Source organism: Mycobacterium sp. E2699, from assembly GCF_001666745.1.
GTDB lineage: Bacteria > Actinomycetota > Actinomycetes > Mycobacteriales > Mycobacteriaceae > Mycobacterium.
Genome location: NZ_LZJH01000088.1, coordinates 171,098 through 221,883, shown reverse-complemented (window position 1 = coordinate 221,883; position 50,786 = coordinate 171,098). Strand labels below are relative to the sequence as shown.

Here is a 50,786-nt window from a genome sequence, read left to right as displayed (position 1 = left end):
TTGGCGCGGTGATCTCGACCGCCGCGCTGCAGCTGGTGCCGAATCCGGCGGCGGCCCTCGCCGAGATGGCGCGGGGGGCGCGTCGGCCGTCGCGGCCGGGGAGCCCTGCGCGGCGGCGGCCACGCCACCGGCGGCGGGCTTGGCCGGCGCGGCGGCCGGGGACGCGGCCGCGCCGTTGCCGGCGGGCTTGCTGATCGCCTTGTCGAGCGCCCTGTCCAGGGCTTTGTCCGGGGCCTTGGCGGCCGCCTTGGCGGGGGCCGGCTTGCCGCCCCCGAAGGACTCGCGTAGCCGGCGAGCCACCGGCGCCTCTACCGTCGACGATGCGGATTTGACGAATTCGCCCTGTTCGTTCAGTCGGGCGAGGACTTCCTTGCTGGTGACACCGAGTTCCTTGGCCAACTCGTGTACGCGGGCCTTACCTGCCACTACATCTCCTGTCTATGAGGCGACAGCGGCCGGCCGCGCCTCGGGTATTAGCTATGACGCATTGTCATCGGGACTTCACGGTGTGCTCATGTTCTTAGCTACCTGTTCTGTTGCCGGGCGAGCCGTGCACTCCCAAGTGCTCGGCCACCGCGGATGTGTCCAGTGGACCGGCGATGCGCAACGCTCGCGCGAAAGCCCGCCGCCGGATCGCCTGTTGCGCGCACTGCGGTGTGGGATGCAGCCAGGCACCCCGCCCCGGCAGGCTACTGCCCGTGTCAACGAGCACGGCATACTCGCCGTTCCCCGTCGACCCAGCCACCACTCGAAGCAGTTCGGCGGCCAGCTCTCGCTTCCGGCACCCCACACACGTCCGCACGGGTCCATCAGTGCTTCTGTGCGCCGGGGCCGAAAGTTCGCGCTGGATCACGGCTCAGTCTAGCGTCCGTTTTCCAGAGGTCAGAACCGCCCGAGGATGAGCCGCGGGAGGTCCGCTAGCGGTCGTGCGCCACCGGATGGCCGGCGCCGTGTTCGGACTGCGCCTCGCTTTGCCCGGGCGAATCGCCGCGGATGTCGATCCGCCACCCGGTGAGCCGTGCGGCCAACCGGGCGTTCTGGCCCTCCTTGCCGATGGCCAGCGACAACTGGAAGTCGGGTACCACCACGCGGGCGGCCCGGGCCGTCTGGTCGATGACCGACACGGAGACCACCTTGGCCGGCGACAGCGCGTTGGCGACGAAGCGGGCAGGATCCTCGTCGTAGTCGATGATGTCGATCTTCTCCCCGGAGAGCTCGCTCATCACGTTGCGGACCCGCTGCCCCATCGGGCCGATGCAGGCGCCCTTGGCGTTCAGGCCGGGAACGTTCGACCGCACGGCGATCTTGGAGCGGTGGCCGGCCTCGCGGGCCACCGCCACGATCTCCACCGACCCGTCGGCGATCTCGGGGACCTCGAGCGAGAACAGCTTTCGCACCAGGTTGGGATGGGTCCGCGAGAGCGTGATCAGCGGCTCGCGACTCCCGCGCGTCACACCGACGACATAGCAGCGGATCCGGTTGCCGTGCTCGTAGCTCTCACCGGGGACCTGCTCGGCGGCCGGGATCACGCCCTCGGACGCCTTGGTCTCGGTGCCCATCCGCACGACGACGAGCCCACGCGCGTTGGCCCGGCTGTCGCGCTGGATGACGCCCGCGACGATCTCGCCCTCACGGGTGGAGAACTCGCCGTACGTCCGCTCGTTCTCGGCGTCCCGGAACCGCTGCAGCATCACCTGGCGCGCGGTGGTGGCCGCGATGCGCCCGAAACCCTCGGGGGTGTCATCCCATTCGCTGATGACGTTGCCGTCCTCGTCGGTTTCGCAGGCGATCACGCGCACGACGCCGGTCTTGCGGTCGATCTCGATGCGGGCGTCCATCTGGTGGCCCTGGGTGTGCCGGTAGGCGGTCAGCAGCGCGGATTTGATGGTCTCGAGCAGTTCGGTGACCGAGATGCCCCGGTCCACCTCGATCGCGTGCAGAGCGCCCATGTCGATGTTCATGCTTCGGCCTCCGTCCTGTCCGGCCGACCCCGCACCGCCCCCGCCAGTTCGAGCTCCTCCGGTGCCGGTGGCGAAAACTCAACCTGCACAATGGCTTTCACGATTTCGTGGAGCGGGATGTGGCGTATGCTCCAGTCCCGGCCCGCGCGGAGCACCAGCGCGACCGTGTCGTCGCGGGTCTCGCCGAGCCGGCCGGTCAGCTGCGACCCGTCCGACAGCGCGATCTCGACCTTGCGGCCGCGGGCGCGGCGGAAGTGCTTCGCACTGGTCAGCGGGCGCTCCACGCCCGGGGAACTGACCTCGAGCACGTAACCGTCCGGGGCGCCGTCCAGGCCGTCCAGCAAAGCCGAGGCCGAACGCGACAGGCCGGCGACCGTGTCGAGGTCGAGGGGTTCGTCACCGTCGGCGATCACCGTGATCCGCGGCGGGCGCGCCCGGGCGTCGATGACCACGTCTTCGATTTCGTAACCGGCGCGCGCGAACTCTCCGCCGAGTAACTCGATCACCTGCGTCTGCGAAGGTAGCCCGGTGGTCACGGCGAGCTCCTCATCTTGAGTTGTCCGGTCGTCCGCCGGATGTCGCCACCCGGGCGGCTTCCGGGCGGCTCCGGTCTGCAGTCAGCTATCCACGATACGCCAGGAATCGCCGATGACGGCGTGATCGCGGCGCGGTCGCGGTCCCCGGACCTGCCCTCCGTCGTGACCGGGCCCGCCGATGGCAGGATGTTGCTGTGCCTAGCGCAGTACCCGTCACCAACAGGCGGGGTGTGCTCGCCGGTGCCGCGGCCCTTGCCGCGTTCGGGGTGGTCGCGTCCGCCTGCGGCGAGTCCCCGCCCAAGCCGCCCGCCGTCGAAAACCTGCTGGGGCCGTTGGACCAGGCCCGCAAGGACAGCGCTCTCGCCGGCGCCGCCGCCGCGGCCATCGGCGTCGCGCCGCAGATCGCGGCCGCGCTGACCGTGGTCGCCACCCAACGCGCCGCGCATGCCCGCGCCCTGTCCACGGAGATCTCCCGGGCCGCCGGCAAGCTCGCCACCTCGGCGAGCGAGACGACCAGCCCCAGCGCCGCCGAGCCGTCCGGCCCGCCGCCGCCGCCACCGCCGGTGTCCGACGTGATCAACTCGCTGCGGGCGTCGGCCGAGAGCGCCGGCCGCCTGGCGACCACCGAGTCGGGCTACCGCTCGGGCCTGCTGGCGTCCATCGCGGCTTCGTGCACGGCGTCCTACCAGGTGGCGCTGGTGCCCGGGGGGCCGTCCATATGACGTCCGGCCCGGTATGACGTCCGGGAAAGACGCCGACAACGCCGCGCTGTGCGACGCGCTGGCCGTCGAGCACTCGACGATCTACGGCTACGGCATCGTGTCGGCGCTCACGCCCCCCAGCGTCAACGGCATGGTGGTGGAGGCCCTGGGTCAGCACCGGCAGCGCCGCGACGACGTCATCGCGATGCTGGCCGCGCGCAAGGTCAACGCCCCGGTCGCCGCCCCCGGCTATCAGTTGCCGATGGTGGTGGGCAGCGCGGCCGACGCGGCGCGGCTGGCGGCGCGGATGGAGAACGACGGCGCGACGGCCTGGCGCGCGGTCATCGAGCGCGCGGAGACGGCCGACGACCGGGCGTTCGCGTCGACGGCCCTGACGCAGAGCGCCGTCATGGCCGCCCGCTGGAACCGGGTGCTGGGCGCCTGGCCCATCACGACGAGCTTCCCCGGCGGCAACGAGTAGTCCGGCTAGCGGTTCAGGGCGGCCACGACGTCGGCGGCCAGCGACTCGCCGACGGCGAGCTCGCGGGTCTGACCCGAGAAGCGGTCCCGCAGCTCGACCACCCCGTTTCCCCAGCCCCGGCCCACCACGACGATCCACGGCACGCCCAGGAGCTCGGCGTCCTTGAACTTGACGCCCGGCGACGCCTGGCGGTCGTCGAGCAGCACCTCGACCCCCAACGCGTCCAGCTCGGCTGCCAGCGCGGTCGCACCGGCGCGGGCCTCGGCGTCCTTGTTGGCGATCACCAGGTGCACGTCGAACGGCGCGACGGCCGGCGGCCAGCGCAGGCCCAGCTCGTCGTGGTGCTGCTCGGCGATGACGGCCACCATCCGCGACACCCCGAGGCCGTAGGAACCCATGGTCAGGCGCACCGGCTTGCCGTCCTCGCCGAGGACGTCGACGGTGAAGGCGTCGGTGTACTTGCGGCCGAGTGAGAAGATGTGGCCGATCTCGATGCCGCGCGCCGACACCAGCGGGCCGGCCCCGTCCGGCGACGGGTCGCCGTCGCGCACCTCGGCGGCCTCGATGGTGCCGTCGGCGGTGAAGTCCCGGCCGGCCACCAGCCCGACGACGTGCCGGCCGGACTCGTCGGCCCCGGTGATCCAGCTCGTGCCGTCGACCACGCGCGGGTCGACGAGGTAGCGAACCCCGTTGTCGCGCAAAGCTTTCGGGCCGATGTAGCCCTTCACCAGGAAGGGGTGGCGGGCGAAGTCGGCGTCGTCGAGCAACGCGTAGTCGGCGGGCTCGAGCGCCGCGCTCAGCCTCTTCTCGTCGACCTCGCGGTCGCCGGGCACCCCGATCGCCAGCAGCTCCCACTCGCCACCGGGCGGGCGCACCTTGAGCAGGACGTTCTTCAACGTGTCGGCGGCGGTGACGGTGCGGCCGAGGCCGGCCGTGTTGGCCCATGCGACCAGCGTGGCGATGGTCGGGGTGTCCCCCGTGTCGTGGACCACCGCCGCGGGCAGCCCCTCGATCGGGCGCGCCTCGGGGCGGGCGGTGACGACCGCCTCGACGTTGGCCGCGTAGCCGGACTCCAGACACCGCACGAAGGTGTCCTCGCCGACGGGGCTTTCGGCCAGGAACTCCTCGGACGCGCTGCCACCCATCGCCCCCGACACCGCGGAGACGATGACGTAGCGCACCTGCATGCGGGCGAAGATGCGCTGATAGGCCTCGCGATGCGCGTGGTAGGCGGCCTTGAGCCCGGCGTCGTCGACGTCGAACGAGTAGGAGTCCTTCATCAGGAACTCCCGGACGCGCAGGATGCCGGCCCGCGGCCGCGCCTCGTCGCGGTACTTGTTCTGGATCTGGAACAGCAGCAGCGGGAAGTCCTTGTAGGAGCTGTACTCGCCCTTGACGGTCAGCGCGAACAGCTCCTCGTGGGTCGGCCCCAGCAGGTAGTCGTTGCCACGGCGGTCCTGCAGGCGGAACACCCCGTCGCCGTACTCGGTCCACCGGTTGGTCGCCTCGTACGGCGCGCGCGGCAGCAGGGCGGGGAACAGGATCTCCTGGCCGCCGATCGCGTTCATCTCGTCACGGACGATCCGTTCGATCTTGCGCAGCACCCGCAATCCCAGGGGCAGCCAGCTGTACAGCCCGGGCGCGACGGGCCGGACGTAGCCGGCCCGGATGAGCAGCTTGTGGCTGGGCACCTCGGCGTCGGCGGGGTCGTCGCGCAGGGTGCGCAGGAACAGCTCGGACATCCGGGTGATCACAGCGGGCCAGCCTAACGTGCGGCAGGTGGTGGGACGGCAGCCGCCCGACGGCCGAAAGTGCAACCAGCGACGCGTTTCCCGGGTGGGACCGCCGGCAGCGGCACTCTCGAGACGGACGGCGAGCTACAGCTCGCCGGCGTCGATCGCTTCCTTGACCTCTTGCGCGTGGGCGACCTGCTCGGGGGTGTAGCCGATCAGCAGCGCCGCGGCGCCGACGATCACGGCCACGCCCGCGACCCACAGCAGGCCGTAGGTGTAACCGTGGTCCAGCGCGTGCAGTTGCAGGTCGTTCATGAACTTCACCGGGCCGTTGGTGCCGCCCAGGTACAGCGTGCGGGAGGTGATCACGGCCTGGATGACGGCCAGCACCAGCGGCCCGCCCAGGCTCTGCAGCATCAGCGCGATGGCCGACACCGGGCCGATCTGGTCGAAGCCGACGCCGGCGATCGCCGAGAGGGTCAGCGGGACCACGCAGATGCCGATCCCGATCCCGCCGACGACGATGGGCGCCACCAGGTTGGGGAAGTAGGGCACGCCGCGGTGCATGAAGAACGAGCCGTAGATCATCGCCCAGAACAGGAGAAGTCCGCCGCCGATCGTCAGCACCCGCGGTGAGAACCGCGACACCAGCTGCGAGGAGATGCCCAGCCCGATCCCCATCGCGATGACGAACGGGATGAAGCCGACGCCCGCGCGCAGCGCGCTGTAGCCCAGGACGTCCTGCACGTACAGGCCGATGCACACGGTCAGGCTGAACATCAGTCCGCCGGCCAGCAAAATCGCGGCGAACGTGACCAGCCGGTTGTGGTCGCGGAACAGCTTGAACGGCACGACGGGGTTCTCTGCGGTGCGCTCCACCACGATGAAGGCCAGCGCGGCCGCCGCCGCCACCGCGCCCGAGCCGATGGTGGTGACCGAGACCCAGCCCTTTTCCGGACCCATCGAGAAGGCGAAGACGGCGGCGGTGCAGGCCAGCGTGGCCAGCATGGCCCCGGCGGCGTCGAGCTTCATCCGCTCGCGGTTGGTCTCCCGCAGCGAGGTGCGGGCCAGGTAGATCATCACCAGCCCGATCGGCACGTTCACCAGGAACGCCATCCGCCAGGACACCTCGGTCAGCGCACCGCCGACCACCAGGCCCATCACCGAGCCGACCGCGGTCATCGCGGCGAACACGGCCGTCGCGGCGTTGCGCGCCGGGCCCTTCGGGAACGTGGTCGCCACCAGCGCCAGGCCCGTCGGCGACGCGATGGCCGATCCGATGCCCTGCAGCAGCCGGGCGATGACCAGGGTCGCCTCGTCCCAGGCGACCGCGCACAGCACGGAGGAGATGGTGAACAGCGCGACGCCGACGATGAAGGTCCGCTTGCGCCCGATGGTGTCGCCGAGCCGCCCGCCGAGCAGCATCAGGCCGCCGAACGTGAGCACGTAGGCGGTGATGACCCAGCTGCGGCCCGCGTCGGACAGGCTCAGCTCGTTCTGGATCCTGGGCAGCGCGACGATGGCGACGGTGCTGTCCATGGTCGCCAGCAGCTGCATGCCGCCGATCGCGATCACGGCCGCGATGAAGCGGCGCGAGGGCAGCCAGGTGGGGTAATACCTGCCGATCCGTGTTGAGGCGGTCTCCGCCGGGCGCGTGGCGCGCGCCGGGGCCGGACGATCGGGGCGCGCGGATGCCCAGTTCTGGGCCGCGCGCTCTGAGTCGTTGAGAGCCGTCATAACGGGTTACCTTACAGTAATCTTAAGAATCGTTTAAACGCCGAGCGTCGCCAAGGCTCACCACAGCCCCGATTACCACGATCGCGGGAGGTCGAATCCCGTCGGCGCGGATCCGCTCCGGCGTGTCGGCCAGCGTGGCCCGCAACGTGTGCTGGGCCGCCGTCGTCCCGTGCTGGACCACCAGCACCGGCGTATCCGCAGGTCGGCCGCCTTTGAGCAGGGCATCGACGAACAATTCGATGCGTTCGACCGCCATCAGCAAAACGATGGTGCCGCGCATGGCTGCCAATGCATCCCAATTCACTAACGATTCGGGGTGCCCCGGCGCAACGTGGCCGCTGACCACCACGAACTCGTGATTTATCGCCCGATGCGTGACCGGGACGCCGGCCAGCGCGGGAACGCCTATGGCACTCGTCACACCCGGCACCACGGACACCGGGATGCCGGCCTCGGCGCACGCCAGCACCTCCTCATACCCGCGCGCGAACACGAAGGGGTCCCCGCCCTTGAGGCGGACGACGAAGCTGCCGGCTCGGGCCCGCTCGATCATGACGTCGTTGATCGCGTCCTGGGCCATGGCCCGCCCGTAGGGGATCTTGGCGGCGTCGATGACCTCCACGTGCGGCGCCAACTCGGCGAGCAGTTCGGGCGGCGCGAGCCGGTCGGCGACCACGACGTCGGCCTGGGCGAGCAGGCGGCGGCCGCGCACCGTGATCAGTTCGGGGTCGCCGGGACCGCCACCGACGAGCGCCACCCCGCCGCGGACGGCCTCGGAACTCGCCGGGCCTTCCGGGGTGATGAGCCCCCGCTGCAGGGCCTCCCGGATCGCGGACCGGATCGCGGCCGAGCGGCGGTGTTCGCCGCCGGCCAGCACCCCCACGGACAACCCCGAGTAGCTGAACGTCGCCGGGGTCACCGCGGTCCCCTCGACGGCGACGTCGGCCCGCACGCAGAAGATCTGGCGGCGTTCGGCCTCGGCGACGACGGCGGCGTTGACCCGCGCGTCGTCGGTGGCGGCGATCGCATACCAGGCCCCGTCCAGGTCGCCGTCGCGGTATTCGCGTAGCGACAGCGCGATTCCCTCCATCGCCTCGACGGCGCGGGTGGCGCTGCGGGAGATGACGTGCACGTCCGCGCCGCTGGCGATCAGCAGCGGCAAGCGGCGCTGAGCGACGGTCCCCCCACCGACCACGACGACCTTCTTGCCGGCCAGCCGCAGTCCGGCCAGGTAGGCGTTCTCGGTCACCGGGCAAGCCTAGTGGTTGGCCGTGCGGGCGCCGCGAGCGTAACTGCACTGCGAATTGGCGCGCCGTTCTTGGCAGCGCGGTTACGTTCGCGCCTTGGCGGCGTGGGCGACGAAGCGCGCCACCGCCCCCGGCGTCGCGGCCGGGTGGGTGTGCAGGTAAGACGCGTGCACCCCGCCGCGCACCACGCCGTCCCGGACGGCGGCTTTCTCGTTCGCGTCGTCACCCCGGTACACCCAGGCCGGCTGGTAGGTGTCGGCGAAAGTGATTGCGGTGCGGTGGAATTCGTGTCCGGCCACCCGCTGGCCGGCGGAATACAGCGACGAATCGGCCACGGCGACGGCGTCGCGGTAGGCCAGCGTGAGGCGCGGTGTGAACCGCGCCGAGCCGGCCAGCACCCCGCACATCGGGTGGCCGTCGAGTTCGGAGGCCAGATAGATCAGCCCGGCGCATTCGGCGTGCACGGGGGCGCCGGCAGCGGCCAGGTCGCTGATCTGCCGCCGCACAACGTGATTGGCGGACAGCTCGGCGGTGAACTGCTCCGGGAAGCCGCCGGGCAGCAACACCGCGTCCGTGCCGTCGGGCAGCCCGTCGGAGAGCGGATCGAACTCGGCCACGTCGGCGCCGGCCGCGCGCAGCAGCTCCGCGTGCTCGGCATAGCCGAAGCTGAACGCCTTGCCGCTCGCCATGGCGACGGTGGCGCGCCCGCGCGGTGCCTGGCCCACCTCCGCGGCGGGGTCCCAGGGCCGGCCGGCCTGCCGGCACCGGGCGGACGCGACCACGGCGGCCAGATCGACGTGGCGGGCGACCAGCGCGGTCATCGCCTCCACCGCCTCGCGCGCGCGACGCCCGTACTCGACGGCGGTCACGAGCCCCAGATACCTTGTCGGCAGCTCCAATTCGGCGGTGCGCGGAATCGCGCCAAACACCGGGACGCCGGCCTGCTCGCAGGCCCGGCGCAGCACCTGCTCGTGCCTGGGCGAGCCGACGCGGTTGAGGATCACCGCGCCGACCCTGGTCGCGGGGTCGAAGGTGGAAAAGCCGTGCAGCAGGGCGGCGATGCTGTGGCTCTGGCCGCGCGCGTCGGCCACCAGGATCACCGGGGCGCCCAGCAGGCCGGCGACGTGGGCGGTGGAGCCCGCCGCGGGGGCTGCCGTTCCGATCCGCCCGTCGAACAGTCCCATCACGCCCTCGACCACCGCTATGTCCGCCCCGCCGGCGCCGTGGGCGTAGAGCGGGCCGATGAGCCGCTCCCCCACCAGGACCGGATCGAGGTTGCGACCGGGACGGCCCGCGGCCAGGCCGTGGTAGCCGGGGTCGATGAAGTCGGGGCCGACCTTGAACGGCGCGACGGTGTGGCCCGCCCGGCGCAGCGCGCCGATCAAACCCGTTGCCACAGTGGTCTTTCCGCTGCCCGACGCGGGTGCGGCGATCACCACCGCCGGGACGCTCACCACTCGATGCCCTTCTGCCCCTTGCGCCCGGCGTCCATCGGGTGCTTGACCTTGGTCATCTCGGTCACCAGGTCGGCGGCCTCGACCAGCCGCGGCGGGGCGTCGCGCCCGGTGATCACCACGTGCTGGTGGCCGGGCCGGGCCCGCAGGGTGTCCACCACCTCGTCGACGTCGACCCAGCCCCACTTCAGCGGATAGGTGAATTCGTCGAGCACGTAGAAGTCGTGGCGGTGGGTGGCCAGCCGGCGGGAGATCTCGGCCCAGCCGTCGGCCGCGGCCGCCGCGTGATCGACGTCGCTGCCCGCCTTGCGCGACCAGGACCACCCGGCGCCCATCTTGTGCCACTCGACCTCTCCGCCGGCCCCGTCCCGGTCGTGGACCTCGCCGAGCCGGGCAAAGGCCGCCTCCTCGCCCACCTTCCACTTCGCGCTCTTGACGAACTGGAACACCGCCACGCGCAGCCCGGCGTTCCAGGCCCGCAACGCCATTCCGAACGCCGCCGTCGACTTGCCCTTGCCCGCGCCGGTATGCACCGCGAGCACGGGCGTGTTGCGCCGCGCCCGGGTGGTGAGGCCGTCGTCGGGCACTTCGAGTGGTTGTCCTTGTGGCATCGATGCTTACCTCAGGCCACGCTGCGCACGGCGTGCGTCAGGTGGTCGGCGCGCAACTGCTCCAGCCGCACCGCCGGCGCGCCGAGTTGCTCGGCGAGCCGGCCGGCCAAACCCAGCCGCACATACGACGTCTCGCAGTCGATGACCACCGCGGCGGCGCCCTCGGCGAGCAGGCGCGCCGCGGCGATCCGGCTGCGCCCCAACGGGTCCGGTCCGGCGGTGGCCCGGCCGTCGGTGAGCACGACGACCAGCGGGCGTCGCGCCGGGTCGCGGGCCCGCTCCCGGACGATCAGCTCACGCGCGGCCAGCAGGCCCTCGGCCAGCGGGGTCTTGCCGCCGGTGTCGAAGCGGGCCAGCCGGCGACCGGCGATGTGCGCCGACGACGTCGGCGGCAGCAGCAGCCGCGCGCCGCGCTGACGGAACGTGATCACGGCGACCTTGTCGCGGCGCTGATAGGCGTCGCGCAGCAGCGACAGGGTGGCGCCGCCGACCGCGGCCATCCGGTCCCGGGCGGCCATCGAACCCGACGCGTCGACCACGAAGATCACCAGGTTGCCCTCGCGCCCTTCGCGGATGGCCCGGCGGACGTCCGCCGGCTGCGGCCGCAGCGGCCCCGCCCCGGCGCGCTCGGCTGCCGACAGCAGCGTGGCGAACAGGTGCAGCCCGTGTCCGGTGGCGCCGGCGTCGGTGCCGTCGGTGGCCGCCACCACGCTGCCCGAGGCGTTGCGGGCCCGCGACCGCCGGCCCGGCGCGCCCTCGCCGACGCCCGGGACGGTCAGCGCCCGGGTGCGAAACGTCGCCGACGGCGGGGCGCTGGGTTTCGACGCGCTCGCGGGCGGGTGCGAATTTTGTTGTGGCGCAGGGTCATCAGCGGCTTGTCCGCCGCCGGGCGGCTCCGGATCGGGCTCGGGGTCTTCGGCGCCGGCCCGCCTCAGGGCCTCGTCCAGCTGGTCGCGGTCGATGCCGGGGTCGTCGAACGGGTCGCGGCGGCGCCGGTGCGGCAACGCCAGTTCGGCCGCCACCCGGACGTCTTGCTCCTCGACGGTGCCGGCCCCGCGCCACGCGGCGTGCGCGACGGCGGTGCGGGCCACCACCAGATCGGCCCGCATGCCGTCGACGTCGAACGCCGCGCACAGCGCCGCGATGCGCCGCAACTCCGCGTCCGGCAACGCCACGTCGTCGACGAGCGCGCGGGCCGTGCCGATCCGGCGGGCCAGTTCGGCGTCGGCGTCGGCGTAGCGCTCCGCGAACGCGTCCGGGTCGGCCTCGTAGGCCATGCGCTGCCGGACGACCTCCATGCGGACGTCGACGTCGCGCGACGCGTGCACGTCGACGGTCAGGCCGAACCGGTCCAGCAGCTGTGGGCGCAGCTCGCCCTCCTCCGGGTTCATAGTGCCGATCAGGACGAAACGCGCCTCGTGCGAATGCGAGATGCCGTCGCGCTCGACGTGCACCCGGCCCATCGCCGCGGCGTCGAGCAACACGTCGACCAGGTGGTCGTGCAGCAGGTTGACCTCGTCGACGTACAGCACGCCGCCGTGCGCGCGGGCCAGCAGGCCCGGGGCAAACGCGTGCTCGCCGTCGCGCAGCACCCGCTGCAGGTCCAGCGAGCCGATCACCCGGTCTTCGGTTGCGCCCAAAGGCATTTCGACGAGATCGCCCTCCCCGGTCGCCGCCGACAGCAACGCCGCCAGCCCGCGCACGGCGGTCGACTTCGCCGTGCCCTTCTCACCGCGGATCAGCGCCCCGCCGATCTCGGGCCGCACGGCGCACAACAGCAGGGCGAGCCGCAGTCGGTCGTGCCCGACGATCGCGCTGAACGGATACGGCTTCACGGCTGCTGCGCCGATCCCGAACCGGGCCCGCCCGCCGACGATGCAGGCCGGCCGTCGGCCTGAGGAGGCGGGCGCGAGGGCTTGAGCATGGGGACGTGCGGGATTCCGTCGTCGACGAAATCCTCGCCGTCGCGGACGAATCCGTGCTGGGCGTACATGTCGGCCAGGTAGGTCTGGGCGTCGATCCGGCACGGGTAGTCGCCGACCTCGGCCAGCGCGGCGCGCAGCAGCCGGGTGGTGTGGCCCTGGCCGCGCGCGCTGCGCTTGGTGCACAGCCGGCCGATGCGGAAGGCCTTCTCGCCCCCGGCGTGCTCCTCCATCAGCCGCAGCGTGCAGATCACCTCGCCGTCGGGCGTCTCGAGCCAGAAGTGGCGGGTCTCGGCGAGCAGGTCGCGCCCGTCGAGCTCGGGATACGGGCAGGCCTGCTCGACCACGAACACCTCCACCCGGAGCTTGAGCAGCTCGTAAAGCGTTGGGACGTCGAGGTCTTTGGACCACACGCGACGCAGCGCTTCGCTCATGCGCGCCACTCTCCCCCGCAAGCGGGTGGTGCCCCCACTGCATCGCCGCCGGCGCGACTCACGACGCCTCTAGCCGCAGCGCCTCGGTCCCCCAGGACCACACCTCCTCGAACAACCGTGGCTCGCGCGACAGCTGCACGCCCAGCGACGGCACCATCTCCTTGAGCGCGGGCAGCCACGAGTCGTAGCGGTCGGCGAAGCACCGCCGCAACACGTCGAGCATGGCCGGCACGGCGGTCGAGGCCCCCGGGGAGCCGCCCAGCAGCCCGGCGATGCTGCCGTCGGCGGCGCTGAGCACGGTGGTGTTGAAGTCGAGCACCCCGCCCTTGCGCCTGTCGCGGCGGATCACCTGGACCCGCTGGCCGGCCACCGTCGGCTCCCAATCGGAATCGCTTGCGCTGGGCGCGAATTCGCGCAGCGCGCGCACGCGGTCCGGTTCGGAGAGCCGCAGCTGGCCGATCAGGTAGTTGACCAGTGCCAGCTGGGTGGCCCCGACGCCGAGCATCGACAGCACGTTGTCGGGCTTGATCGAGCGGGGCAAATCGGTGAAGTGGCCGTGTTTCAAGAACTTCGGCGACCAGCCGGCGTACGGCCCGAACACCAGCCAGGACTTGCCGTTGACGAGCCGGAGGTCGAGGTGCAGCGCGCCGAGCGGCGGGGCCCCCGGCGCCGGTGCGCCGTACACCTTGGCGCGGTGCGCGGCGGTGAGCGCCGGGTTGTCGGCGCGCAGGAACCGCCCGCCGATCGGGAAGCCGGCGAAGCCCCTGACCTCCTTGATGCCCGACCGTTGCAGCAGCGGCAGCGCGTCCCCGCCGGCGCCGACGAAGACGAATTTGGCGTTCAGGCGGCGCTTTTCGCCGGTGCGGCGGTTGCGGACCAGCAGCGTCCAGCCGCCGTCGGATCGGCGGGCCAGGTCGCGCACCTCGTGGCCGAACAGCACCGTGGCGCCGCCCCGCACGCAGAAGCCGATCAGTTGCCGCGCCAGCGCCCCGAAGTCGACGTCGGTGCCGTCGGCCGCCCAGTTCAGCGCGACGGGTTCGGAGAAGTCGCGCCCGGCGGCCATGAACGGCAGCCGGCGCGCGAACTCGTCGGCGTCGTCGATAAACTCGGTGCGCGCGAACAGCGGGTTGCCCGCCAGCGCGCGCTGCCGCCGCCGCAGGTAGTCGACGCGCTGCGCCCCGCGCATGAAGCTGACGTGCGGGATCGTGTTGACGAAGCCGCGGTCGGTCAGGATGCCGTTCTCGACGGCGTACGCCCAGAACTGGCGGGTCACCTGGAACTGCTCGTTGATGCGAACCGCTTTGGTGATGTCGATCGAGCCGTCGGGGTTCTGCGGGGTGTAGTTCAGCTCGCACAGCGCGGAGTGCCCGGTGCCGGCGTTGTTCCAGGGGCTGCTGCTCTCGGCGGCGGCGGCGTCCAGGCGCTCGACGAAGGTGATCGACCAGTCGGGCTCCAGCCGACGCAGCAACGCGCCCAGCGTTGCGCTCATGATGCCCGCGCCCACCAGCACGACATCCGTGCGTGCGATTCCGGCCAGCCCTGACACCGTCCCAGGTTATCCCGACCCCCTCCGGGGACTGACGACGTGCGGCCCACCGGTGACCAGCAAAACCTCTAAGCTGGCCTGGTGACTGGCGGGGCGACTGGCTGGGTGCCCGACGTGCTGCCCGGCTATTGGCAGCGCACCATCCCGCTCGGGTCGGATCCCGCCGGCGAGGGCGACATCGTGGCGACGCTGATCCGGCGCGGCGAGCCCACCGGCGCCGATGAGCACGCGGTCCTGGCCGTGCACGGCTACACCGACTACTTCTTCCACACCGAGTTGGCCGATCATTTCGCCGACCGCGGCTTCGCCTTCTATGCGCTGGACCTCCAGAAATGCGGCCGGTCCCGGCGCGACGGCCAGACCCCGCACTTCATCACCGACCTGGCCCACTACGACGGCGAACTCGGCCACGCCCTGTCGGTCATCCGCGAGCCGGCCACCGGCGGTGCGGCACAGACCAAGGTGCTGGTGTACGGCCATTCCTCCGGCGGGCTGATCGTCTCGCTATGGCTGGACCGGCTGCGGCGGCGGGATCCCGCCGCGCACTCCGGCGTCCGCGGCCTGGTGCTCAACAGCCCGTTCCTGGATCTGCACGGCCCGGCGCTGCTGCGCCTTTCGCTGACGTCGGCGCTGATCGCCGGCCTGGCGCGGGTGCGGTCCAGGGGCGTGGTCCGGACGCCGACCGAGGGTGGCTACGGCACCACCCTGCACCGCGACTACCACGGCGAATTCGACTACGACCTGCAATGGAAGCCGGTGGGCGGCTTCCCGATCACGTTCGGCTGGCTGCACGCCATCCGCCGCGGGCACACCAGGCTGCAACGCGGACTCGAGGTCGGCGTGCCGAACCTGATCCTGCGGTCGGACCACAGCGTGGCCGAATCCGACGACCCGGAGTCCATGCACCGCGGCGACGCGGTTCTCGACGTCACCCAGATCGCCAGGTGGGCCGGCTGCATCGGGAATCGCACCACCGTCGTGCCGGTGGCCGACGCCAAGCACGACGTGTTCCTGTCGTTGCCGGAGCCGCGGCGGATGGCCTATCGCCACCTCGACGTGTGGCTGGACGACTACCTGCGCGGCGAGAATAGCGACGACAGCCCGGCGTCGGCTTCCCCGGGGAAGGGGTGAGGGCCCGGGGATGGAAACCTACGACCTCGCGATCATCGGAACCGGTTCGGGCAACACCATTCCCGACGAGCGCTATGCCGGCAAACGCGTGGCGCTCGCTGAACACGGCACGTTCGGCGGCACCTGCCTCAACGTCGGGTGCATCCCGACGAAGATGTTCGTCTACGCCGCCGAGGTCGCGGCGACCGTCCGGGACGCGGCGCGCTACGGCGTCGACGCGCGCATCGACCGGGTGCGCTGGGACGACATCGTCTCGCGCATCTTCGGGCGCATCGACCCCATCTCGATGAGCGGCGAGGAGTACCGGCGCTCGTTGCCCAACGTCGACCTGTACGAACGGCACACCCGGTTCGGGCCGGTTCAGCCCGACGGGCGCTACCTGCTGCGCACCGACGCGGGCGAAGAGTTCGCCGCCGACCAGGTGGTGATCGCGGCGGGGTCCCGCCCGGTGATCCCGTCCACGATCCTGGCGTCCGACGTGCATTACCACACCAGCGACACCATCATGCGCATCCCCGAGCTGCCCGAGCACCTGGTGATCATCGGAAGCGGCTTTGTGGCAACGGAATTCGCGCACGTCTTCTCCGCGCTCGGCGTGCGGGTCACGCTGATCGTCCGGGGCTCCACGCTGCTGCGCCACTTCGACGACACGATCTGCAAACGGTTCACCCGGATCGCCTCGCGCAAATGGGAGTTGCGCACGCACCGGATGGTCGCGCGCGCCGCCAACCGGGGCTCCGGCGTCGCCCTGGAACTCGACGACGGGTCCACCCTCAACGCCGACGTGTTGCTGGTGGCGACCGGCCGGTTGCCCAACGGCGACCTGCTGGGCGCCGAGCAGGCCGGCATCGACGTGCAGGACGGCCGGGTGGTGGTCGACGAATACCAACGCACGTCGGCGCGCGGCGTTTTCGCGCTCGGCGACGTCTCGTCGCCCTATCAGCTCAAGCACGTCGCCAACCACGAGGCCCGGGTGGTGCAGCACAACCTGCTGTGCGACTGGGACGACACCGCGTCGATGGCCGTCACCGACCACCGGTTCGTGCCGTCGGCGGTGTTCACCGACCCCCAGCTGGCGACCGTCGGGCTGACCGAAAATCAGGCCATCGCACGCGGATTCGACATCTCGGTCGCGGTGCAGGATTACGCCGACGTCGCCTACGGCTGGGCGATGGAAGACACCACCGGATTGGTCAAACTCATCGCCGAGCGCACCAGCGGACGCCTGTTGGGCGCCCACATCCTGGGCCACCAGGCGTCGTCGATCATCCAGCCGCTGATCCAGGCGATGAGCTTCGGGCTGACCGCCAGGGAGATGGCGCGCGGCCAGTACTGGATCCATCCGGCGCTGCCCGAGGTGGTCGAGAACGCCCTACTGGGCCTGGGTTAGACGGCGATCGCAAGCGCGGCGTAGCCGGGCGCGGCGGGTCGCCGCCATCGACCCAGCGGCGATCGCAAGCGCGGCGTAGCCGGGCGCGGCGGGTCGCCGCCATTGTCAGCCGCGCTGGCACTTTGGGCACAGACCGCGCAGCGTCAGGCCGGCCGCCTCCGACAGCGCGAACGAACTGCCCGCCATCGCGTGCTCGAGCGCCGAGCTCAGCTGCCGGGCCGGCACCTCGATGATCGAGCCGCACCGGGTGCACACCGCGTGGTGATGGGGCGCGGTTGCCAGCCCGTAGGTGGCGACGCCGCCGTCGAGGGTCAACGCGTGCAACACCCCCTGATCGACCAGGGTGGTCACCGTGCGGTAGATGGTCGCGACGTCGGGCGGCTGGGCGCCGGGCGGCAGGCAGGCGCGCACCCGCTGGTGGATCTCCGCCACCGGCAGGTGCCCCCTGACCGGCTCGAGGACCGCCAGCACCTGGATCCGCGACGCCATCCGGCGCAGCCCGTGGGCCCGAAGCATGTCACCGATGCGTTCGGTGACGGCCGGGTCCAGCACGGGGCCCTGTTGCACGGCCTTGGGCGTCACCCGTTCAGTGTCGCGCCCGCTCCGCGGGATCGCCAGTTTTCGGCCCGCGACTCCTGCAATCGACTTGCAATTGGCTCGCGGCCGCTCCTAATGTCGTGCGGGTGACCAGGCTTCGGGGCGCGCTTGCGCCGGCCGAGTGGTGGAGGCTGGGATCGATGGTGGCGGTGATCGCCGCACTGCACCTCGTCGGCTGGACCACCCTGGTGGTGATCGTCGACCCGGAGCGGCTGAGCCTGGGCGGCAAGGCATTTGGCATCGGCGTCGGGCTGACCGCCTACACCCTGGGGATGCGGCACGCCTTCGATGCCGACCACATCGCAGCCATCGACAACACCACCCGCAAGCTGATGAGCGACGGGCAGCGCCCGCTGGCCGTCGGGTTCTTCTTCTCGCTGGGCCACTCCTCGGTGGTGTTCGCGCTGGCGCTGCTGTTGGCGGCCGGGGTGAGGTCCGTCGTCGCACCGGTCGAGGACGACTCCTCGGCGCTGCATCACTACACCGGGCTGATCGGCACCGGCGTCTCCGGCGTGTTCCTGTACCTGATCGCCCTGCTCAACGTCATCGTGCTGGTCGGCATCCTGCGCGTGTTCGTGCGACTGCGCCGCGGCGAGTACGACGACAACGAACTCGAACGGCAGTTGCAGAACCGCGGGCTCATCAACCGATTCCTCGGGCGGTTCACCCGCTCGGTCACCAAGTCCTGGCACCTGTACCCGGTCGGGCTGTTGTTCGGGCTCGGGTTCGACACGGCCACCGAGGTCGCGCTGCTGGTGCTGGCGGGGACCAGCGCCGCGGCCGGCCTGCCGTGGTACGCGATCCTCTGTCTGCCGGTGCTGTTCACCGCCGGCATGTGCCTGCTGGACACCATCGACGGCTCGTTCATGAACTTCGCCTACGGCTGGGCCTTCGCCAGCCCGGTCCGCAAGATCTACTACAACATCACGATCACCGGGCTCTCGGTCGCGGTCGCCCTGCTGATCGGCAGCGTGGAACTCCTCGACCTGTTCGCCGACCAGCTGGGGTGGCGCGGCCCGTTTTGGCGATGGCTGGGCGGCCTCGACCTCAACACCGTCGGCTTCGCCGTCGTCGGCCTCTTCGTGGTGACCTGGGCGATCGCCCTGCTGGTCTGGCGCTTCGGGCGTATCGAGGAGAAGTGGAGCACCGCCGAAACCGCGGGCTGACCGCCGTGCGGGTGTAGACCTCGTGAAGGTGTAGAACAGTGCCATGCACGAGCTGTCGTTGTGCGAGGCCATCGCCGGCCTGGTCAAGACGCACGCCGACGGGCGGCACGTCGACGTGGTGCGGGTGCGGATCGGGGCCCTGCGGCAGGTGGTTCCCGAATCGCTGTCGTTCTGCTGGACGCTGGTGCGCGACTCCGAGGAGATGCCGGACGCCGAGCTGGAACTCGAGTGCGTCGCCGCCGAGGTGCGCTGCCGGTCGTGCGGCCGCGAGTCGGAGATCACCTCGGCCTGGTCGATCTGGTGCCCGGAGTGCGACAGCACCGACGTCGAGGTGCTGCGCGGCAACGAGTTCCTGGTGACGTCGTTGGACGTCTCGTAGGGCCGGTAGCCAAACCGCAGGACGCTCAGGCGCTTTGCCGCCCCGGCGCCGAACGTGAAATTCACGACGTGACACGCCGGTGACGTGTCGCGGATTTCACGCTCGGGCGGGCCGGGTTGCGCCGCGCATTAGGATTCGGCCATAGGCACGCGAACGGATTCGATCATGGGCAGATTTCATCGGCACGATGACGGCACCGTGCACGCCCACGATCACGATCACGACCAGCCCGACCACGAACACGGCGACCACAGCTCCTACCGGACGGGCAGGCAGCGCGTCGACGTGCTGGAGGCGATTTTCGCCGAGAACGACGTTCTCGCCGACGCCAACCGGGCGGCCTTCGAGAGCAACGGGATCCGCACGCTGAACCTGATGAGTTCGCCCGGGTCCGGGAAGACGACGATCCTGCAGGCGACGCTCGACGAGCTCGCCGGGGAATTCGCGATCGGCGTGATCGAGGGCGACATCGCCACCGACCTGGACGCGGCCAAGCTCAGCGGTCGCGGCGCCCAGGTTTCGCTGCTGAACACCAGCAATGGGTTTGGCGGCGAATGCCATCTCGACGCGCCGATGGTCAATCGGGCGCTGCCCGGCCTCGACCTGCCCGGCCTGGACCTGGTGATCATCGAGAACGTCGGCAACCTGGTCTGCCCGGCCGAGTTCGACGTCGGCGAGCACGCCAAGGCGATGGTCTACTCGGTGACCGAGGGCGAGGACAAGCCGCTGAAGTATCCGGTGATGTTCCGGTCGGTGGATGTGGTGCTGCTCAACAAGATTGATCTGGTGCCGCACCTCGACGTCGATGTCGACTCGTACATCGCGCACGTGCGCGAGGTCAACGCGGAGGCCGAGATCCTGCCGGTCAGTGCCCGCACCGGGGCCGGCATGGGGGCCTGGTTCGGATGGCTGCGGCGGTTCGCCGCGGACTCCGCGGGCTGACCGGCCGGCGCAATTCATTCGGCCCCGGAAATCCTGCGAATGGATCGCATGACGCCTTTTTCGTTCGCCTCCCTCATTAGGCTGGCTCACGGGTTGGTGACGCCGCGCCGGGGCGCCGTACTTCCTTGCCGGGCAACGGCAATGGCCGGCCCGTGGGCCTTGTGAGGCATATGTGCATTTGCCGGCAAACCAAGGACCGTTGACAACGGTGTGCGGCGGGAGTAGACCCAAAATCAACGCTGCGCAAGTGGGCCGACGGTCGACTCCGGCAGCGTAGGAGCATCCCAGCCCAGCTCCGGAAAGCTGCGTCATGCCAACAGAAGCGGCAGTCAAAGCAGAAGAGACATTGATCCATGTCCTATGGATCAATGCGGGGCTCAGTTGTGACGGCGATTCGGTGGCGTTGACTGCTGCCACCCAGCCCAGCGTCGAGGAAATAGCACTCGGTGCGCTTCCGGGCTTGCCCAAGGTTGCCGTGCACTGGCCCCTGATCGACTTCGAATGCGGACCCAACGGGGGGGCGGACGACTTCCTCGAGTGGTTCTTCCGAGCCGATCGCGGCGAGCTCGAGCCCTTCGTGCTCGTCGTCGAGGGATCCATCCCCAACGAGAAGATCAAGGACGAGGGTTACTGGTGCGGGTTCGGCAACGACCCGGCCACCGGCCAGCCGATGACCACCAGCGAGTGGCTCGACCGGCTGGCGCCCAAGGCGACCGCGATCGTCGCCGTCGGGACTTGCGCCACCTACGGCGGCATCCACGCGATGGCCGGCAACCCGACGGGGGCGATGGGGGTTCCCGACTACCTCGGCTGGAATTGGAAGAGCAAGGCCGGCATCCCGATCGTCTGCGTCCCCGGCTGCCCGATCCATCCGGACAACCTGTCGGAGACCCTGACCTACCTGCTCTACATGGCGACCGGTCAGGCACCGATGATCCCGCTCGACGACGCGCTGCGGCCCAAGTGGTTGTTCGGCAACACCGTGCACGAGGGGTGCGACCGCGCCGGCTACTACGAGCAGGGCGATTTCGCCACCGAGTACGGATCGCCCAAATGCATTGTGAAGCTTGGCTGTTGGGGTCCCGTCGTGAAATGCAACGTGCCCAAGCGCGGATGGATCAACGGCGTCGGCGGCTGCCCGAACGTCGGCGGCATCTGCATCGGCTGCACCATGCCGGGCTTCCCGGACAAGTTCATGCCGTTCATGGACGAGCCGCCGGGCGGCAAGTTGTCCAGCACCGCGGTCGGGTTGTACGGCAGTGTGATCCGCAGCCTCCGCGGCGTCACGGGCCGCACCGTCGACAAGGAGCCGCGCTGGCGCCACAACGGCGACCAACTCACCACAGGAGCCCGCCGCACCTGGTAGATCCCCTCTACCAGGGCCGGCGCGCTTCATCCCCACTGCACAGGGAGACATTTCGATGACAACAATCGTCCCCGAGCCGACCACCGCCAAGCGGGAACCCGGCCAGCTCGTCGACATGGCATGGGACCCGATCACCAGGATCGTGGGCAGCCTCGGCATCTACACCAAGATCGATTTCGAGAACCGGGAAGTCGTCGAGTGCCACAGCACCTCGTCGATCTTCCGCGGCTACTCGATCTTCATGAAGGGCAAGGACCCCCGCGACGCCCACTTCATCACCAGCCGGATCTGCGGCATCTGCGGCGACAACCACGCCACCTGTTCGTGTTACGCGCAGAACATGGCGTACGGGGTCAAGCCGCCGCACCTCGGCGAGTGGATCGTCAACCTCGGCGAGGCCGCGGAATACATGTTCGACCACAACATCTTCCAGGAAAACCTGGTGGGCGTCGACTTCTGCGAAAAGATGGTCAGCGAGACCAACCCGAGCGTGCTGGCCCTGGCGGAGAAGACCGCGGCGCCGCAGGCCGGCGCGCACGGCTACCGGACCATCGCCGACATCATGCGCTCGCTGAACCCGTTCAGCGGCGAGTTCTACCGCGAGGCGCTGGCGGTCAGCCGCTGGACCCGAGAGATGTTCTGCCTCATGGAGGGTCGCCACGTGCACCCGTCCACGCTGTACCCCGGCGGGGTCGGCACCGTCGCGACGATCCAGCTGATGACGGACTACATGACCCGGCTGATGCGCTACGTCGAGTTCATGAAGAAGGTCGTGCCGATGCACGACGACCTGTTCGACTTCTTCTACACCGCACTGCCCGGCTACGAGAAGGTCGGGCTGCGCCGCACCCTGCTGGGCTGCTGGGGCTCCTTCCAGGACCCCGAGGTGTGCAACTTCGCCTACAAGGACATGGAGCGCTGGGGTAACGCGATGTTCGTCACCCCGGGCGTGGTGGTCGACGGCAAGCTGGTCACCCACTCGCTGGTGGACATCAACCTCGGCATCCGGATCCTGTTGGGCAGTTCGTATTACGACGACTGGACCGATCAGGAGATGTTCGTCAAGACCGATCCGCTCGGCAACCCGGTGGACCGCCGGCATCCGTGGAACCAGCACACCAACCCGCACCCGCAGAAGCGCGACATGGAAGGCGGCAAGTACAGCTGGGTGATGTCGCCGCGCTGGTTCGACGGCAAGGATCACCTGGCGCTGGACACCGGTGGCGGCCCGCTGGCGCGGCTGTGGGCGACGGCGCTGGCCGGGCTGGTCGACATCGGCTACGTCAAGGCCACCGGCAACAGCGTCAAGATCAACCTGCCCAAGACCGCGCTGAAGGGCCCGGTGGAGTTCGAGTGGAAGGTGCCCAAGTACGGCAGCAACACGATCGAACGCGACCGGGCGCGCACCTACTTCCAGGCCTACGCGGCGGCGTGCGGGTTGTACTTCGCAGAGAAGGCGCTCGAGGAGATCCGCGCCGGGCGCACCAAGACGTGGGAAAAGTTCGAGGTGCCCGACGAGGCCATCGGCTGCGGCTTCACCGAGGCCGTGCGCGGCGTGCTCAGCCACCACCTGGTGATCCGGGACGGCAAGATCGCCAACTACCACCCGTACCCGCCCACCCCGTGGAACGCCAACCCGCGCGACAGCTACGGGACGCCGGGGCCCTACGAGGACGCGGTGCAGGGGCAGCCGATCTTCGAGGAGAACGGCCGGGAGAACTTCAAGGGCATCGACGTCATGCGCACGGTGCGCAGCTTCGACCCGTGCCTACCGTGCGGCGTGCACATGTACCTGGGTAAGGGCAAGACCCTGGACAGACTGCACACGCCCACGCAGTCACCCGTCGGGGAGTGACGATCGCAAGCGCGGCGGAGCCGGGCGCAGCGGGTCGTCACCGTGGTGAAGCAGTGACGATCGCAAGCGCGGCGGAGCCGGGCGCAGCGGGTCGTCACCGTATTGGAGGTGGCATGGCGGATCGCCCGGAGCTCCTCGACGACGCGCAATGGCGCATGGCGGGCGATCGGATCCAGACGCTGCTGGATTCCTGCGCGGCGGGTGGGGCCGCCGCGCACGAGCGCGCCCAACAGCTGGTAAGCGAGGTGGTCGGGCTCTACGGGGCCGCGCTGGAACGGATCATGCGGGCCGGTGACGCCGGTTTGGCCGAGCGGCTGGCCACCGACGACCTGGTGGCCAGCCTGCTCCTCGTCCACGGGCTGCACCCGCACGACGCGCACCGGCGGGTGTCGGACGCGCTGGACCGGGTGCGACCGTACCTCGGCTCGCACGGCGGCGACGTCGACCTGCTCGAGATCGACGGCGACACCGTGCGGCTGGCGTTCCGGGGAAGCTGCAAGACCTGCCCGTCGTCGGCGGTGACGCTGGAGCTGGCGGTCGAGGACGCGGTCCGTGCGGCGGCGCCGGAGATCACGTCGATCGAAGTGGCCACCGCCTCGACGGAGGAAGCCGCCACCGTGATTCCGGCCGAATCGCTGATGGCGCACGTGAAGTCGAACGGGCACAGCGCCGGCTGGCATCCGGTGCCGGAGGTGGGCGATCTCGCTCCCGGCGAGGTGGCGGGGTTCCTGGTGTCGGGCACGCCGCTGCTGGTATGCCGGGTCGGCGACCTGCCGCTGGCCTACCGCGACCATTGCCCGGTGTGCGACGACACGCTGGCGGGCGCGCAGCTGAGCGACGCGCTGCTGGGCTGCCCGCGCTGCGGCACGCAGTTCGACATCGTGCACGCGGGCGCCGGCCCCGACGGAACTCACCTCGAGCCGCTGCCCCTGCTGCTTCGCGAGGGGATGCCGTCGGTGGCGCTCGGCGAACCCATGGGGGCCCGGCCGTGAGCACCCCGTTCGAGGTGCTGAGCCGGATCCGAAGCAACCGGGCGGCCCCCGAGCCGGCCGGGGAACGCTGTGAGATGTGCGCCGAGGCGATCGCCGACGAGCACCAGCACGTGGTCAACGTGGGCGCCCGGCAGCTGATGTGCGTCTGCCGCGCCTGCTACCTGTTGTTCACCGATTCGGCGGCCGAGCTGCGCTATCGGGCGGTGCCGGACCGGTACCTGGCGTTTCCGGGCTTCGCGCTGGACCGCCGCGCGTGGGAGGCGCTGCAGATCCCGGTCGGCGTCGCCTTCTTCTTCACCAACTCCGAGCTCGGGCGCACGGTGGCCTTCTACCCGGGCCCGGCCGGCGCGTGCGAATCCGAACTCGATCTGGACGCCTGGCGCTCGGTCGGCGGCGCCGACCCGCGGGCGGGGCTGGTGGCCGACGACGTCGAGGCGCTGCTGGTCCGGGTGCCCGACGACGACGAAAACGCCGAGCCGCAAACCTATTTGGTTCCCATCGACGCCTGCTACGAGTTCGTCGGGCGGCTGCGGATGATGTGGCGGGGATTCGACGGTGGCCAGGAGGCCCGCGCGTTCATCGACGGCTTCTTCGCCGACATCAAGGCCCGCGCGGTAGAGACACCGCCATGACCGCAGAACACATGGACGTGAACTTCGCGGTGCTCGACGTGGCGCCCGAACCGTACTCGGTGAGCCCGGTGTTGACGGCGCGGGTCAGCGTCGCCACCGGCGGTGACGATCCGGTGCACGCGATCTCGCTGCGCTGCCAGGTCAGGATCGAACCGCTGCGGCGTTCCTACTCCGAGGAGGAGGCGGCCGGGCTGCTCGACCTGTTCGGGCCGCGCGAACGCTGGGCCACCACCCAGCGCACCTTCCTCTGGCAACACGCCACCGCGATGGTGCCCGGCTTCGCCGGGAACACGACGGTCGCGCTCCCGCTGGACTGCACGTACGACTTCGAGGTTGCCGCCGCCAAGTACCTGCATGCCCTGCGCGACGGCGCGCTGCCGCTCCAATTCCTTTTCAGCGGAACCATTTTCGTGAAGTCCGAACGCGGGTTCTCGGTCCAGCAGGTGCCGTGGGACTGCGAATATCGCTACGACATGCCGGTCACGGTCTGGCGGGACCTGATCGCACAGCACTACCCCAACGCCGGCTGGGTGCGCCTGAGCCACGAAACCATCGCGGCGCTGGCCGCCTACAAGTCGGCGCAAGGCCTGCTCGACCTCGACCACGCGGTCACCTCGCTGCTGGACACCGACCGCGAGGAGGCCCGATGACCTCCGGCTGGGACCGGGCCCGCGCCGTCGCCGACGCGGTGCTGTACGAGGGCTACCTGCTCTACCCGTACCGGGGGACGTCGACCAAGAATCAGTCGCGTTGGCAGTTCGGCGTTCTGGGCCCGCCCGGCGCCGCGGACGCGGGCCTGGGCGAGGACGACAGCCTCGCCGCGGACTTCCTGGTCGACGGGGCCGCCCAAGCCCTGACGCTGGTGGTGCGGTTCCTGCAGTTGCAGCACCGGCGTGCCGAGCGAGAGTTCGCCCACGGGGAATTCGAACCGGTCGACGAGCTGCGGACCGCGGCCGGGTCGTGGCTGACCTGGGACGAGGCGGTGGAATGCGAACGATCGTTCGGCCCGCTCGCCTTCGAGGACGGGCCGCGCGAACTGCCCTTCGCGGCGGACGCGGCGACCGACGTCGAATACGTCGACGGCGGGCGCCTGGTGCGCCGGCGGCAGGAGGTGCGGGGCCTGCTGACGGTCGCCAGCGAGCCCGACGGTGACCTGCGCCGGGTCTCCGTGCGGGTCGGCAACGTCGGGGAGGCCGTCGGCGACAAAGCCGACGCGATCGCCCGGTCCATGATCGGCACCCACGTCATCGCCGAAGTCGTTGGCGGTGAGTTCGTTTCGCTGCTCGAGCCGCCACCGGGCGCCGCCGAGGCGGTGTCGCGGTGCGGCCGGCACCGGTGCTTCCCGGTGCTGGCGGGACCCGTCGGCACCCGGGACATCCTGCTGATCTCGCCGATCATCCTCTACGACCACCCGGAGGTCGCCGAGCAGAGCGGCACCGCACTGTACGACTGCACGGAGATCGACGAGATCCTCACGTTGCGCGTGATGACGATGACGGAGGAGGAGAAGGCGCAGGCCCGGGCCACCGATCCGCGGGCCGCGCACATCATCGACCAGTGTGACGCGATGTCCCCGGAGTCGATGGCGCGCCTGCACGGTGTACTGCGCGACCCGCACGCCATCTCGGGCCTCGTCCCGGAGATCCCCGAGGGGGTCGACTGGTGGGATCCGCTGGCCGACAACGCGGTTCGCCCGGAGATCGATGCGGTGCTGGTGAACGGGGTACGGGTCGCCCGCGGCAGCAGGGTCCGGTTGCGGCCGAGGCGCAACGCCGACGCCCAGGACATCTTCGTCGCCGGCAAGGCCGCCCGCGTCACGTCGGTGCACGAGGACGTGGAGGGCAACAAGCACGTCGCGGTCGTCGTCGAGGACGACCCCGCCGCCGAACTGCACGACTGGTACGGCCGCTACCTCTACTTCTCCCCCGACGAAGTGGAGCCGCTCGAAGCCTCGCAACCCGCGACGTGAAAGGAGTTCGAAATGGAAGTCTTGGGTTGGATATTCCTCGCCATCATCGCCCTGGTGGTCGCGATCGGGCTGGTGTTCGGGCTGGTGTCGATTCCCGACGCCCGCCGCTACCTGAAACTGCGGCGGATGTAGCCGCCCGGGCGAGGAGATGACAACGCGCATCCTGGTGGCCGGGATCGGCAACATCTTCCTGGGGGACGACGGGTTCGGCTCGGAAGTGGTCCGCAGCACCGAGATCCCGCAGGGCGACTCCCGCGTCCGCGTCACCGACTATGGCATCCGGGGTATGCACCTGGCCTACGACCTCCTCGAGGACTGGGACACCCTCGTCCTCGTCGACGCCGTGCCGAGCCGCGGCAACCCCGGCACACTGCACGTATTCCAGGCCGACCACGAATCCGGTTGTGGCACAGCTGGTCTCGACGGTCACAGCATGGATCCGGCCGCCGTGTTCGCCAGCCTGCGTGCCCTCGGCGGCAGCCCGCCCTACACGGTCGTCGTCGGGTGCGAGGCGGGGAGCGTCGAGGAGGGCATCGGCCTGACCGAGCCCGTGGCCAGGGCGGTCCCCCGCGCCGCACGGGCCGTCGAGGAGATCGTCGCGGCGCTGCAGGCGTCCGCGCGGGTGGACCGCTGATGTGCCTCGGGATACCGGGCCAGGTGATCCGGATGCTGGACGGCTACGAGGGCCAGCTCGCGCTGGTCGACGTCGCCGGTGAGCAGCGCAGGGTCAACGTCGGCATGCTGCCGGAGGAGACGTTCTCCCCCGGCGACTGGATAATCATCCACATGGGGTTCGCCGTCGAAAAGACCGACCGCGCCGGCGCCGAGCAGGCGATGGCCGGCCTCGAGCTGATGGGCAGGGGCCGCGCCGACCCCACGATCGGCCCGGAGGCCGGTTGAGATGACCGAATCCCCCCTGCTGCTGCGGGCCCACGATGTCCGGCGGCGCTTCACCGTGACCGGTGTCGTCCAGGGGGTCGGCTTTCGGCCTTTCGTGCACCGCATCGCCAGCGAGCTGGGCCTGGCCGGGTTCGTCGGCAACGACTCCGGCGCCGTCTTCCTCGAGGTGCAGGGCGACCGCGCCCGCATCGACGAATTCGCCCGCCGGCTGCGCGCGGACGCGCCGCCGCTGGCCCGGATCAGCGCCATCACCGCAACCGAGATCGCCGCCGGTGACGGCGGCAGCGGGTTCCGCATCGTGGCAAGCCGGACGATCACCGGTGCGGCAACGCCGATTCCGCCCGACATCGCGGTGTGCGACGACTGCATCCGCGAGTTGTTCGACCCGCGCGACCGCCGCCACCGGCATCCGTTCGTGACGTGCACGAACTGCGGGCCGCGGTTCACCATCATCCGCGAGTTGCCCTACGACCGCCCGGCCACCACCATGTCGGCGTTCGCGATGTGCGACCGCTGCGCCGCCGAATACCACGATCCGGCCGATCGCCGGTTCCACGCGCAGCCCATCGCGTGCCCCGATTGCGGCCCGTCGCTGTGGTTTTCGTCGCCGGCGGGGCCCGTCACCGGGTCGGACGCCGCGCTGGCGGCCACCCAACGCGCGCTGGCCGCCGGCGCGCTGGTCGCCGTCAAGGGCATCGGCGGTTACCACCTGGCCTGCGCCGTCGCCGACGGCGCGGCGGTCGCGGCGCTGCGGGCACGAAAGGCGCGGGGCGCCAAGCCCTTCGCGATGCTGGTACGCGACCTCGACGTCGCGCGCCGCTACGCGCACGTCGACGCCGACGAGGCCGCGGTGCTGTCGGGTCCGGCCCGCCCGATCGTGCTGCTGCGACGCCGACCCGGCGCGCCGGTCGCCGACGCCGTCGCTCCCGGCAGCCCGCTGCTCGGCCTGATGCTGCCGTACTCCCCCATCCATCACCTGCTGCTGGCGCCCGTGCCCGGCGCCGCCGCGCCGGTGCCCGACGCCCTGGTGCTCACCAGCGCGAACCGTTCCGACGAGCCCATCTGCTTCACCGATGACGATGCCGCGCGGCGGCTTCCGGCGCTGTGCGACGCGGTCCTCGACCACAACCGGCCGATCCACGTGCCGTGCGACGACTCGGTGGTGCGGGTGGTCAACTTCGCCTCGGCGAGCAGACACAAAAGCCCCGGCACGCCCGGCGTGTCGGGGGCTTTTGCGTCTGCTCGCGCCGGGAGGCCCACGGAACTGCCCATCCGACGGTCACGCGGGTATGCGCCGTTGCCGGTCGATCTGGGCCGGGCGGGCCCGGCCGTCCTCGCCGTGGGCGGGGAGCTGAAAAACACCTTCTGCCTCACCGACGGCTCGCGCGCCTACCTGTCCGGCCACATCGGCGACATGGCGACGTGGGAGACGCTGCGGGCCTTCGAGCGCGCGGTGGATCAGCTCACCGGGATACGCGGCGCGCCGGCGCGGTTGGCCGCCGACCTGCACCCCGGCTACCACACCCGCGACTGGGCCGAGCGGCACGCGGGCGATCGGCCGCTGGACCTCGTCCAGCACCACCACGCGCACGTCGTCGCGCTGCTCGCCGAGCACGGGCGCATCGGCGAACCTGTCATCGGGGTCTCGTTCGACGGAACCGGCTATGGCCGCGACCACACGATCTGGGGCGGCGAAATCCTCGCCCTGGGCACCGAGAGCCACCGGTTCGTTCGCGTCGGCCACCTGCTGCCGGTCCCGCTGCCCGGCGGCGACGCCGCGGTGCGCAACCCGTGGCGGATGGCGCTGTCGCAACTGTGGACGGCGGGTGTCGACTGGACCGGGGACCTCGCGCCGGTCGCGGCCGCGACCCCGGACGAATTGCGCCTCACCCGTTCGCAATTGGAGAGCGGCGCCGGATGCGTTCCGTGCTCGAGCATGGGCCGGCTGTTCGACGCCGTCGCCTCGCTGCTCGGGGTGCGGCACCGGATCGACTACGAGGGCCAGGCCGCCATCGAGCTGGAGGCGCTGGCGGAGTCGGCGCTTGACGCCCCCGGCCCGGCGCTGCCGCTGACGGTGCGGGCCGACGGGGTGATCGACCCCACCACGACGGTGCGGGCGGCGGTGGCGGCGCTGCGTGACGGCGCCCGGCCGGCGGCCCTGGCCGCCGCATTCCACGAGGCCGTCGCCGACGCCGTCGCCAAGGCGGTCGCCCAGGCGGCCGGCGAGACCCGGCTCGTCGGCCTCACCGGCGGGGTCTTCCAGAACGTGCTGTTGCTGCGCGCCTGCCATGAGCGGCTGCGCCGCAGGGGGTTCGAGGTGCTGACCCACCACACCGTCCCGCCGAACGACGGCGGGCTGGCGCTGGGTCAGGCCGCGGTCTCCATGCTGAGGGGGATGGAGGACGCGCAATCATGACCACTTCCGCCATCGATCGCGGTCTCGGCGCCGGACTGGCCGAGGATTTGGCCGCCACCGCGTTCACGCTGGCCAAGCGGTTCGCCGCGGGGGCGACGATGTGGTCCATCGCGCCGTCGTGGGAACCGCACGCGCAGCACATCGCGGTGGAGTTCGTGCACCCGGTGATCATGGGCAAGCGGGCGCTGCCCGCGGTGGCGCTCACCGGACCCGACCTGGTGGACCTGGTGCGGGTGTCGGTGCGGCCCGGCGACATCGTGATCGCGGTCTCCGGCGCGGACGACCCGCAGGTGCGCTCCGTGATGCGCCGCGGCCCCGCCTGGGGCGCCACCACGATCTGGATCGGCAGCGGCCGGCGCCCGGCGGCCGGGATGGCCGACCACGTGCTGTGGCTCGACGACCCCGACCCGCGGGTGCCCGCGACGGGCGGGTTCGTGCTGTTCTATCACCTGCTGTGGGAGCTGACCCACGTGTGCTTCGAACATGCGGGGCTGCTGAAAGACGAATGCTCCGAAACTGTTTGCGTGACGTGCAGCGACGAGGGGCGCCTGGGCGAGGTGGTGACGGCGTCGGCCGACGGGCAGGCAACCGTGCGCACCGCGCGGGGCGTCGAGGACGTGGTCACCACGCTCGTCGACCCAGTCGCCGCCGGCGACCTGGTCCTGGTCCACGCGGGCACGGCGATCAGCAGGCTGGACGAGGAGGGCTGATGAGCCAGGACGAACCCACCAACTTCCTGTACCCGTTCATCGACGCACAGGAGGACGACCCCCGCTCGCTGCTGGCCGACCTCGCCGCCTCGGCGCAGGCCAAGGCCGCCGAGAGCCTCGCGCTGCGCCGCTCCACCCTCGATGCCAACGCCGACCGACTGGAGACGGCCGCCACCGCGATGGCGGCCCGCTTCGCGGCCGGCGGGCGGTTGTTCACCTTCGGAAACGGCGGCAGCTGCACCGATTCCACCACCCTGGCGCGGCTGTTCGCCCGGCCGCCGCTCGGCAAGCCGCTGCCCGCGTGGCCGTTGACCGCAGATCAGGCGGTGATGACCGCGCTGGGCAACGACGTCGGGTTCGAGCTGGTGTTCGCCCGCCAGCTGATCGCCAGGTCGAAGGCCGGCGACATCGCCATCGCCATGTCGACCAGCGGCGGTTCGCCCAACCTGCTCGCGGCGCTCGCCGAGGCACGCCGGCGCGGCCTGTACACCGTCGGCTTCGCCGGCTACGACGGCGGCGCCTTCGCCGACAACCCGAACGTGGACGCCTGCTTCGTCGTTCGGTCGCAGAGCGTGCACCGCATCCAGGAGTCACAGGCCCTGTTGGGCTATCGGCTGTGGCTGAGCGTGCACCAGCGTTTGGGCGATGAAGATTTGGGGGCGGCATGAGCAAGCCGGCGGGCGAATACCTTTCGTCGGGGCCGCGGTTCGCCGAGGGCGAGGTGATCGAGCGCATCGAGTCGTTCCGCAGGCGCCGCCCCCGGCTGCTCGACGACCACGTCACCCTGGCCCACGGGGCCGGCGGCAAGGCGTCGGCGGCGCTGGTGGACGCGGTGTTCCTGGAGGCCTTCCGCAACCCGCTGCTGGAATCCCTGGGCGACGGCGCGGTGTTGGCACTGCCCGGCGGCGAGCGCCTGGCGATGTCGACCGACTCGTTTGTGGTGCAGCCCAGGCGTTTTCCCGGCGGGTCGATCGGCGAACTCGCCGTCCACGGCACCTGCAACGACCTCGCGATGGCCGGCGCCGTGCCGTCGTGGATCTCGGCGGCGTTCGTCATCGAGGAAGGTTTCGGAATCGCCGAGTTGAAGGAGATCGTCGCCGACATGGCGGCCGCCGCCGTCGCCGCCGGGGTGCAGATCGTCACCGGCGACACCAAGGTGGTGCCCAAGGGCGCGGCCGACGGGCTTTTCGTCACCACCACCGGGGCCGGTGTCATCCCGGCCGGGCGCACGCTGTCGGCCGGGTCGGTGCGCACCGGTGACAGGGTGCTGCTGTCGGGCTCGATGGGCGACCACGGCATGGCCGTCATGTTGGCCCGCGGCGACCTGGCCATCGAGGCCGACATCGTCTCCGACACCGCGTGCCTCAGCCCCGTGGTGGAGCTGCTGATGGCGGCGGCCCCGTCCACCCGGTGGATGCGCGACGCGACCCGCGGCGGGGTCGGCACCGTCTGCAACGAACTGGCCCAGGCCTGCGGCCTCGGCGTGCTGCTGGACGAGGAGCGACTGCCCGTGCGGCCCATGGTGAACGGCGCCTGCGAGCTGCTCGGCATCGACCCGCTCTACGTGGCCAACGAGGGCAAGTTCGTCGCCGTCGTCGCGCCGGAGGAGGCCGAGGCCGGGCTGGCGGCGCTGCGCTCGCACCCGCTGGGCGCCGAGGCCGCCGAGGTCGGGGAAATCGTTTCCGAACCGGCCGAAAGCGTGGTGCTGCGAACAGGATTCGGTGGGACCCGGATCGTCGACATGCTGGTCGGCGACCCGCTGCCGCGGATCTGCTGAGAGGAGATGAACTGAGATGTGTCTTGGGATTCCGGGCCGGATCGTCGAAATCACCGACCGCGCAAACTATCTGGCGAAGATCGACGTCAGCGGCGTCCAGCGCACGATCAGCGTGCGGCTGCTGGAAGACGACATGCCCGAGCCCGACGACTGGGTCCTGGTGCACGTCGGGTTCGCCATGGCCAAGATCGACGAGACGGAGGCGCTGCTCACCCTGGCCGCCATCAAGAAACTCGGTGAGGCCTACGCCACCGAGATGGAAGCCTTCGACTCGTCGGCCATCGTTTAGGGAAGGCGCGCAATGAAATTCGTCGACGAGTTCCGCGATCCGGCCGCGGCCCGCAAGCTGCTGGGCGCCATAAAGCGCCTGGCCGGTGATGGCGGCGAAGAGTTCAAGTTCATGGAGGTGTGCGGCGGGCACACCCACACCATCTACCGGCACGGCATCGAACACCTGCTGCCCGACAACGTGGAGCTGGTGCACGGGCCCGGCTGCCCGGTCTGCGTGATCCCGATGGGCCGCATCGACGACGCGATGTGGCTGGCCGGCCAGCCCGACGTGATCTTCACCTGTTTCGGCGACATGATGCGGGTACCCGGGTCGGCCGGCAGCCTGCTGGACGCCAAGGCGCGCGGCGCCGACGTGCGGTTCGTCTACTCGCCGCTGGACGCGCTGAAGATCGCGGTCGACAACCCCGACAAGCACGTGGTGTTCTTCGCCATCGGCTTCGAGACCACCGCGCCCTCGACGGCGGTGACGCTGGTGCGCGCCCGCGACCTCGGCCTGCCCAACTTCAGCGTCTTCTGCAACCACGTCACGATCGTGCCGCCGATCAAGGCCATCCTGGAGTCACCTGATTTGCGGCTGTCGGGTTTCATCGGCCCCGGGCACGTGTCGACGGTGGTGGGCAACCGCCCCTACCGGTTCGTGCCGGAGGTGTACCGAAAGCCGTTGGTGGTGGCCGGTTTCGAGCCGCTGGACATCCTGGCGGCGGTCGCGATGCTGCTGACCCAGATCCGTGAGGGCCGCTGCGAGGTGGAGAACCAGTACAAGCGCGTGGTCCCCGAGCACGGGAACCCCGCCGCGCTGGCGCTGATGGGCAAGGTGTTCGCGCTGCGCCCGCACTTCGAATGGCGCGGGCTGGGATTCATCTCGCAGAGCGCGCTGCGCCTGCACGACGACTTCGCGGAGTTCGACGCCGAGCTACGGTTCGCCATGCCGGGCGTGCGGGTCGCCGACCCCAAGGCCTGCCAGTGCGGCGAGGTGCTCAAGGGCGTGCTCAAGCCCTGGGAGTGCAAGGTTTTCGGCACCGCGTGCACCCCCGAGACACCGATCGGCACCTGCATGGTGTCGCCCGAGGGGGCGTGCGCGGCCTACTACAACTTCGGACGCATGCACCGAGACGCGGTCAAGCTGGTGGGGCGCGCTTGACCGACAGCCGCGGTGTCGAGATGTTCGCGCGTTACGCCTACGCCCCCAACGCGCTCGGCTACTGCGGTCCCCCACTGGGGGCCACCCTGCGAGACGGCTCGGTCGACGAGGTGCGCGCTGCGGCGACGAGGTTTTCCGGTGCCTGGCCCTACCTGCAAGTCCTGTCCAGGCTGACCGGCATCGCCGACCCGCTGGACTACCGGCTCGTCGAATCCTATTGGCTCGGCGGCGGTGTGGGCGCCGGCCTGGACCCGCACGATTTCTTCGACACGCTGCTGGCGATCATCGGCCCGCAGGCCGGCCGCTACTGGTCACACCTCACGGCCGCCCTGGCGGGCGAGGCCGCCGCCAACCACTGCTTTCACGTGTTCGGCGTGTACCCGTGGACCCGGTTCTTGGGGCGGGGCATGGACGAGCATCCGTTGAGCGTGCTCGACAACTGCCGAATCGGCTGGGGCACAGTGGTTTCCCGTGACAACGACAACGTCGCGGTCAGGTGTCGGCGGCTCCTCTGGGACGGCCGGGCGCTGACACTGGCCGACCCCGCGGCGCCAACGCTCGACGTCTGGGCCGACGGGTACAGCGCCGTGCCCGACGTGGCCGTCGGCGACGAGGTCGCGGTGCACTGGGGCCGGCTGTGCGGCCGGTTGTCCCCGCAGCAGGTACGCGCGCTCGCCGACAGCACCGAGCGGCAGCTGCGGGTGACCAGCCAACGGCTGGCGCCGGTCTAGTCTTGCTCCCGTGCCCGGTTCCATCTGCGACGTGCTGCCCGCCGCGGCCGCGTTGCTCGGGGCGCCGGGCGCGGTCGACCGCCTCGGCCTCGTGGAGTCGGTCGGCGCGAAAGACCGCGTCGCGGTCGTCCTGGTGGACGGGCTGGGCCGGCACCTGCTACCCGAGTTGGCCGGGACCGCGCCGATGCTGGCCTCGGTGCTCGCCGGCGAGGTGGGGCGGCTCACCGAACTCGCCTGTACCTTCCCGTCGACCACGCCGAGCAGCCTGGTGTCGCTCGGCACCGGGGCGCGGCCCGGCGAGCACGGCATCCTGGGTTTCACGCTCAACGTGCCGGGCACGGATCGGGTGCTCACCCACATCGTGTGGCGGGACGACCCGCCGCACGCCGAATGGCAACCGCTGCCAACCTGGTTCGCGCGGCTGGAGCGGGCCGGCATCGCGGCCCGCGCGGTGCTGCCGGCGCCGTTCATCGGCAGCGGGCTGACCGACGCCGCTTACGGCGGGGCCAGGTTTCGCCCGACGCGGCCGAGCGACGACTATGCCGCCGTGCTGGCCGGTGAACTGATCGCCGCGCAGGGGCTGGTCTACGGCTATACCGCCGACCTGGACACCGCGGCCCACCTGTTCGGCATCGGTTCGCAGCGGTGGCACGAGGCCGCGGCCCGCGTCGACGCCCTGCTGACCCGGCTGGTCGAGGCGCTGCCTCCGGACGCGGCGTTGCTGGTCACCGCGGACCACGGCGGGCTGAACGTCCCCCCGGACGCCCGCGTCGACCTCGACGCCGACCCGCGGCTGGGTGCCGGGGTCCGGGTGGTCGCCGGCGAGCCGCGGGTGCGCTACCTGCACACCGAGCCGGGGGCGGCGGCGGATGTGCGGGCCGCCTGGAGCGAGGCGCTCGACGGTCGCGCACACGTCTACAGCCGCCAGCAGGCGGTGGCCACCGGCATGTTCGGCCCGGTCAGCCCGGCCCACCTGCCGCGAATCGGCGACGTCGTGGTCGTCTGCACCGGCGACACCGCCGTGCTGGCGACCGCGCACGAGCCGCCGGAAACCGCTCGGCTCATCGGTTTTCACGGCGGCCCAACCCCCGCCGAGATGGCCATCCCGCTGATCGTTTTCTGAGCCGCCGAGCTACCCGGCCCGTTACCACCAGGCCACGCGGAACCGGGCTACGTCCCTCAGCCGGGCGAGGGCCTGTCGCGCCCGCATCCGAATAGCCGCGGGGACCAGCGGCCTGCCGTCGTGGCGCCGCCGGCGGCCTCGGCCACGCCGATGTGAGGCTCCCTGCGGGGCGGAGTCGGTGCCCACGCCCGCCAGCCACCGGGGTGCGCCCGCCAATTGAAAAGGCATGGGTTCGTGCAACATCCGGGGCCGGCTCCCGCTGCCCGACTTGCGGCAACAGAAGCCGTTGGGATCACTTTCCACGGACCCATCGCCGGGGATCCACACTCCCGACGGGTGCTGGACAATTTGCCTGCCACAGTGGCGGCAGGTGGCCGCGTACAACGTTCGCCCCTTGTGATATTCGCTGACAGTTCCGCGGCGCCCCGACCGCATCGCGGTTATGTCAACCCTACGCCACAAATGAACGCGCATGTTTTCAATACCGCGGCGCGGTGTCGAGCGCGGCGGACAAAGACCGGCACGTCGGCGCCGCGAACCACACACCCGACTTTGCGGGTTTTCACAGCTCGCTCCGATCGTTCTTCCGGTTCCGCGTTGTAGATTCGGGCCACTGTGACATCCCGAGGCACCCGCGAAGCCCGACGATGGCGGTCGGCCATCGCGATCGTCGCCACGCTCGGCGTCTTCGTCGCCCTCGTCGCGGGTTCCGCGTTGCGGCCACAATTCGCCGCGGCGGCGCCGCCGGAGCCGGCCGCCTGGTCTCAGGCGATACCGGACGCTGGCGCGCACGCTTCGCACGACGCCGCGCCCACGCACAAGAAGCCGTTCCACGCGACCTGGATGACGAAGGACCGGCCCCCGGCATGGAGCCCCGTGTCGCCGCCGTTGGTCGCGCAAGTCTCGTTCGCCGCGTTCGGTTTTCAGCCCCGCGGGGCGCGGCCGTGCGCGCCCGCGGCCATCCGGGCCGGCCCCGACATCTTGACCCGGTTCTGCGTCGCGCGCCGCTGATCGATCAGCGAACCAACCGTGTAACCCCTGCGTCTATCTCAGGGGAGAGTCCATGTCAAAACCGAGGTGGTAATGGATTTCGCGACGCTGGCACCGGAAATCAACTCCGGGCTGATGTATTCCGGTCCCGGCGCGGGACCGATGACCCTGGCCGCCGCGGCCTGGGACGGGCTGGCCGTTCGGCTGAGCACCGCGGCCGCCGACTACCGCGCCGTCGCGGCAAAAATGGCACGACACGACACGACGCCGTACACCGACTGGCTGGACATCGCCGCCGCCCAAGCCCACCAGGCGGCGACGCGGCTCGCGGCGGCGGCCGACGCCCATCGCTCGGCATGCGAGGCGATGGTGCCGCCGCTGGAGATCACCGCCAACCGTGCGCGGCGGCGGTCACTGGTCGGCGAAAACTGCCTGGGGCAGGCCAGCGCGGCGATCGCGGATGCCGACGCGGAGTACGAGCGGATGTGGGCCCGCGACGCCGCCGCAATGTACGCCTACGCCGCCGCCTCGGCGGAGGCGACATCGCTGACGCCGTTCGCTTCGCCGCCGGGTGACCACGGCGCGGGCACCTGGGCCCTGAAATCGGCCCCGGACGTGGTATCGGCCGGCGCCCGGGTGATGTCGACGATTCCCGAAGCGTTGCAGGCGCTTTCGGCGTCGCCGCTGACGTCGTTGGACGCCCAGCTCGCGCCGGCCACAGCCGCACTGTCCAGGCTGAGTTCGCTGTCGGCGCCGTCGGACTCCGCGATCAAGCACCTGAATGCCCGCAACAAGCGCGCGGCGTTGTGCGCCCTGCTCACCAAGCCGGGCCGCCCGGCGTCCGGCCCGCGGCTCGGTCGCGGGACGCCGGTCGGGACGCTGTCGGCGCCGCCGGCCTGGGCGACGGCCTCGGCGCCCGTCGCCGTGTACCGCGGCACCGTCGCCTAGTCAGAGCGGGGTGACGTAGGCCGAGCTGATGCCGCCGTCGACCAGGAACGTCGAGGCGGTGATGAACGACGCGTCGTCGCTGGCCAGAAAGGCCACCGCGGCGGCGATTTCGTCGGGCTCGGCGAAGCGGCCCAACGGCACGTGCACCAGGCGGCGGGCGGCGCGCTCGGGGTCCGTGGCGAACAGCTCCTGCAGCAGCGGGGTGTTGACCGGCCCCGGGCACAGCGCGTTGACGCGGATGCCCTGCCTCGCGTACTGCACGCCCAGTTCCCGCGACATCGCCAGCACACCGCCCTTGGAGGCGGTGTAGGAGATCTGCGACGTCGCCGATCCCAGCACCGCGACGAACGACGCCGTGTTGATGATCGAGCCCTTCTGCGCGGGCACCATGTGGCGCAGCGCGGCCCGGCAGCAAAGGTACACCGATTTCAAATTGACGTCCTGAACCCGTTGCCACGCAGCAAGTTCCGTGGTCTCGATGACATCGTCGTCGGGCGGAGAGATGCCGGCGTTGTTGAACGCGATGTCGACCCGGCCGTAGGCCTGCGCCGCCGCGTCGAACAGCGCGTTGACCGCGCCCTCGTCGGAAACATCGGTCGGCACGTACAACCCGGACAGCTCCTCGGCGGCCGCGGCGCCCGCGTCGCGGTCGACGTCGCCGACCACGATGGTCGCGCCTTCGGCGTGCATCCGCCGCGCCGCGGCCAGGCCGATGCCGCCGCCACCGCCGGTGACCACCGCGACGCGGCCCGCCAGCCGTTGGGTCAGGTCGATCACTTAAGGCTCCTCGATCGCGATGAAGACGTTCTTGGTCTCGGTGAATTGCAGCGGCGCGTCCGGGCCGAGCTCGCGGCCCAACCCCGACTGCTTGAAACCCCCGAAGGGCGTGTTGTAGCGGACCGACGAGTGCGAGTTCACCGACAGGTTGCCGGACTCGATCGCCCGCGACACCCGCAGGGCGCGGGACAGGTCGTCGGTCCAGATCGACCCCGACAGGCCGTAGGCGGTGTCGTTGGCCACCGCGATGGCGTCGTGCTCGTCGTCGAACGGCAGCACGGTCACGACCGGGCCGAAGATCTCCTCAGTGACGCTGCGGTCGGTGCGCCGCGGCGTGAGTACCGTTGGCGGGAACCAGAACCCGGGGCCCGACGGCGCGGTGCCGCGAAAGGCGACGGGGGCGTCGTCGGGCACGTAGGAGGCCACCCTGTCGCGGTGCGCCGCCGATACCAGCGGGCCCATCTCGGTGTCCCTTGAGGCGGGGTTCCCGACGGCGACGGCCCGCACCGCGGGCTCGAGCAGTTCCATGAACCGGTCATACACGTTGCGCTGCACCAGGATCCGGCTACGGGCGCAGCAGTCCTGCCCGGCGTTGTCGAACACCCCGGCGGGGGCGGTCGCGGCCGCGCGCTCCAGGTCGCAGTCGGCGAACACGATGTTGGCGCTCTTGCCGCCCAGTTCCAGGGTCACCCGCTTGACGTGGGCCGCCGCGCCGGCCATCACCCGCTTGCCCACCTCGGTGGAGCCGGTGAACACGACCTTGCGCACGCCCGGGTGGGTGACGAGCCGCTCCCCCACCACCGCGCCCGTGCCGGGCAGCACCTGCAGCAGGTCCGGATCGAGCCCGGCCTGCGCCGCCAGCTCGCCGAGCCGGAGCGTGGTCAGCGGCGTCCATTCGGCGGGTTTGACCAACACGGCGTTGCCGGCGGCCAGCGCGGGCGCGATGCCCCAGGAGGCGATCATCATCGGGAAGTTCCACGGCGTGATCACGCCGACCACGCCCAGCGGTTCGTTGAACGTCACGTCGAGCCCGCCGGCGACCGGAATCTGCCTGCCGGACAGGCGTTCCGGGCTGCCCGCGTAGAACGTCAGCACGTCGCGGACGTGGCCGGCCTCCCATTCGGCCGACGCGATCGGGTGCCCGGCGTTGGCCACCTCCAGCGCGGCCAGCTCGACGGCGTGCGCGTCGACCGCGGCGGCGAACGCCCGGAGGCCCTCGGCGCGTTGCGCCGGGGCCAGCCGCGCCCAGCGCCGCTGGGCCGCCGCGGCGCGCGCCACGGCGTCGTCGACCGCGGCCGCGTCACACAGGTCGACCGACGTCAGCACCTCCTCGGTCGCGGGGTTGACCAATTGCGTTGCGGTCATCGGCTTTCCGCGTACGATCGCGCGGCCTGCACCAACGCCTTGAACAGCCGCGGGTCGTCGAGCGACTTCTCCGGATGCCACTGCACCGCGAGCACAAACGGCTCGCCGGGCAGCTCGACGGCCTCGACCACGCCGTCGGCGTCGATCGCGCTGACCACCAGGCCGTCACCCACCTTGTCGATGGCCTGATGGTGATAGCAGGGCGCGTCGGCGGATTCGCCGAGCAGCGCGGCGAGCCGGGTGCCCGCGACCGTGCGCACCGGCAGCCGGGTGAACACCCCGTTGCCCGCCCGGTGCCCGCCGTGACCCAGCACGTCGGGCAGGTGCTGGTGCAGCGTGCCGCCGAACGCCACGTTGAGCACCTGGGCGCCGCGGCAGATGCCCAGCACCGGCAGGCCGCGGTCCAGGGCGCCGCGCAGCAGCGCGAATTCCAGGTCGTCGCGATCGGTGCGGGGCGCGTCGGTGGCCGGGTGCGGATCCTGGCCGTAATGGGCGGGGTCGAGGTCGTAGCCCCCCGTGATCACCAGCGCGTCCAGGCTGTCCAGCAGCGCACCGGCCGCCTCGGCGTCCATCGGCTGCGGCGGCACCAGTGTCGCGATGCCGCCGGCCATGACGACGCCCTCGAAGTAATCGGCGGGTAGATATCCGGCGGCGATGTCCCACACCCCGGTACGGATCTGCTCGAGATAAGCCGTCAGGCCGACGACGGGCCGGCTACGTGGCGATCGCAAGCGCGGCGTAGCCGGGCGACGCGGGTCGCCACCTTCCGACTCAGAGCCGCTCAAACCCACGCATCCTCTCCCAGTCCGTGACCGCAGCATTGAAGGCCGCCAACTCCACGCGCGCGTTGTTCAGGTAATGCGCGACGACGTCGTCGCCGAACGCCTCCCGCGCGAGCGCCGACGCCCCGAACACCGCGGCCGCGTCGGCCAACGTGGTGGGCAGCCGCTCGAGTCCCGTTGCCTCGTAGGCGTTCCCGACGTACGGCGCCGGTGGTTGCAGGCCCTGATCGATACCGTGCAGCCCCCCGGCGATGAGCGCCGCCACCGCGAGGTAGGGGTTGACGTCGCCGCCGGGCACCCGGCATTCGACGCGGATGTTGCGGCCGTGCCCCACCACCCGCAGCGCGCAGGTGCGGTTGTCCAGCCCCCAGGCCACCGCCGTGGGCGCGAAGCTGCCGTCGGCAAATCGCTTGTAGGAGTTGATGTTCGGCGCGTAGAACAGCGTCAGTTCGCGCGCGGTGGCCAGCAGGCCCGCGAGGAAACTGCCGAACGTCGCGGACATGCCGTGCGGGCGGTCGCCGTCGTCGAACACCGCGACGCCGTCCTCATCGCGCAGCGACAGATGGATGTGGCAGCTGTTGCCTTCGGCCTCATCGTATTTAGCCATGAACGTCAGGCTCTTGCCGTGCTGGTCGGCGATCTCCTTGGCGCCGTTCTTGTAGATCACGTGGTTGTCGCAGGTGACCAGCGCCTCGTCGTAGCGGAAGCCGATCTCCTGCTGGCCCCTGTTGCACTCGCCCTTGACGGCCTCGAACCGCAGGCCCGCCCCCGCCATGCCGTGCCGGATGTCGCGCAGCAGCGGCTCCATGCGCGCCGACGCCAGCATCGCGTAGTCGATGTTGTAGTCGCTGGCGGGCGTCAGCCCGCGGTAGCCGCCGGCCCAGGCCTGCCGGTACGACTCGTCGAACACCATGAACTCGAGCTCGGTGGCGACGTCGGCGGTCAGCCCGCGGGCGCCCAGCCGGTCGAGCTGGCGGCGCAGGACCGCCCGGGGCGCGACGGCGACCTCACCGCCGCCGGCCCAGCCGAGGTCGGCGATCACCAGCGCGGTGCCGTGCAGCCACGGGGTGAGCCGCAGGGTGGACAGGTCCGGGGTCATCACCATGTCGCCGTAGCCGGTCTGCCAGCTCGACATCGCATACCCGGACACGGTGTTCATGTCGACGTCGACGGCCAGCAGATAGCTGCAGCACTCGGCGCCGTGCGCGGCGACCTCGTCGACGAAGAGCCCGGCGGCCATGCGCTTGCCGACCAGCCTGCCCTGCATGTCGGCGAACGCCACGATGACGGTGTCCACCACGCCGCGTTGCACCAGCTGTTCCAGCGCGGCCAGCGACAACATCGCCGAATCCGAACCGCCCGCAGAATTCACCGCGGCTACCAGGTGCTGGTGCGCAAGACGATCTCGGCGGCCAGCTGCGCCGTCGACTCCTGCACGGTGCGCCGGCCCAGGTCCACGACGCGGTATTCGGCGTAGACGTACCGCTGGCTGGCGTCGGCCGCAGCCTTGGCGGCCGCGGAGCTGACCAGCACCGTGGTGCCGATTTCCACCGGCGGGCAGTGCTCGTCGCGGACCACCCCGCCGGGGTCGGGCACCCGCGGATGCCCGCGGTCGATGACGATCAGACCCACGAACCGGCCCAGCCGCGTGGCCGCCAGTTCCCAGGCCAGCTCACCGCCGGCGCGGTCGCCGAAGACCACGGCCCAGCGGATGCCCAGCGCATCGAGGATGCCGACAACCGATTTGGCCGTCAGCCGTTGGTCCAGTCCGATGACGACGGTCCGCAACGAGGCGGTGTGCAGGCGCTCGCACACCGCGTCATACGCGACGGGGGCACGCTCCTGGTCGCCGAGGATGACGACGACGACGCCCTTTTCCGGGCCGGCGACGGACACCGGGACGGGAAACCCGTCGAGCGTGTTCATCATCGAGTGCACTCACGCACGCTACAGCCAATGGGCCAGCTCGCGCGAGGTTTCACGGCTGCAGCCGGCTCGCGAGACACGGCCGCCGCGGCGGCGGCCCGTCCAAAAGGCCCAGGACGGCGTCGACGTCGAGATGGGCGGCCAGCAGGTCGGCGATCGCGTCCAGTTGGCCATCGCGCCGCGCCGCGACGTCGGTGTCGGCGAGCACGAACCCGCTGCGCCCCGCCGCGGCGGCGACCCGGGTGAGCCACGCGCGGCGGAAGTCGTCGTTGTCGAGCAGGCCGTGCCAGTGGGTCCCGTAGACGGCGCCCCTTGCGATGCCGTGCGGTTGCGACCCGACGGCGAACCACGCCTCCTCGGCGCACCGGGCCAGCCGCCCGTGGTGGATCTCGTAGCCGGCCAGGGGCCGCTCCCAGCGGCGCAGCACCTTGGTCGGCTCGAAGGCGATGTCGGCGTCCAGCAGGCCCAGGCCGGCGACCTCGCCGGCACCGGATTCCACCGTGTCCTCGATGCGCTCGCACAGCATCTGGAACCCGCCGCAGATGCCCAGCACCGGCTTCCCGGCCCGGGCGTGGCCGGCGATCGCACCGGCCAGGCCGCGCTCGCGCAGCCAGGACAGGTCGGCGACGGTGGCCTTGCTGCCCGGCAGCACGATCAGGTCGGCGTCGGCCAGGTCGGCGGGGTCGGCGGCCCAGCGCACCAGCAGCCCGGGCTCGCACGCCAGCGCCTCGACGTCCGTGGAGTTGGAAATCCGGGGCAGCCGGACCGCGGCCACCCGCAGCCACTCGTCGCCGCGCGGCGGCGCCGGCGTTCCCACGACGCGGTGCGCGACCACCGACAGCGAGTCCTCGGCGTCCAGCCACAGCTCGTCGGCGTAGGGCAGCACGCCGTAGGTCGGGCGGCCGGTCAGGGCGTGCAGCCGGCGCAGCCCGGGTTCCAGCAGCGCCGGATCCCCGCGGAACTTGTTGACGACGAAGCCGGCGATCAGCGCCTGGTCGTCGGGCTCGAGCACCGCGACCGTCCCGAACAGGTGGGCCAGCAGTCCGCCGCGGTCGATGTCGCCCACCAGGATCACCGGCAGGTTCGCGGCGCGGGCCAGCCCCATGTTCGCCAAATCCGTGTCCCGCAGGTTGATCTCGGCGGGCGACCCGGCACCCTCGCAGATCACCGCGTCGAATTCGTCACGCAGGCAAGACAACTCGTCCGCGACGATGCCCGCGAGCCGGTCGCGGTGCCGCACATAGCCGGCCGCGGTCACCGACTCGGCCACCTGACCCCGGATCACCAGCTGCGACGTCCGGTCACCGCCCGGCTTGAGCAGGATCGGGTTGAATCGCACGCTGGGGGCAAGCCCCGCCGCCCGCGCCTGCAGCGCCTGGGCGCGCCCGATTTCGCCGCCCTCGACGGTGACCACGGAGTTGTTGGACATGTTCTGCGCCTTGAACGGCGCCACCTTGACGCCGCGCCGCGCCAGCAACCGGCACAACCCCGCCACCACCACCGATTTCCCGGCGTCGGAGCTGGTGCCGGCCACCAGCAGCGCCCCGCTCACCGCCATGTGGCGAACAGACGCAAAAGCCCCCAATTTCGGGTCGAAACAGGGGCTTTTGTGTCTGCTCGCGCTAGAGACAAGTCAGGATCTCGGCGCCGGTGTCGGTGACCAGCAGGGTGTGCTCGAACTGGGCGGTCCACTTGCGGTCCTTGGTGACCACGGTCCAGCCGTCGCCCCAGATCTCGTAGTCCAGTGCGCCGAGGTTGATCATCGGCTCGATGGTGAACGTCATGCCGGGCTGGATCATCGTCGCCACGGAGGGCTGCTCGTAGTGCAGGACGACCAGCCCGTTGTGAAACGTGGTGCCGATTCCGTGGCCGGTGAAGTCGCGAACCACGTTGTACCCGAACCGGTTAGCGTACGACTCGATGACGCGGCCGACGACCGAGAGCGCGCGGCCCGGTTTGACGGCGTTGATCGCGCGCATCGTGGCCTCGCGCGTCCGCTCCACCAGCAGCCGGTGCTCCTCGGAGACGTCGCCGGCCAGGAACGTCGCGTTGGTGTCGCCGTGCACGCCGTCGATGTAGGCGGTGACGTCGATGTTGACGATGTCGCCGTCCTCGATCACCGTCGAGTCCGGGATGCCGTGGCAGATCACCTCGTTGAGGGACGTGCAGCACGACTTCGGGAAGCCCTTGTAGCCCAGCGTCGACGGGTAGGCCCCGTTGTCGATCATGTACTCGTGGGCGATCCGGTCCAGCTCGTCGGTCGTCACGCCGGGAGCGACCGCCTTGCCCGCCTCGGCCAGGGCGCCGGCCGCGATCCGGCCGGCCACGCGCATCTTCTCGATGACCTCCGGCGTCTGCACCCACGGCTCGCTGCCCTCCTGGGCGGTCGGCTTGCCGACGTATTCCGGGCGCGGGATGCGGCCCGGCACGGGCAGAGTCGGCGAGATCACTCCCGGGGAAAGGGCGGTGCGAGCAGGCATGGGGCCAGCTTAATCACGCCTCGCGCCGCGGCGCAGAAGAGAGCGCCGCGGCCCCCGGACGGTCACCGACCCGCACACCACCCGGCCCGTCAGCACGACGTGCGGCCTGCCCTCGCCCGGCGCGTCCTTGCGGCGGTCGCTGGCGCTGCCGACGTACACCTCGACGTCGTCGATCGAGGCGCTGGCGCCGTCGGGCAGCCGGACCTCCACCGAACCGAACCTGATGTCCAGTTCGATGACCACCACCGGGCCCGCGAAACGGGCCCGGGTCAGGTCGAGATCGACCGAACCCAGCCGGCGCACCAGGGCCAGCCGGGTGGGCACGGTCCATTCGCCGTGACGCTTCAGCGAGCCCGCCCAGCCGCGCAGTTCGACCCGGTCGGCCGCGGACGTGACGATGGCGCCGGGCCCGGGCAGGTCGCCGACCAGCCGGTCGAGCTCGCCGCGGGTGCGCGCGTAGGACACCTGCGACGAGCGCTGCTCGAACTCGTCGATGTCGATCAGCCCGAGCGCGACGGCGTTGTGCAGCCGCCGCATCGTGCCGTTCCGGTCGGCGTCGGAGACCCGCAACGCGACCATGTCCCCGCCGGGTGTTTCGCCCACCCTCGCAATTTACCGCCGCGACGGGCCGGGGGCTCTAGGCCAGATAGTCCCGCGGCAGCGACTCGAACATCACCTTGGTCATCCGCACCGCGTACTCCGAGCTGCCGCCCCCGACGATCAGCGCCGCGAACGCCAGGTCGCCGCGGTAGCCGGCGAACCATGAATGCGATCCGCCGGGGAACTCGGCCTCACCGGTCTTCCCGTAGATCTCGCCGCAGCAGCCGGCGATCTCCTTGGCGGTGCCGTTGGTCACCACCAGCCGCATCATCGGCCGCAGCGCGTCGACCATCTTCGGCGAGATCGGGGTGTCGTCGCCCTCGACCGTCGTCGGCCGCCCCGCGATCAGCTGCGGCACCGGGGTCTTGCCGGCGTCGACGGTGGCCGCGACCAGGGCCATCCCGAAGGGGCTCGCCAGCACCTTGCCCTGGCCGAAGCCGTCCTCGGTGCGCTCGGCCAGGTCCACCGTCGGCGGCACCGACCCCGTCACCGTGGTGATGCCGTCGACGGTGTAGTCCAGCCCGATGCCGTAGCGGTTGGCCGCCTGGGTCAGCCCGCGGGGCGGCATCCTGCTGCTCAGCTCGGCGAACGTGGTGTTGCACGAACTGGCGAACGCGCGTGACATCGGCACCACGCCCAGGTCGAAGCCGCCGTAGTTCGGGATGGTGCGGTGCCCGATGTCGATGTGGCCCGGGCAGCCCAGCATCGTGTTGGGCGTGGCCATGTCGCGGTCGACGGCGGCGCCGGCGGTGACCATCTTGAACGTCGACCCCGGCGGGAACAGGCCGTTGGTGGCCGGCAGGCCGTCGGCGTCGGCGCCGTTGTTCTGCGCGATCGCCAGGATCTCCCCGGTCGACGGCTTGATCACGACGATCATCGCCTTGCCGCCGCGGGTGTCCACAGCGTGCTGCGCGGCGTTCTGCACCGCGCGGTCCAGGGTGATCGACACCGACGGCGCCGGCGACCCCTCGACCTCGTGCAGCACCTCGACGTCGACGCCGTTCTGGTTGACGGTGACCACCCGCCAGCCGGCCTGGCCGTCGAGCTGGTCCATCACGGCCTTCTTCACCTGGGCGATGACGGCCGGGGCGAAGTGCGGGTCGGTGGGCAGCATGTCAGCGATCGGCGTGACCACCACGCCGGGCAGCTTCCCGATCGCGGGGAAGACCTTGTCGTTGTCGTCCGGCTTCAGCGTGACGCCGAGGTCGATCGGCTGGGTCGCCGAGCTGGCTTGTTCGGCCAGCAGCTGCGGGTCGGCCAGCGCGTTGTTGATGGGGTGCAGGACGTCGACGACGGCGTGCGCGGTCCCGATCAGGGCGGGCCCGGCCTGGGTGGCGTCGAGCGTGTAGTGGTACAGGTAGCCCGGCGCGAGCACGTCGCTGCCGCCGAGCTCGTTCACCGAGGCGCGCCGCGGCTTGTCGGCGCGCAGCGCGAACGTCTGGTGCTCACCCAGCTTCGGGTGCAGATCGGTGGTGACCCACCGGACCTCCCAGCGCCCCTCGTTGCGGGCCATCCGCAGCTGGCCGTCATAGCTCCAGGCCCGGTTCTTGGGCAAGTGCCAGGTGAACCGGTAGTCGACCGTGCCGGTGTCCTCGGCGTACTTGGCGCTGAGCACCTGCGCGTCCAGGTGGGTGGCCTGCAGCCCGGCCCAGGCGGCGTTGAGCGCCTCCCGGGCCTCGTTCGGGTTGTCGCTGAGCTGGGCGGCGGTCGCGGTGTCGCCGATTCCCAAGGCGCGGAAGAACTTGTCGGCGGCCGGGCCGGGGCCGTCGGGCCGCGGGGTGCACCCGGACAGGGCGATCACCGCGACGAGCAGCAGGCTGGCGGTCGCTGATACCAATGGGGTTTTTGTGACCATCGGTACAGATGTTATGAACCGTGGGCCGCCGACAGGCGCCGACACACCGAGACCGAAGCGTTATGCGCGTCGGGTCGACGCCGAGTGTGCGGCCAGCCGCACCGTCGACGCCGAGTGTGCGGCCAGCCGCACACTCGCGGGGGCGGGCCGCCGATCAGTCCAGCAGGACCGTCGCGAAGGTGCCGACCTCGGTGAAGCCCACGCGGGCGTACGCGGCGCGCGCGACGGTGTTGAAGTTGTTCACGTACAGGCTGGCGATCCGGCCGCTGCCGACGATCACCGCGGCCACGGTGGCGGTGCCGGCGGTCCCGATCCCCTGGCCGCGCCACTCCGGGTGCACCCAGACCCCCTGGATCTGGCCGACCCCCGGCGACTGCGATCCCACCTCGGCCTTGAACACCACCTGACCGTGCTCGAAGCGCGCCCAGGCGCGCCTCGCCGCGATCAGGCTGGCCACCCGACGGCGGTAGCCGCGGCCACCGTCGCCGATCCGCGGGTCGACGCCGACCTCGCCGATGAACATGTCGACGGCGGCCACCAGGTAGGCGTCCAGCTCGTCCGGCCGGACCTGGCGCACGCCGACGTCGATGTCGCAGTTGGGGTGGCGGGTCAGGGCCATCAGCGGCTGGTCGTCGCGCACGTCGCGGGCCGGGCCCCACACCGGCTCCAGCCGCTCCCACATCGGCATCACCAGCTGCGCCCTGCCGACCAGCGAAGAACAGCGCCGCGTCCCGCTCATCGCCTCGTCGGCGAAGGCGTTGAGGTCGGCCGGCGCGCCGCGCAGCGGGATGAGGTTGGCGCCCGCGAAGCACAGCGACTCGTCCGGGCCGCGACGGGTCCACAGTTCCCCGCCGATCGAGTTGGGTTCGATGCCGTGGTCGGCCACGCGGGCCGCGACCATGCACGAGCCGACCGGATCGGCGTCGAGCACCCGCCAGACGGCGGCGGCGTCACGCACCACCGACACCCGTCGCTCGCCGACAAGGCGCATGATTGGCGGAGCCGACATCTACGGAACTCTCTGTGGTGCGAAAAGACGATCAGTGCAGGGGCACAAAACCCCTATCAGCTTACGGTCACAATCGGCGAACCGCTCGATTCTGTTCCAACACCGTGATCGTCGCCCATCTCGGCGGCCAGCCGCATGGCCTCCTCGATGAGCGTCTCGACGATCTGGGCTTCCGGCACGGTCTTGATCACCTCGCCCCGAACAAAGATCTGTCCCTTGCCATTTCCCGACGCGACACCCAGGTCGGCCTCGCGGGCCTCCCCCGGGCCGTTGACGACACAGCCCATCACGGCCACCCGCAGCGGCACGTCGAGCCCGTCCAGCCCGGCGGTGACCTCGTTGGCCAGGGTGTAGACGTCGACCTGCGCGCGGCCGCACGACGGACACGACACGATCTCCAGCCCGCGCGGCCGCAGGTTCAGCGACTCGAGGACCTGGATGCCGACCTTGACCTCCTCGACCGGCGGCGCGGACAGCGACACCCGGATGGTGTCGCCGATGCCCTTCGACAGCAGCGCCCCGAATGCGACCGCGGACTTGATGGTGCCCTGGAACGCCGGGCCCGCCTCGGTGACCCCGAGGTGCAGTGGATAGTCGCACTGGGCCGCCAGCTGCTCGTAGGCCGCGACCATGACGACGGGGTCGTTGTGCTTGACGCTGATCTTGATGTCGCCGAAGCCGTGCTCCTCGAACAGCGAGGCCTCCCACAGCGCCGACTCGACCAGCGCCTCGGGCGTGGCCTTGCCGTACTTCTCCAGGAACCGCTTGTCCAGCGAGCCGGCGTTGACGCCGATGCGGATCGGGATGCCGGCCGCGGCGGCGGCCTTGGCGACCTCGCCGACCCGGCCGTCGAATTCCTTGATGTTGCCCGGGTTCACCCGCACCGCGGCGCAGCCGGCGTCGATGGCGGCGAAGATGTACTTCGGCTGGAAGTGGATGTCGGCGATCACCGGGATCTGGCTGTGCCGGGCGATCTCGGCCAGCGCGTCGGCGTCCTCCTGGCGCGGGCAGGCCACCCGCACGATGTCGCAGCCCGCCGCCGTCAACTCGGCGATCTGCTGCAGCGTCGTGTTGACGTCGTGGGTCTTGGTGGTGCACATCGACTGCACCGAGATCGGGTGGTCGCTGCCGACCCCGACGTCGCGGACCATCAGTTGGCGGGTCGGACGCCGCGGCGCCAGCGTGGGCGGCGGGGCGTCCGGCATGCCGAGGCCAACGCGGCTCATTGGAACAGCCTGATCGGGTTGACGAGGTCGGCGGTCACGGTCAGCAGCATGTAGCCGACCACGAACACCAGCACCACGTAGGTGGCGGGCATCAACTTGAGGTAGTTCACCGGCGCGGCCGCGACCATGCCCCGGGCCGAGCGGATCAGGTTGCGCACCCTCTCGAACAGCGCGATCGCGATGTGCCCGCCGTCGAAGGGCAGCAGCGGCACCAGGTTGATCGCGCCCAGGATGAGGTTCAGCTGGGCCAGGAAGAACCAGAACGCCACCCACAGCCCGTGGTCGACGGTGTCGCCGCCGATGATGCTGGCCCCGACCACGCTCATCGGCGTCTGCGGGTCGCGCTGGCCGCCGCCGATGGCGTGCACCAGCGCGCCCACCTTCGTCGGGATCGTGACCAGCGCCTTGCCCACCTCGACGGTCAGGTCACCGGCGAAGGCGAAGGTGGCCGGGATGGCCGACAGCACGTTGTAGTGCGTCGGCGGGGTCTTGACGGCGCCGACGCCGATGGCACCGACGGTGGCGGCCTCGGGCTTGGCGCCCTTCGCCCCCGTGGTCACGTAGCGCTGCGTGGGGGTGACGTCGACGTAGGTGGTGATGGTGGCGCCGTCGCGCTCGACGACGACGGGGACGACGCCGTGGGACTTGCGCACGGCGGCGGCCATGTCCTCGAACGTCGACACCGGGGTGTCGGCGACCTTGACGACGACGTCGCCGGCGCGGATTCCCGCGAGCGCCGCCGGACCCGGCCCGGTGCAGTTGCCGACCTTGCCCGGCGCCACTTCCGGTGCGACGCAAGCGGTTTCGCCCACCACGGCCCGGGTCGGCGGGTGCAGGTTGGGCAGCCCCCAGACGAGCGCGATGCCGTAGATCAGCACCAGGCAGATGACGAAGTTCATGCCCGGGCCGGCGAACAGCGTCGCGACCCGCTTCCAGGTCGCCTGCTTGTACATCGCG

Annotated in this window: 49 protein-coding genes and 1 pseudogene (1 of these 50 cut by a window edge); 25 read left to right on the top strand and 25 right to left on the bottom strand. The window is 71.0% G+C overall.

All coding sequences use genetic code 11. The features are described from left to right. The 4 genes from A5696_RS15750 to rimP all read right to left on the bottom strand — a co-directional run. Positions 1 to 426, bottom strand: a 426-nt coding sequence (locus tag A5696_RS15750; RefSeq protein WP_197516987.1) for a translation initiation factor IF-2 N-terminal domain-containing protein, incomplete at its 3' end; no start/stop codon positions are given. A gap of 94 nt (positions 427 to 520) precedes the next feature. Further along, positions 521 to 853 carry a YlxR family protein gene (locus tag A5696_RS27160; protein ID WP_197516986.1) on the bottom strand — a complete coding sequence of 111 codons (333 nt, stop codon included), beginning with the start codon at positions 851 to 853 and terminating at the stop codon, positions 521 to 523. Positions 854 to 917: 64 nt separating this feature from the next. Then, on the bottom strand, positions 918 to 1,961 hold the full coding sequence (gene nusA / locus A5696_RS15745; protein ID WP_067880554.1) for a transcription termination factor NusA: 1,044 nt from the start codon (positions 1,959 to 1,961) through the stop codon (positions 918 to 920). Next, positions 1,958 to 2,497, bottom strand: coding sequence for a ribosome maturation factor RimP (gene rimP, locus A5696_RS15740; protein ID WP_067880552.1), 540 nt, complete (start codon positions 2,495 to 2,497; stop codon positions 1,958 to 1,960). Before rimP ends, nusA begins: the two co-directional genes overlap by 4 nt. Positions 2,498 to 2,691: 194 nt before the next feature. On the opposite strand from rimP, the gene A5696_RS15735 reads away from it, so the two are divergent. Further along, on the top strand, positions 2,692 to 3,219 hold the full coding sequence (locus A5696_RS15735; RefSeq protein ID WP_067880549.1) for a hypothetical protein: 528 nt from the start codon (positions 2,692 to 2,694) through the stop codon (positions 3,217 to 3,219). A gap of 13 nt (positions 3,220 to 3,232) precedes the next feature. After that, the gene (locus tag A5696_RS15730; RefSeq protein WP_067880546.1) at positions 3,233 to 3,679 is read left to right on the top strand and encodes a ferritin-like domain-containing protein; all 447 of its coding nucleotides are present in this window, start codon (positions 3,233 to 3,235) and stop codon (positions 3,677 to 3,679) included. A gap of 5 nt (positions 3,680 to 3,684) precedes the next feature. Here the strand turns inward: A5696_RS15730 and A5696_RS15725 are convergent, their stop codons facing one another. The 8 genes from A5696_RS15725 to mqo all read right to left on the bottom strand — a co-directional run bounded on the left by A5696_RS15725 (position 3,685) and on the right by mqo (position 14,354). Then, positions 3,685 to 5,433, bottom strand: coding sequence for a proline--tRNA ligase (locus tag A5696_RS15725; protein WP_067880543.1), 1,749 nt, complete (start codon positions 5,431 to 5,433; stop codon positions 3,685 to 3,687). A 123-nt stretch (positions 5,434 to 5,556) separates the two neighbouring features. Next, positions 5,557 to 7,149 (bottom strand): MFS transporter, encoded by a 1,593-nt coding sequence (locus A5696_RS15720; protein WP_067880540.1) that lies wholly within the window; start codon positions 7,147 to 7,149, stop codon positions 5,557 to 5,559. 22 nt (positions 7,150 to 7,171) lie between these two features. Continuing rightward, the gene (gene cobA, locus A5696_RS15715) at positions 7,172 to 8,398 is read right to left on the bottom strand and encodes a uroporphyrinogen-III C-methyltransferase (protein WP_067880537.1); all 1,227 of its coding nucleotides are present in this window, start codon (positions 8,396 to 8,398) and stop codon (positions 7,172 to 7,174) included. Between the two features lie 81 nt (positions 8,399 to 8,479). Continuing rightward, on the bottom strand, positions 8,480 to 9,850 hold the full coding sequence (locus A5696_RS15710) for a cobyrinate a,c-diamide synthase (protein ID WP_067880534.1): 1,371 nt from the start codon (positions 9,848 to 9,850) through the stop codon (positions 8,480 to 8,482). After that, a complete protein-coding gene (cobO, locus tag A5696_RS15705; protein WP_067880531.1) occupies positions 9,847 to 10,461 on the bottom strand; it encodes a cob(I)yrinic acid a,c-diamide adenosyltransferase in 615 nt (204 codons plus the stop codon). The genes A5696_RS15710 and cobO overlap by 4 nt, the downstream gene beginning before the upstream one ends. 11 nt (positions 10,462 to 10,472) lie before the next feature. Continuing rightward, a complete protein-coding gene (locus A5696_RS15700) occupies positions 10,473 to 12,296 on the bottom strand; it encodes a magnesium chelatase subunit D family protein (RefSeq protein ID WP_067880528.1) in 1,824 nt (607 codons plus the stop codon). Continuing rightward, positions 12,293 to 12,817 carry a GNAT family N-acetyltransferase gene (locus tag A5696_RS15695; RefSeq protein ID WP_067880525.1) on the bottom strand — a complete coding sequence of 175 codons (525 nt, stop codon included), beginning with the start codon at positions 12,815 to 12,817 and terminating at the stop codon, positions 12,293 to 12,295. Before A5696_RS15695 ends, A5696_RS15700 begins: the two co-directional genes overlap by 4 nt. 58 nt (positions 12,818 to 12,875) lie before the next feature. Beyond that, positions 12,876 to 14,354, bottom strand: a complete 1,479-nt coding sequence (mqo, locus tag A5696_RS15690; RefSeq protein ID WP_067880626.1) for a malate dehydrogenase (quinone) — start codon at positions 14,352 to 14,354, stop codon at positions 12,876 to 12,878. Between the two features lie 90 nt (positions 14,355 to 14,444). Here mqo and A5696_RS15685 point away from each other — a divergent pair, with 90 nt between their 5' ends. Continuing rightward, positions 14,445 to 15,494, top strand: coding sequence for an alpha/beta hydrolase (locus A5696_RS15685; RefSeq protein WP_231964341.1), 1,050 nt, complete (start codon positions 14,445 to 14,447; stop codon positions 15,492 to 15,494). Positions 15,495 to 15,504: 10 nt separating this feature from the next. After that, positions 15,505 to 16,884, top strand: coding sequence for a mycothione reductase (gene mtr, locus A5696_RS15680; protein WP_067880519.1), 1,380 nt, complete (start codon positions 15,505 to 15,507; stop codon positions 16,882 to 16,884). A 105-nt stretch (positions 16,885 to 16,989) separates the two neighbouring features. On the opposite strand, the gene A5696_RS15675 is transcribed toward mtr, so the two are convergent. Further along, positions 16,990 to 17,400, bottom strand: a complete 411-nt coding sequence (locus A5696_RS15675; protein ID WP_067880623.1) for a Fur family transcriptional regulator — start codon at positions 17,398 to 17,400, stop codon at positions 16,990 to 16,992. 161 nt (positions 17,401 to 17,561) lie between these two features. Here A5696_RS15675 and A5696_RS15670 point away from each other — a divergent pair, with 161 nt between their 5' ends. From A5696_RS15670 to A5696_RS15570, 21 genes and pseudogenes are all read left to right on the top strand, one after another. Beyond that, positions 17,562 to 18,647 carry a HoxN/HupN/NixA family nickel/cobalt transporter gene (locus A5696_RS15670; protein ID WP_067880515.1) on the top strand — a complete coding sequence of 362 codons (1,086 nt, stop codon included), beginning with the start codon at positions 17,562 to 17,564 and terminating at the stop codon, positions 18,645 to 18,647. Positions 18,648 to 18,690: 43 nt separating this feature from the next. Further along, positions 18,691 to 19,026, top strand: a complete 336-nt coding sequence (locus A5696_RS15665; protein ID WP_067880513.1) for a hydrogenase maturation nickel metallochaperone HypA — start codon at positions 18,691 to 18,693, stop codon at positions 19,024 to 19,026. A gap of 165 nt (positions 19,027 to 19,191) precedes the next feature. Beyond that, positions 19,192 to 19,968 carry a hydrogenase nickel incorporation protein HypB gene (hypB, locus tag A5696_RS15660; protein WP_067880510.1) on the top strand — a complete coding sequence of 259 codons (777 nt, stop codon included), beginning with the start codon at positions 19,192 to 19,194 and terminating at the stop codon, positions 19,966 to 19,968. A 310-nt stretch (positions 19,969 to 20,278) separates the two neighbouring features. Further along, complete coding sequence (locus tag A5696_RS15655) at positions 20,279 to 21,334, top strand: hydrogenase expression protein HypE (RefSeq protein ID WP_067880507.1); 1,056 nt, start codon at positions 20,279 to 20,281, stop codon at positions 21,332 to 21,334. 55 nt (positions 21,335 to 21,389) lie between these two features. Then, positions 21,390 to 23,189 carry a nickel-dependent hydrogenase large subunit gene (locus A5696_RS15650; protein ID WP_067880504.1) on the top strand — a complete coding sequence of 600 codons (1,800 nt, stop codon included), beginning with the start codon at positions 21,390 to 21,392 and terminating at the stop codon, positions 23,187 to 23,189. Between the two features lie 113 nt (positions 23,190 to 23,302). Continuing rightward, positions 23,303 to 24,181: a NifU family protein gene (locus A5696_RS15645; RefSeq protein ID WP_067880501.1), complete on the top strand. Its 879-nt coding sequence runs from the start codon at positions 23,303 to 23,305 to the stop codon at positions 24,179 to 24,181. After that, entirely contained in the window at positions 24,178 to 24,813 is a 636-nt protein-coding gene (locus A5696_RS15640; RefSeq protein ID WP_067880498.1) for a DUF5947 family protein, read from the top strand. Before A5696_RS15645 ends, A5696_RS15640 begins: the two co-directional genes overlap by 4 nt. Beyond that, complete coding sequence (locus tag A5696_RS15635; protein ID WP_067880495.1) at positions 24,810 to 25,463, top strand: DUF6084 family protein; 654 nt, start codon at positions 24,810 to 24,812, stop codon at positions 25,461 to 25,463. The genes A5696_RS15640 and A5696_RS15635 overlap by 4 nt, the downstream gene beginning before the upstream one ends. Next, positions 25,460 to 26,804 (top strand): annotated as a pseudogene (locus A5696_RS15630) (hypothetical protein); the annotation flags it as partial. The gene A5696_RS15635 and the pseudogene A5696_RS15630, both read left to right, overlap by 4 nt. Positions 26,805 to 26,930: 126 nt before the next feature. Beyond that, the gene (locus A5696_RS15625; RefSeq protein ID WP_067880487.1) at positions 26,931 to 27,416 is read left to right on the top strand and encodes a hydrogenase maturation protease; all 486 of its coding nucleotides are present in this window, start codon (positions 26,931 to 26,933) and stop codon (positions 27,414 to 27,416) included. Further along, positions 27,416 to 27,682, top strand: a complete 267-nt coding sequence (locus A5696_RS15620; protein WP_067880484.1) for a HypC/HybG/HupF family hydrogenase formation chaperone — start codon at positions 27,416 to 27,418, stop codon at positions 27,680 to 27,682. Before A5696_RS15625 ends, A5696_RS15620 begins: the two co-directional genes overlap by 1 nt. A 1-nt stretch (position 27,683) precedes the next feature. Beyond that, positions 27,684 to 30,098, top strand: coding sequence for a carbamoyltransferase HypF (locus A5696_RS15615; protein WP_067880481.1), 2,415 nt, complete (start codon positions 27,684 to 27,686; stop codon positions 30,096 to 30,098). Continuing rightward, positions 30,095 to 30,808, top strand: a complete 714-nt coding sequence (locus A5696_RS15610) for a HypC/HybG/HupF family hydrogenase formation chaperone (protein WP_067880478.1) — start codon at positions 30,095 to 30,097, stop codon at positions 30,806 to 30,808. Before A5696_RS15615 ends, A5696_RS15610 begins: the two co-directional genes overlap by 4 nt. Further along, on the top strand, positions 30,808 to 31,476 hold the full coding sequence (locus tag A5696_RS15605) for an SIS domain-containing protein (protein WP_067880474.1): 669 nt from the start codon (positions 30,808 to 30,810) through the stop codon (positions 31,474 to 31,476). The genes A5696_RS15610 and A5696_RS15605 overlap by 1 nt, the downstream gene beginning before the upstream one ends. After that, positions 31,473 to 32,585: a hydrogenase expression/formation protein HypE gene (gene hypE / locus A5696_RS15600; protein WP_082956333.1), complete on the top strand. Its 1,113-nt coding sequence runs from the start codon at positions 31,473 to 31,475 to the stop codon at positions 32,583 to 32,585. Before A5696_RS15605 ends, hypE begins: the two co-directional genes overlap by 4 nt. A gap of 16 nt (positions 32,586 to 32,601) precedes the next feature. Continuing rightward, positions 32,602 to 32,874 (top strand): HypC/HybG/HupF family hydrogenase formation chaperone, encoded by a 273-nt coding sequence (locus A5696_RS15595; RefSeq protein WP_067880471.1) that lies wholly within the window; start codon positions 32,602 to 32,604, stop codon positions 32,872 to 32,874. A gap of 12 nt (positions 32,875 to 32,886) precedes the next feature. Then, positions 32,887 to 34,017, top strand: coding sequence for a hydrogenase formation protein HypD (hypD, locus tag A5696_RS15590; protein WP_067880468.1), 1,131 nt, complete (start codon positions 32,887 to 32,889; stop codon positions 34,015 to 34,017). Then, positions 34,014 to 34,748: a DUF6390 family protein gene (locus A5696_RS15585; RefSeq protein WP_255381859.1), complete on the top strand. Its 735-nt coding sequence runs from the start codon at positions 34,014 to 34,016 to the stop codon at positions 34,746 to 34,748. Before hypD ends, A5696_RS15585 begins: the two co-directional genes overlap by 4 nt. A gap of 10 nt (positions 34,749 to 34,758) precedes the next feature. Next, positions 34,759 to 35,871 carry an alkaline phosphatase family protein gene (locus A5696_RS15580; protein WP_067880465.1) on the top strand — a complete coding sequence of 371 codons (1,113 nt, stop codon included), beginning with the start codon at positions 34,759 to 34,761 and terminating at the stop codon, positions 35,869 to 35,871. A gap of 615 nt (positions 35,872 to 36,486) precedes the next feature. Beyond that, positions 36,487 to 36,882: a hypothetical protein gene (locus A5696_RS15575; RefSeq protein WP_067880462.1), complete on the top strand. Its 396-nt coding sequence runs from the start codon at positions 36,487 to 36,489 to the stop codon at positions 36,880 to 36,882. 72 nt (positions 36,883 to 36,954) lie between these two features. Continuing rightward, a complete protein-coding gene (locus A5696_RS15570; protein ID WP_067880459.1) occupies positions 36,955 to 37,809 on the top strand; it encodes a PPE domain-containing protein in 855 nt (284 codons plus the stop codon). Here A5696_RS15570 and A5696_RS15565 read toward each other — a convergent pair whose 3' ends face one another. The 12 genes from A5696_RS15565 to A5696_RS15510 form a co-directional block, all read right to left on the bottom strand. Further along, the gene (locus tag A5696_RS15565) at positions 37,810 to 38,586 is read right to left on the bottom strand and encodes a 3-oxoacyl-ACP reductase (protein WP_156738415.1); all 777 of its coding nucleotides are present in this window, start codon (positions 38,584 to 38,586) and stop codon (positions 37,810 to 37,812) included. It abuts the gene before it with no gap. Continuing rightward, entirely contained in the window at positions 38,587 to 39,951 is a 1,365-nt protein-coding gene (locus tag A5696_RS15560) for an aldehyde dehydrogenase (RefSeq protein ID WP_067880456.1), read from the bottom strand. Beyond that, positions 39,948 to 40,772, bottom strand: a complete 825-nt coding sequence (locus tag A5696_RS15555) for a gamma-glutamyl-gamma-aminobutyrate hydrolase family protein (RefSeq protein WP_156738414.1) — start codon at positions 40,770 to 40,772, stop codon at positions 39,948 to 39,950. The genes A5696_RS15560 and A5696_RS15555 overlap by 4 nt, the downstream gene beginning before the upstream one ends. Then, positions 40,723 to 42,075, bottom strand: coding sequence for a glutamine synthetase family protein (locus A5696_RS15550; protein ID WP_067880611.1), 1,353 nt, complete (start codon positions 42,073 to 42,075; stop codon positions 40,723 to 40,725). The genes A5696_RS15555 and A5696_RS15550 overlap by 50 nt, the downstream gene beginning before the upstream one ends. A 35-nt stretch (positions 42,076 to 42,110) precedes the next feature. Continuing rightward, positions 42,111 to 42,662 (bottom strand): alpha/beta hydrolase, encoded by a 552-nt coding sequence (locus A5696_RS15545; protein ID WP_067880450.1) that lies wholly within the window; start codon positions 42,660 to 42,662, stop codon positions 42,111 to 42,113. A 49-nt stretch (positions 42,663 to 42,711) separates the two neighbouring features. Further along, positions 42,712 to 44,211: a cobyric acid synthase gene (locus A5696_RS15540; protein WP_067880606.1), complete on the bottom strand. Its 1,500-nt coding sequence runs from the start codon at positions 44,209 to 44,211 to the stop codon at positions 42,712 to 42,714. A 70-nt stretch (positions 44,212 to 44,281) separates the two neighbouring features. Next, a complete protein-coding gene (map, locus tag A5696_RS15535; RefSeq protein WP_067880447.1) occupies positions 44,282 to 45,139 on the bottom strand; it encodes a type I methionyl aminopeptidase in 858 nt (285 codons plus the stop codon). 9 nt (positions 45,140 to 45,148) lie between these two features. After that, positions 45,149 to 45,742 (bottom strand): DUF1707 domain-containing protein, encoded by a 594-nt coding sequence (locus A5696_RS15530; RefSeq protein WP_067880444.1) that lies wholly within the window; start codon positions 45,740 to 45,742, stop codon positions 45,149 to 45,151. A gap of 34 nt (positions 45,743 to 45,776) precedes the next feature. Next, the gene (locus A5696_RS15525; RefSeq protein WP_067880441.1) at positions 45,777 to 47,594 is read right to left on the bottom strand and encodes a penicillin-binding transpeptidase domain-containing protein; all 1,818 of its coding nucleotides are present in this window, start codon (positions 47,592 to 47,594) and stop codon (positions 45,777 to 45,779) included. Between the two features lie 154 nt (positions 47,595 to 47,748). Next, positions 47,749 to 48,603: a GNAT family N-acetyltransferase gene (locus A5696_RS15520; RefSeq protein ID WP_067880439.1), complete on the bottom strand. Its 855-nt coding sequence runs from the start codon at positions 48,601 to 48,603 to the stop codon at positions 47,749 to 47,751. Between the two features lie 56 nt (positions 48,604 to 48,659). Next, entirely contained in the window at positions 48,660 to 49,829 is a 1,170-nt protein-coding gene (ispG, locus tag A5696_RS15515) for a flavodoxin-dependent (E)-4-hydroxy-3-methylbut-2-enyl-diphosphate synthase (RefSeq protein ID WP_156738413.1), read from the bottom strand. After that, positions 49,826 to 50,786 carry the 3' portion of an RIP metalloprotease gene (locus A5696_RS15510; RefSeq protein WP_067880433.1) on the bottom strand. The gene runs 257 nt beyond the window's last position, so the window shows 961 of its 1,218 coding nt (coding positions 258-1,218); the start codon falls outside the window, past its right edge — the gene reads right to left on this strand; the stop codon is at positions 49,826 to 49,828. The genes ispG and A5696_RS15510 overlap by 4 nt, the downstream gene beginning before the upstream one ends.

Coding starts and splice junctions, on each gene's coding strand:
- nusA (WP_067880554.1), bottom strand. CDS start 1,961: ATGAACATCGACATGGGCGCTCTGCACGCGATCGAGGTGGACCGGGGC.
- A5696_RS15730 (WP_067880546.1), top strand. CDS start 3,233: ATGACGTCCGGGAAAGACGCCGACAACGCCGCGCTGTGCGACGCGCTG.
- A5696_RS15720 (WP_067880540.1), bottom strand. CDS start 7,149: ATGACGGCTCTCAACGACTCAGAGCGCGCGGCCCAGAACTGGGCATCC.
- cobO (WP_067880531.1), bottom strand. CDS start 10,461: ATGCCACAAGGACAACCACTCGAAGTGCCCGACGACGGCCTCACCACC.
- A5696_RS15695 (WP_067880525.1), bottom strand. CDS start 12,817: ATGAGCGAAGCGCTGCGTCGCGTGTGGTCCAAAGACCTCGACGTCCCA.
- mtr (WP_067880519.1), top strand. CDS start 15,505: ATGGAAACCTACGACCTCGCGATCATCGGAACCGGTTCGGGCAACACC.
- A5696_RS15675 (WP_067880623.1), bottom strand. CDS start 17,400: ATGCTTCGGGCCCACGGGCTGCGCCGGATGGCGTCGCGGATCCAGGTG.
- A5696_RS15665 (WP_067880513.1), top strand. CDS start 18,691: ATGCACGAGCTGTCGTTGTGCGAGGCCATCGCCGGCCTGGTCAAGACG.
- hypB (WP_067880510.1), top strand. CDS start 19,192: ATGGGCAGATTTCATCGGCACGATGACGGCACCGTGCACGCCCACGAT.
- A5696_RS15655 (WP_067880507.1), top strand. CDS start 20,279: ATGCCAACAGAAGCGGCAGTCAAAGCAGAAGAGACATTGATCCATGTC.
- A5696_RS15650 (WP_067880504.1), top strand. CDS start 21,390: ATGACAACAATCGTCCCCGAGCCGACCACCGCCAAGCGGGAACCCGGC.
- A5696_RS15645 (WP_067880501.1), top strand. CDS start 23,303: ATGGCGGATCGCCCGGAGCTCCTCGACGACGCGCAATGGCGCATGGCG.
- A5696_RS15635 (WP_067880495.1), top strand. CDS start 24,810: ATGACCGCAGAACACATGGACGTGAACTTCGCGGTGCTCGACGTGGCG.
- A5696_RS15625 (WP_067880487.1), top strand. CDS start 26,931: ATGACAACGCGCATCCTGGTGGCCGGGATCGGCAACATCTTCCTGGGG.
- A5696_RS15620 (WP_067880484.1), top strand. CDS start 27,416: ATGTGCCTCGGGATACCGGGCCAGGTGATCCGGATGCTGGACGGCTAC.
- A5696_RS15615 (WP_067880481.1), top strand. CDS start 27,684: ATGACCGAATCCCCCCTGCTGCTGCGGGCCCACGATGTCCGGCGGCGC.
- A5696_RS15610 (WP_067880478.1), top strand. CDS start 30,095: ATGACCACTTCCGCCATCGATCGCGGTCTCGGCGCCGGACTGGCCGAG.
- A5696_RS15605 (WP_067880474.1), top strand. CDS start 30,808: ATGAGCCAGGACGAACCCACCAACTTCCTGTACCCGTTCATCGACGCA.
- hypE (WP_082956333.1), top strand. CDS start 31,473: ATGAGCAAGCCGGCGGGCGAATACCTTTCGTCGGGGCCGCGGTTCGCC.
- A5696_RS15595 (WP_067880471.1), top strand. CDS start 32,602: ATGTGTCTTGGGATTCCGGGCCGGATCGTCGAAATCACCGACCGCGCA.
- hypD (WP_067880468.1), top strand. CDS start 32,887: ATGAAATTCGTCGACGAGTTCCGCGATCCGGCCGCGGCCCGCAAGCTG.
- A5696_RS15570 (WP_067880459.1), top strand. CDS start 36,955: ATGGATTTCGCGACGCTGGCACCGGAAATCAACTCCGGGCTGATGTAT.
- A5696_RS15560 (WP_067880456.1), bottom strand. CDS start 39,951: ATGACCGCAACGCAATTGGTCAACCCCGCGACCGAGGAGGTGCTGACG.
- A5696_RS15555 (WP_156738414.1), bottom strand. CDS start 40,772: ATGCTGCGGTCACGGACTGGGAGAGGATGCGTGGGTTTGAGCGGCTCT.
- A5696_RS15550 (WP_067880611.1), bottom strand. CDS start 42,075: ATGTTGTCGCTGGCCGCGCTGGAACAGCTGGTGCAACGCGGCGTGGTG.
- A5696_RS15545 (WP_067880450.1), bottom strand. CDS start 42,662: ATGATGAACACGCTCGACGGGTTTCCCGTCCCGGTGTCCGTCGCCGGC.
- map (WP_067880447.1), bottom strand. CDS start 45,139: ATGCCTGCTCGCACCGCCCTTTCCCCGGGAGTGATCTCGCCGACTCTG.
- A5696_RS15525 (WP_067880441.1), bottom strand. CDS start 47,594: ATGGTCACAAAAACCCCATTGGTATCAGCGACCGCCAGCCTGCTGCTC.
- A5696_RS15520 (WP_067880439.1), bottom strand. CDS start 48,603: ATGTCGGCTCCGCCAATCATGCGCCTTGTCGGCGAGCGACGGGTGTCG.
- ispG (WP_156738413.1), bottom strand. CDS start 49,829: ATGAGCCGCGTTGGCCTCGGCATGCCGGACGCCCCGCCGCCCACGCTG.